The 57,671-nt window shown below is 54.7% G+C and carries 48 protein-coding genes (1 of these 48 running past the window's edge); 18 read left to right on the forward strand and 30 right to left on the reverse strand.

What is annotated here, in order from left to right:
• Nucleotides 1–211: 211 nt before the first annotated feature.
• Both HOV93_RS17195 and mnmG read right to left on the reverse strand, forming a co-directional pair.
• Entirely contained in the window at nt 212–790 is a 579-nt protein-coding gene (locus HOV93_RS17195; RefSeq protein ID WP_105350268.1) for a response regulator, read from the reverse strand.
• 430 nt (nt 791–1,220) lie between these two features.
• The gene (mnmG, locus tag HOV93_RS17200) at nt 1,221–3,059 is read right to left on the reverse strand and encodes a tRNA uridine-5-carboxymethylaminomethyl(34) synthesis enzyme MnmG (protein WP_207397768.1); all 1,839 of its coding nucleotides are present in this window, start codon (nt 3,057–3,059) and stop codon (nt 1,221–1,223) included.
• Between the two features lie 192 nt (nt 3,060–3,251).
• On the opposite strand from mnmG, the gene HOV93_RS17205 reads away from it, so the two are divergent.
• Nucleotides 3,252–4,133 carry a phosphorylase family protein gene (locus HOV93_RS17205; RefSeq protein ID WP_207397769.1) on the forward strand — a complete coding sequence of 294 codons (882 nt, stop codon included), beginning with the start codon at nt 3,252–3,254 and terminating at the stop codon, nt 4,131–4,133.
• Here the strand turns inward: HOV93_RS17205 and HOV93_RS17210 are convergent.
• From HOV93_RS17210 to hpnC, 4 genes are all read right to left on the reverse strand, one after another.
• On the reverse strand, nt 4,130–4,525 hold the full coding sequence (locus HOV93_RS17210) for a hypothetical protein (protein ID WP_207397770.1): 396 nt from the start codon (nt 4,523–4,525) through the stop codon (nt 4,130–4,132). The genes HOV93_RS17205 and HOV93_RS17210 overlap by 4 nt on opposite strands.
• A gap of 68 nt (nt 4,526–4,593) precedes the next feature.
• Entirely contained in the window at nt 4,594–6,033 is a 1,440-nt protein-coding gene (gene hpnE, locus HOV93_RS17215) for a hydroxysqualene dehydroxylase HpnE (protein ID WP_207397771.1), read from the reverse strand.
• A complete protein-coding gene (locus HOV93_RS17220; protein ID WP_207397772.1) occupies nt 6,033–6,917 on the reverse strand; it encodes a phytoene/squalene synthase family protein in 885 nt (294 codons plus the stop codon). The genes hpnE and HOV93_RS17220 overlap by 1 nt, the downstream gene beginning before the upstream one ends.
• Nucleotides 6,914–7,861: a squalene synthase HpnC gene (gene hpnC / locus HOV93_RS17225; protein ID WP_207397773.1), complete on the reverse strand. Its 948-nt coding sequence runs from the start codon at nt 7,859–7,861 to the stop codon at nt 6,914–6,916. The genes HOV93_RS17220 and hpnC overlap by 4 nt, the downstream gene beginning before the upstream one ends.
• Nucleotides 7,862–8,071: 210 nt before the next feature.
• Here hpnC and ispH point away from each other — a divergent pair, with 210 nt between their 5' ends.
• Nucleotides 8,072–9,010: a 4-hydroxy-3-methylbut-2-enyl diphosphate reductase gene (gene ispH, locus HOV93_RS17230; RefSeq protein ID WP_207397774.1), complete on the forward strand. Its 939-nt coding sequence runs from the start codon at nt 8,072–8,074 to the stop codon at nt 9,008–9,010.
• A 98-nt stretch (nt 9,011–9,108) separates the two neighbouring features.
• Here the strand turns inward: ispH and HOV93_RS17235 are convergent, their stop codons facing one another.
• Entirely contained in the window at nt 9,109–10,332 is a 1,224-nt protein-coding gene (locus HOV93_RS17235; RefSeq protein ID WP_207397775.1) for a 3-keto-disaccharide hydrolase, read from the reverse strand.
• 186 nt (nt 10,333–10,518) lie between these two features.
• Between HOV93_RS17235 and HOV93_RS17240 the strand changes: the two genes are divergently transcribed.
• A complete protein-coding gene (locus tag HOV93_RS17240; protein ID WP_207397776.1) occupies nt 10,519–12,426 on the forward strand; it encodes a cation:proton antiporter in 1,908 nt (635 codons plus the stop codon).
• On the opposite strand, the gene HOV93_RS17245 is transcribed toward HOV93_RS17240, so the two are convergent.
• The 3 genes from HOV93_RS17245 to HOV93_RS17255 all read right to left on the reverse strand — a co-directional run bounded on the left by HOV93_RS17245 (nt 12,374) and on the right by HOV93_RS17255 (nt 15,790).
• Complete coding sequence (locus HOV93_RS17245; protein ID WP_207397777.1) at nt 12,374–12,778, reverse strand: hypothetical protein; 405 nt, start codon at nt 12,776–12,778, stop codon at nt 12,374–12,376. The two genes, HOV93_RS17240 and HOV93_RS17245, sit on opposite strands and share 53 nt — an antisense overlap.
• 73 nt (nt 12,779–12,851) lie before the next feature.
• Complete coding sequence (locus HOV93_RS17250; RefSeq protein ID WP_207397778.1) at nt 12,852–14,558, reverse strand: PilW family protein; 1,707 nt, start codon at nt 14,556–14,558, stop codon at nt 12,852–12,854.
• Nucleotides 14,559–14,812: 254 nt separating this feature from the next.
• Nucleotides 14,813–15,790: an NAD-dependent epimerase/dehydratase family protein gene (locus HOV93_RS17255; RefSeq protein ID WP_207397779.1), complete on the reverse strand. Its 978-nt coding sequence runs from the start codon at nt 15,788–15,790 to the stop codon at nt 14,813–14,815.
• A 398-nt stretch (nt 15,791–16,188) separates the two neighbouring features.
• Here HOV93_RS17255 and HOV93_RS17260 point away from each other — a divergent pair, with 398 nt between their 5' ends.
• The 4 genes from HOV93_RS17260 (at nt 16,189) to HOV93_RS17275 (ending at nt 24,226) form a co-directional block, all read left to right on the forward strand.
• Entirely contained in the window at nt 16,189–19,446 is a 3,258-nt protein-coding gene (locus HOV93_RS17260) for a tetratricopeptide repeat protein (RefSeq protein ID WP_207397780.1), read from the forward strand.
• Between the two features lie 65 nt (nt 19,447–19,511).
• Nucleotides 19,512–20,426, forward strand: a complete 915-nt coding sequence (locus HOV93_RS17265; protein ID WP_207397781.1) for a MotA/TolQ/ExbB proton channel family protein — start codon at nt 19,512–19,514, stop codon at nt 20,424–20,426.
• Between the two features lie 85 nt (nt 20,427–20,511).
• Complete coding sequence (locus HOV93_RS17270) at nt 20,512–20,895, forward strand: ExbD/TolR family protein (protein ID WP_235990575.1); 384 nt, start codon at nt 20,512–20,514, stop codon at nt 20,893–20,895.
• Nucleotides 20,896–20,938: 43 nt separating this feature from the next.
• Complete coding sequence (locus tag HOV93_RS17275) at nt 20,939–24,226, forward strand: hypothetical protein (RefSeq protein ID WP_207397783.1); 3,288 nt, start codon at nt 20,939–20,941, stop codon at nt 24,224–24,226.
• Between the two features lie 26 nt (nt 24,227–24,252).
• Here the strand turns inward: HOV93_RS17275 and HOV93_RS17280 are convergent, their stop codons facing one another.
• Entirely contained in the window at nt 24,253–24,504 is a 252-nt protein-coding gene (locus tag HOV93_RS17280) for a winged helix-turn-helix domain-containing protein (protein WP_207397784.1), read from the reverse strand.
• Between the two features lie 92 nt (nt 24,505–24,596).
• The gene (locus tag HOV93_RS17285) at nt 24,597–25,022 is read right to left on the reverse strand and encodes a hypothetical protein (RefSeq protein ID WP_207397785.1); all 426 of its coding nucleotides are present in this window, start codon (nt 25,020–25,022) and stop codon (nt 24,597–24,599) included.
• Between the two features lie 285 nt (nt 25,023–25,307).
• Between HOV93_RS17285 and HOV93_RS17290 the strand changes: the two genes are divergently transcribed.
• Nucleotides 25,308–26,174 carry a tetratricopeptide repeat protein gene (locus tag HOV93_RS17290; RefSeq protein ID WP_207397786.1) on the forward strand — a complete coding sequence of 289 codons (867 nt, stop codon included), beginning with the start codon at nt 25,308–25,310 and terminating at the stop codon, nt 26,172–26,174.
• A 200-nt stretch (nt 26,175–26,374) separates the two neighbouring features.
• Nucleotides 26,375–26,614, forward strand: a complete 240-nt coding sequence (locus HOV93_RS17295) for a hypothetical protein (RefSeq protein WP_207397787.1) — start codon at nt 26,375–26,377, stop codon at nt 26,612–26,614.
• On the opposite strand, the gene HOV93_RS17300 is transcribed toward HOV93_RS17295, so the two are convergent.
• The 3 genes from HOV93_RS17300 to deoC all read right to left on the reverse strand — a co-directional run bounded on the left by HOV93_RS17300 (nt 26,611) and on the right by deoC (nt 30,010).
• Complete coding sequence (locus tag HOV93_RS17300) at nt 26,611–27,720, reverse strand: phosphatidate phosphatase App1 family protein (RefSeq protein WP_207397788.1); 1,110 nt, start codon at nt 27,718–27,720, stop codon at nt 26,611–26,613. The genes HOV93_RS17295 and HOV93_RS17300 overlap by 4 nt on opposite strands.
• A 435-nt stretch (nt 27,721–28,155) precedes the next feature.
• On the reverse strand, nt 28,156–29,211 hold the full coding sequence (locus tag HOV93_RS17305; RefSeq protein WP_207397789.1) for a cytochrome-c peroxidase: 1,056 nt from the start codon (nt 29,209–29,211) through the stop codon (nt 28,156–28,158).
• A gap of 31 nt (nt 29,212–29,242) precedes the next feature.
• On the reverse strand, nt 29,243–30,010 hold the full coding sequence (gene deoC, locus HOV93_RS17310) for a deoxyribose-phosphate aldolase (protein WP_207397790.1): 768 nt from the start codon (nt 30,008–30,010) through the stop codon (nt 29,243–29,245).
• 165 nt (nt 30,011–30,175) lie between these two features.
• Here deoC and HOV93_RS17315 point away from each other — a divergent pair, with 165 nt between their 5' ends.
• Entirely contained in the window at nt 30,176–30,598 is a 423-nt protein-coding gene (locus tag HOV93_RS17315) for a DUF1801 domain-containing protein (RefSeq protein WP_207397791.1), read from the forward strand.
• Nucleotides 30,599–30,602: 4 nt separating this feature from the next.
• Here HOV93_RS17315 and HOV93_RS17320 read toward each other — a convergent pair whose 3' ends face one another.
• The 8 genes from HOV93_RS17320 to HOV93_RS17355 all read right to left on the reverse strand — a co-directional run bounded on the left by HOV93_RS17320 (nt 30,603) and on the right by HOV93_RS17355 (nt 40,498).
• A complete protein-coding gene (locus HOV93_RS17320) occupies nt 30,603–32,033 on the reverse strand; it encodes a YcjF family protein (RefSeq protein ID WP_235990577.1) in 1,431 nt (476 codons plus the stop codon).
• Nucleotides 32,017–33,579, reverse strand: a complete 1,563-nt coding sequence (locus HOV93_RS17325) for a YcjF family protein (protein WP_207397792.1) — start codon at nt 33,577–33,579, stop codon at nt 32,017–32,019. The genes HOV93_RS17320 and HOV93_RS17325 overlap by 17 nt, the downstream gene beginning before the upstream one ends.
• Nucleotides 33,580–33,819: 240 nt before the next feature.
• Complete coding sequence (locus tag HOV93_RS17330; protein WP_207397793.1) at nt 33,820–34,317, reverse strand: hypothetical protein; 498 nt, start codon at nt 34,315–34,317, stop codon at nt 33,820–33,822.
• A gap of 71 nt (nt 34,318–34,388) precedes the next feature.
• On the reverse strand, nt 34,389–35,690 hold the full coding sequence (locus HOV93_RS17335; protein ID WP_207397794.1) for a DUF1501 domain-containing protein: 1,302 nt from the start codon (nt 35,688–35,690) through the stop codon (nt 34,389–34,391).
• 139 nt (nt 35,691–35,829) lie between these two features.
• Nucleotides 35,830–38,583 (reverse strand): DUF1549 and DUF1553 domain-containing protein, encoded by a 2,754-nt coding sequence (locus tag HOV93_RS17340; RefSeq protein WP_207397795.1) that lies wholly within the window; start codon nt 38,581–38,583, stop codon nt 35,830–35,832.
• Nucleotides 38,584–38,673: 90 nt separating this feature from the next.
• Complete coding sequence (locus tag HOV93_RS17345) at nt 38,674–39,216, reverse strand: hypothetical protein (protein ID WP_207397796.1); 543 nt, start codon at nt 39,214–39,216, stop codon at nt 38,674–38,676.
• A gap of 143 nt (nt 39,217–39,359) precedes the next feature.
• Complete coding sequence (locus tag HOV93_RS17350; RefSeq protein WP_207397797.1) at nt 39,360–39,944, reverse strand: hypothetical protein; 585 nt, start codon at nt 39,942–39,944, stop codon at nt 39,360–39,362.
• A gap of 20 nt (nt 39,945–39,964) precedes the next feature.
• Complete coding sequence (locus HOV93_RS17355; protein WP_207397798.1) at nt 39,965–40,498, reverse strand: RNA polymerase sigma factor; 534 nt, start codon at nt 40,496–40,498, stop codon at nt 39,965–39,967.
• Between the two features lie 265 nt (nt 40,499–40,763).
• Between HOV93_RS17355 and HOV93_RS17360 the strand changes: the two genes are divergently transcribed.
• From HOV93_RS17360 to HOV93_RS17375, 4 genes are all read left to right on the forward strand, one after another.
• Nucleotides 40,764–42,653 (forward strand): ABC transporter permease, encoded by a 1,890-nt coding sequence (locus tag HOV93_RS17360; protein WP_207397799.1) that lies wholly within the window; start codon nt 40,764–40,766, stop codon nt 42,651–42,653.
• Between the two features lie 61 nt (nt 42,654–42,714).
• Nucleotides 42,715–43,971: a CNNM domain-containing protein gene (locus HOV93_RS17365; RefSeq protein WP_207397800.1), complete on the forward strand. Its 1,257-nt coding sequence runs from the start codon at nt 42,715–42,717 to the stop codon at nt 43,969–43,971.
• 4 nt (nt 43,972–43,975) lie between these two features.
• Nucleotides 43,976–44,953, forward strand: a complete 978-nt coding sequence (locus HOV93_RS17370; RefSeq protein ID WP_207397801.1) for a CNNM domain-containing protein — start codon at nt 43,976–43,978, stop codon at nt 44,951–44,953.
• Between the two features lie 18 nt (nt 44,954–44,971).
• Nucleotides 44,972–45,865: an extracellular catalytic domain type 1 short-chain-length polyhydroxyalkanoate depolymerase gene (locus tag HOV93_RS17375; RefSeq protein ID WP_207397802.1), complete on the forward strand. Its 894-nt coding sequence runs from the start codon at nt 44,972–44,974 to the stop codon at nt 45,863–45,865.
• Nucleotides 45,866–45,893: 28 nt separating this feature from the next.
• Here the strand turns inward: HOV93_RS17375 and HOV93_RS17380 are convergent, their stop codons facing one another.
• On the reverse strand, nt 45,894–46,295 hold the full coding sequence (locus HOV93_RS17380; protein ID WP_207397803.1) for a hypothetical protein: 402 nt from the start codon (nt 46,293–46,295) through the stop codon (nt 45,894–45,896).
• Nucleotides 46,296–46,736: 441 nt separating this feature from the next.
• Nucleotides 46,737–47,384 (reverse strand): hypothetical protein, encoded by a 648-nt coding sequence (locus HOV93_RS17385; RefSeq protein ID WP_207397804.1) that lies wholly within the window; start codon nt 47,382–47,384, stop codon nt 46,737–46,739.
• Between the two features lie 265 nt (nt 47,385–47,649).
• On the opposite strand from HOV93_RS17385, the gene HOV93_RS17390 reads away from it, so the two are divergent.
• Nucleotides 47,650–48,591: a hypothetical protein gene (locus HOV93_RS17390; RefSeq protein ID WP_207397805.1), complete on the forward strand. Its 942-nt coding sequence runs from the start codon at nt 47,650–47,652 to the stop codon at nt 48,589–48,591.
• A gap of 59 nt (nt 48,592–48,650) precedes the next feature.
• Here HOV93_RS17390 and HOV93_RS17395 read toward each other — a convergent pair whose 3' ends face one another.
• Together HOV93_RS17395 and HOV93_RS17400 are read right to left on the reverse strand one after the other, a co-directional pair.
• Nucleotides 48,651–49,139: a carboxypeptidase-like regulatory domain-containing protein gene (locus HOV93_RS17395; protein WP_207397806.1), complete on the reverse strand. Its 489-nt coding sequence runs from the start codon at nt 49,137–49,139 to the stop codon at nt 48,651–48,653.
• A gap of 101 nt (nt 49,140–49,240) precedes the next feature.
• Nucleotides 49,241–50,278, reverse strand: a complete 1,038-nt coding sequence (locus HOV93_RS17400) for a DUF1559 domain-containing protein (RefSeq protein WP_207397807.1) — start codon at nt 50,276–50,278, stop codon at nt 49,241–49,243.
• A gap of 438 nt (nt 50,279–50,716) precedes the next feature.
• Here HOV93_RS17400 and HOV93_RS17405 point away from each other — a divergent pair, with 438 nt between their 5' ends.
• On the forward strand, nt 50,717–52,300 hold the full coding sequence (locus tag HOV93_RS17405) for a serine/threonine-protein kinase (RefSeq protein WP_207397808.1): 1,584 nt from the start codon (nt 50,717–50,719) through the stop codon (nt 52,298–52,300).
• Here HOV93_RS17405 and HOV93_RS17410 read toward each other — a convergent pair.
• Nucleotides 52,297–53,358: a peptidase M42 gene (locus HOV93_RS17410; RefSeq protein WP_207397809.1), complete on the reverse strand. Its 1,062-nt coding sequence runs from the start codon at nt 53,356–53,358 to the stop codon at nt 52,297–52,299. The genes HOV93_RS17405 and HOV93_RS17410 overlap by 4 nt on opposite strands.
• A gap of 200 nt (nt 53,359–53,558) precedes the next feature.
• Here HOV93_RS17410 and HOV93_RS26470 point away from each other — a divergent pair, with 200 nt between their 5' ends.
• Nucleotides 53,559–54,653 (forward strand): tetratricopeptide repeat protein, encoded by a 1,095-nt coding sequence (locus tag HOV93_RS26470; RefSeq protein WP_207397810.1) that lies wholly within the window; start codon nt 53,559–53,561, stop codon nt 54,651–54,653.
• 167 nt (nt 54,654–54,820) lie between these two features.
• Nucleotides 54,821–55,345: a hypothetical protein gene (locus HOV93_RS17420; protein WP_207397811.1), complete on the forward strand. Its 525-nt coding sequence runs from the start codon at nt 54,821–54,823 to the stop codon at nt 55,343–55,345.
• Between the two features lie 83 nt (nt 55,346–55,428).
• Here the strand turns inward: HOV93_RS17420 and HOV93_RS17425 are convergent, their stop codons facing one another.
• The gene (locus tag HOV93_RS17425) at nt 55,429–57,354 is read right to left on the reverse strand and encodes a c-type cytochrome domain-containing protein (protein WP_207397812.1); all 1,926 of its coding nucleotides are present in this window, start codon (nt 57,352–57,354) and stop codon (nt 55,429–55,431) included.
• A gap of 215 nt (nt 57,355–57,569) precedes the next feature.
• Nucleotides 57,570–57,671, reverse strand: partial view of a hypothetical protein gene (locus HOV93_RS17430; RefSeq protein WP_207397813.1) — the end only. 615 nt of this gene lie beyond the right edge of the window; the window shows 102 of its 717 coding nt (coding positions 616–717); the start codon falls outside the window, past its right edge — the gene reads right to left on this strand; its stop codon occupies nt 57,570–57,572.

Raw genomic sequence — 57,671 nt, forward strand, 5'->3', positions numbered from 1 at the left:
GATCAGCTTGATCAAACAGCAGAAAAGCAAGGAAAGCATCGTGATGCGGCGGCGTATGGCAGGCTGGAACGTGAACTTCCTAGCGGAAATCATAGGCCTGCCAACGACTTAGTATGCGTTAGCCGTGGGTCGAGAGGAGAGTTGCCACCGATAGAGGGGCAACTGAAAGAACAGTGTGCCCCAAATTTGTTTGCCAAGCAAGTTAACGAGACTAGGAATTCACCGATTCCATGTCCAGCATGTTGCACGCTTTGTCGACCAATGCTTCGACCGAGAACGGCTTCTGCATGAATTCGTTAGCGCCACAGGCCATCAGGTCGGCGACCTTGTCTTGTTCGATCATGCCAGAGATGCACAGGATTTTGACGTCTTCCATCGTCTTGTCCATGCGAACGCGCTGGCAGACTTCTTTGCCGTTGATGTCCGGAAGCATGATGTCCAGCACGACGATGTCGGGGTGGAATTCTTTGACCAGCATGCCGGCATCGAAACCGTTGTTGGCAGTTCGCAGCTCGAAGCGGCCGTCGCGTTCAAACGCATCGACCAGCAGTTCGACCAGGTCGACATCGTCGTCCACGATCAGAGCTTTACGCTTGCCACTTTCCAGGGCATCGGTAGGGATGCCGTTCTCGCGCATAAAGTTGTAAAGCTGATCACGCGGGATGCGTCGAAATCGGCTGCCTGGAACGCGAAATCCTTTCAACTGTCCCGAGTCGAAACAACGAATGATGGTCTGTTGACTGACCTTGCAGATCTTCGCTGCTTCACCGGTGGTAAAGACTGTTTTCATGTGCCTGTCATCCTATCCCTAGCGTGTTCGGCTACCAATGCGATAAGTGAGTTTGGAGGCCGCCACGATCATTTGAGCATCCTCGCGCTCCGCGCATCCGTGTCAAACGAGTACATCCCGTTTAAAACTCTAATTCTCTGGAAGGTGTGTAATCGTTGCACCCCACGATAAATGAGTATTTCCGCTCTTCATCCGGATGTACCCTGTTTACCGAATTTGCCAGATGCCGGAATTATACTGTCCTAGATTGCCACGTCAAGATTGATGTCGATGGCGTAAGTTTAGATACGACAACACGTTGTGACACAAAGTGAAACGCGGTCAATATTTTGCCTAATCACAATCCAGAAGCTTTCAAGGGGAAGCGATCCGGAATTTGGGCACTTTGTGAAGACATGCTAGTGATAGCAACTCTATCAGTATCCCCAAGTTAGGAGGATTTCGACCCCATCCGTCCGTCGAGATAAACCAGAAGCAAAGCGATATCAGAGGGGGTGATTCCACTGATACGTTCGGCCTGGGCAACCGAGGTTGGGCGAATCTGGCAGAGCTTTTCGCGGGCCTCGTTCCGCATTTGAGTAAGTCGCGTAAAGTCAAACGTTTCCGGAATTCGTTTATGAGAAAGCCGTTTTTGCCGCTCGACCTCGACCTGCTGACGTGCGATATAGCCCTCGTAGCGGATGTCGTAAGTCACCTGCAAAGCCGCTTCCGCCGTGATCTCTTGCAGGGAAGGCGCTAATTCGCAGACTTGTTCCCACGACGAATCATTCCGCTTCAGGATGTTCGCCAGAAGATTTCCTTGGTGGCGAGTGCTTCCAAGAATTTCCATCGCCGTATCGATCTGTTGCATCTTTTGAGTAAGAACTTCCCGGCGATGCGGTGGGATCAGGCCGCGATCATAAGCCAGCGGGGTCAGGCGGCGGTCGGCGTTGTCTTGACGAAGCATCAAGCGGTGCTCGGCCCGGCTGGTAAACATTCGATATGGTTCGTCAACACCGGTGGTCACCAGATCGTCGATCAGCACACCGATATAGGCTTGTTCGCGGCCCAGCACCAATGGATCTTCGCCGCGACCCTCTAGTGCCGCGTTGATGCCGGCCATCAACCCTTGGGCGGCGGCTTCCTCGTAGCCGGTTGTTCCGTTGATTTGACCGGCGAAATAGAGCCCGGTGATCTCCTTGGTTTGTAGAGAAGGCCACAATTGGTCAGGAGGACAGAAATCGTATTCGACTGCGTATCCATACCGCATGATCTGAGCGTTTTCGAGACCTGGGATCAGCTTGAACATCTCGTCTTGGACGTCTCGCGGTAAGCTGGTCGAGATCCCGTTGACGTAGACTTCTCGGGTGTTGAACCCTTCCGGTTCCAGGAATAACTGATGCCGGTCTTTATCCGCAAAGCGAACGACTTTGTCCTCGATGCTGGGGCAATAACGTGGTCCACGCGAATCGATTTGCCCGCTGTACATGGGCGCACGGTTCAGGTTGGCCCGGATGAGGTCGTGCACCTTGTCGTTGGTATAGGTGATATGACACGGCATCTGCTCAAGGTTGAGCTTTTCCGTTAAGTAAGAGAATGCCTGGGGTTCGTCGTCACCAGGTTGAAGTTCGGTTTGTTCAAAGTCGATGGAATTGAAATTTATACGAGCTGGCGTCCCGGTCTTGAAACGATCGAGTCGGAAGCCGAGTCGATTCAGGGCGCTGCTAATACCGCTGGAGGTTCCCTCGCCCCCGCGACCACCAGGCGTTTTGGTTTCGCCGGTGTGCATGATTGCTGAAAGAAACGTGCCGGTGGTCAGCACGACGCGTGACGCACGGTAGATCGCTCCACCATGTACGCTCACGCCGATGATGCGTTGTTTTCCGTCTACTTCCTCGGTCAGCAGGTCGCTGACTATCTCTTGCCTTAGGTCTAAGTTTGCTTGGTCTTCAACGGCCAGTTTGACCCACCACTGGTACGCTTTCTTGTCGGCTTGGGCCCGAGGACTGTGCATCGCGGGCCCTTTGCGGCGATTTAACAGTCGAAACTGAATGCCGGTAGCGTCGATGGCCTGACCCATGATGCCACCCATGGCATCGATTTCTCGTACGATCTGCCCCTTGGCGATGCCGCCGATGGCCGGGTTACAGCTCATTTGGGCTACTGTATCGAGATTGGTCGTTAGAAGTGCCGTTTTCGCCCCTAAACGCGCAGCGGCCATCGCTGCCTCGGTACCTGCGTGCCCGGCTCCAACGACAATTACGTCATATTGATAACGACACTCCGACATCTAATCACCTTGCAATCAACCTGCTTTATGAGCGAAGCTTGTATTGTAGATGCCTCTGCGGTCGATCGCGAAGGGGCGAAACTCTAGTTTTCAGATTGAAGTGTTCAGTTTTCACCCAGAGAAAGCCAGAACAGCCGACAATTGCGGTGCACCACATCTGAAAACGGAACACTTCTGACTGAAAACCATCCCATGCTCCTACGCTACCTCGTTTCCAACTTTCTCCAGCAACAAGGCCAAACGGTGGTTCGGGACTTCGTCTCGCAGCAACTGGCCGAACACAATGCCGAGGAGGTTGCCCCAGAAGATATTCCCCAACCAGATGTCGTCGTTCTGTTTGCTTTGGGGGTCGAGTCGGCCGGTTTCAAGGAGTCACTCGATTCTCCGACTCCGGTGAAGATGGAGAAGCGAACTGTTACCGTGGGTAAGCTTGGTGATCGTGTCGTGGGAATCGTAGAGACAGGCGTCGGTCGTAAAACGGCAGGGGCAGTCGCTCGGGATGTGATCGATATCATCAGGCCGAAGTGGATTGTTTCGGCCGGGTTTGCCGGCGGGCTCGTCTCGGATTTGAAACGGGGGCATGTCGTCATGGCCAACTGCGTCGGGGATTTGGATGGGAATGATATCAGCATTCCGCTTAACCTGACGACCGAGCAAGTTGAAGCAACCCAGGGCCTGGCCAGCGGCAAACTGCTAACAGTCGACCGAATCATCCGCACCGTCGAAGAGAAGCGAGAACTGGGTGAAAAGCACACCGCTGTGGCGGTCGATATGGAGACCCTGGCGATCGCCCAGGCATGCCAGGAGAAAGAGACCAAGCTGATCTCAGTGCGTATCATTTCCGATACCGTCGACCAGCCATTGCCCAAAGATCTCGAGAAGTTGATGAGCCAAAAAACAACCTCAGGCATGCTGGGTGCTGCCGCGGCGACTATTTTCAATCGCCCCGGCAGTATCAAGGATATGTGGAACCTAAACACAATGGCGAATAAAGCAAGTGACAAACTAGCGTCATTCCTGGGTGGTGTTCTCCCGCAACTTGATTCGGTGGTGCGGGACGACAATGAAAACTAATTGGTTTTAGGAATCGCAACGGTCGATGCGAGGAACACTACCGAGGTCAAGAAAATAACCCACTCGGTCCCCGCCAGTACGTACGTTGTCGAACCCATGCCGGTGAAAAGAAAGAAACTGATTGCCCGGAAGAGGACTGCCATGCCGTGAACTAAAACGCAGGCAATTAGAATCGGACGGGTAGCGTCCGTCATCAACAACGGCATCAGAAAGATTAGCCCCCAGGCGAACTCAAGCCCACCGTATACAGTGAAGAATTCCGACTGACCGCTACCAGGCTCCAGATTAAATCCCACCGATTTCGAGGTTTGTTCAGGTGCAACAGCGCACCAGATACCTAGTAAAAGATAAGCGGCCCCAACGATGGCCAAAAAAATGCGAGCAGCGAACATAACGGTCCTTTCCCGGTTCCTGGAAGGCTATTTCCCCAGCTATCGTAGACCGCAAAAATTATTCTTAGTTAACGGCGATGCTCGTCTTTTCCGAGTCCCCACAGCATTCGCGAAAGCAGGCTCACTGGTAGGTCGGAATCACCGACAGGCTCGTCGTAGTCGTACTTTCGAAGAATGGCTTCGGCAGCCAGATATCCACTGCGTACAGCACCTTCCATCGTGGATGGCCAGCCTGTTTTCGTCCAATCGCCGGCCAGAGCCAAGCCTGGCAAGATCGATTCTTGCGTTGGCCGAAGTCCTTCCAGGAAAGGGGTCGCAGCAAACACGGCCTGCTTTTCAGTCACTACCTGGTAGTCGAGAAGGTAGGGGGCCGGTTGCGCCGCAAAAGCCGAGACCAACTCGCCCAGCACGAGCCGAGATAACTCGTCGTGCTTCATGCCAGCTAAGTCTTGCGAGGCACTGATGACCACTTGGTAATAATATCCAGTCGACTCTTTAAACTGCCGAGCCCCATGGTTGAAGACCCACTGGCTGGTTCGGTCCAACAGCACGGCATGCGGCAGGTTGGTTAGCGGGCGATCAAGCCAAAGGTGGACACTCGAAATAGGAGACGATTCAATTTCCTCCACGTTGTCTAGCTTAGGCATCAAGTTTTTGAGAATAGGCGAAAAGAGCTTGGGGGATTGATGCCAAGGGACAGCGGCGATGAAGTTTTCGAAAGTTGCTTCGCTGCCGCTCCCGAAGCGAACATTGAATCGCGAGTTGAAGTAGGCCACTTGCCGAACCGGCGTCTGTCGGTGAAAGCGAACGCCGCGTTCCTCTAACTTTAGAGCAGCCTGTACATCGAATACATCTTGCAAGGGAATCCGCGGAACGTAGATTTGGTAGGCTTTTCGATGCCGCAGAAAGCCATCGACAAAGACCTTACGGGCCGCGACAAACGAAACCTCGGATAGCGGCGCACCCAGGGCACTCACTAATACGATTTCCCAGAAGCATCGGATGGCAACCTCTGATTGGAGTTGTTCGACTAACCAGTCGTGCATCTTCCGGCCGGCATACTTTTCGACGGCTGAAGGGGGAGCCATCTCCCACAAGGCAGCTGCGATTCGCTTCTGATCTGGTTTGGTAAGGTATCTCTGGCGACCAAACGCGGATGCCAAATGAATCGGTGCCGGTAGCCAACTGCTGGCTTCAAATGGGTGGGTCTGACCGTCGCCGTCGATGAAGTGCAATTTCGTATCGCGACGAAAGCACTCCTCCAATTCCAATCGGCGGCAAAGCCCCAGGAAGTTCGTGCAGCACCCCATCGCCACGTGCTGACAACGATCGATCAGCGATGGATGTTCTGGATCGCGATATGCCCCGGCACGGCCTCCCAGGGATCGTTTCGCTTCGAACAAGTGAATTTCAAAGGGAAACCGAGAAAGTGCTTCGGCGGCAGCAATGCCAGCTAGACCTCCTCCGACAATGGCGACGCGTTGGCCGCGCATGGCGCTGACGTCCACTAAGGAGCCTCCGCTTTCAGAGGGCCTCTCGATCTCAAGGGCATTCGCGAGATGGCCAGCCGCGCAAATAGCTTCATCTTTCGCCATGAGCCGACCTGGATCCTCCGCTGCAGCACATCGACCGGAGACCGGGCGATCTGCTTGAGCAGATCGTGATACGTTTCTCTCATGGCGTCGAAAATCCGGCGGCCATCCGGGTGGAGGTCATCGCAAAGAGCTTTGGCTTCTGTGAACAGCTTCTCGGCGCGCTCGATCTCGAATCGCATCAGCGGCTCGAAACCAGGGGAAAGCTGTCCTGCCAGGAGAGATTCTTCCGTGACCTCAAAGCGATGGAGGTCACTCAGCGGGAGGTAGATTCGTCCACGTTGGGCGTCTTCGTGAATGTCGCGCAGAATGTTGGTCAGCTGAAACGCCACTCCGGCGGCAATGGCAGCGTGTCGATTGAAGTTCGCACGAACGCCCCATACCGGCAAGCAACTCAACCCAATCGCGGACGCGACCTGATAACAGTACTGGTGAAGCTCCTCGAAGTCAGCAAAGCGAGTTCGTGACAGGTCACTTTCGATTCCCTCGATCGACTCAAGGAAGTACTTTTCCGGGATTTCGTAGCGGCGAATAGTATCGGCCAATGCCGGCAGACGCAGATCCGTGAAGTCTCCTTGCATGGCGGAATTGAATTGGTCTCTCCACGCTTGCAGGGCGGCAGCTTGATCGGATCCTTCCTCGTCGGCCAGATCGTCTGTACGGCGGAAAAAGGCATACAAAGCGAACATTGCCTGGCGTTTCTCTCGTGGAAGGAACCAAAAAGAGAGCAGGAAGTTGGAACCAGATTGCTTGGAGAAGTGACGGCACTGGGCATAGCTGGCGGAAAGGTTATCCATCATGCCGGCACCTCGTAAGTGTCGGCTCGGAACTGTTTGTTGCGGACGCGTATTTCCCACCAAGCCTGAGCCAGGAGTTTAACTTTCGTGCTTTTGCTGACCTTTGGGCGATGGTTCCACGTGTCGAAACGCTGTTGGCGTATATGCCGTAAGATGGTTTGTCCGCCACGGATGAATAAAGCGATGTCGACCTTCAAGTTCGACGGAAAGAAGTCGACGATCGGTTCGCCAGAGGCCAATAGTTGTTCAGCGCGGCGGACCTCGAACTCTATTAGTTCGCGAAATGCCTCATGTTCCGCGCACGCGGGCATATCGTCGATCGAAAGGCCGAACCGTTGGAAGTCCTCCGCCGGGATATAGATTCGCCCCTTGTCGAAGTCGCGGCGAACATCCTGCCAGAAGTTGGCAAGTTGCAGCCCGGTGCAGACCCGGTCGGAATAAACGACCGCCTCGGGGGAATAACAGTGACCGAGGTACATTTCCAAGCGGCCGACAGGGTCGGCCGAGTTGCGGCAGTACGCCAAAAGCTCGCGGTAGGTGTTGTAGTGTTTTTTGGTCTGATCCTGGCGAAAAGCAATGAGCAGATTGCGGAGCGGGGTAATGGGGATCTTAAATTCTCGAGCCGTACGCTTCAACGCGACGAATACCGGATGATGGGCGTCCTGTTGGAAGCACGACTCGAGTTGCTCTTCCCACCAGGCCAACAGCTTGAGCCCTTCGGCGTCGGTAGATGTCTCGTCCGCCAAATTGTCTGCCCAGCGGCAATAGGCATAAATGGCCGCAAAGTGAGGATGAAGCTCGGTTGGCAGAAACCAGCTAATGACCGAAAAATTCTCGTAAGACGATGCCGTCAGGTCCTGGCAATAAGCGTAGGCGTCGCTCGTGCTGGGGGTTGGCCAACTGGCTTCTGGTCCGTAATTTGCCAGTTGGTGCTGAAAAGGAGTCACGAGTTATCCGGGTAAGCTGGAACTAAGTTGCGGCCAAAACGTCAATCGCAAGTTGCGAACTGGATTGCAAACTGCAAATTTTGCTGAATTTCGAGTCGAAGGATAGTCCGTTTTTTCCCTCGTTCGTGCTGGCACCGGCCAGGACGGCTGCCCTAGGCCCTACCCATGGGTTGCGGTAAGATGCATGGTATGGAGGAGGTTGCCAATCCAATGAAAGTGATTCTAGCAAGTCCACGCGGGTTTTGTGCGGGGGTGAACATGGCGATTGAGTGCCTTGACTTGGCACTTAAGACGTTTGGTGCACCCGTCTACGTTTATCACGAAATCGTCCACAATAAATACGTCGTCGAGACCTTCAAAAAGAAGGGCGCGATTTTCGTTGACGACGTGCAGGAAGTCCCTCCCAAATCGATCCTATTGTTCAGTGCCCATGGTGTTTCGCCTGAAATTCGCCAAGAGGCCAAGCAGCGCGAGTTAACTGCGATCGATGCAACCTGCCCACTGGTGACCAAAGTACACTTGGAAGCGATTAAGTTTGCCAAGCTGGGTTATACGATCTGCCTAATCGGGCATGAAGGGCACGACGAAGTGATCGGCACGATGGGAGAAGCCCCCGAAGCGATCGTCCTGGTCGAGACTGAAAAAGACGTCGACACGCTTGAGATCGCCGATCCTGAGAAGCTGGCGTACCTCACCCAGACGACGCTTTCCGTCGACGATGCGACGCGGATCATCAACCGTTTGAAAGAACGTTTCCCGGCCATCAAAGGTCCTCCTAAGGCAGACATCTGCTACGCGACCCAAAATCGCCAGGAAGCCGTACGAATCCTGGGGACGGAAGCTCAATTGGTGCTGGTTCTCGGCAGCCAGAACAGCTCCAACAGTCAGCGTCTCAAGGAACTCGCACAAGAGAGTGGTACCCCAGGCTATCTGGTCGACGGTGCCAGCGACATCCAGGCTGAGTGGTTTGACGGCGTTGACGGGGTCTTGGTAACTGCCGGGGCGAGTGCGCCTGAGGATGTTGTCCAGGAGTGTCTCGATTATCTGGTCGAGAAGTTCGACGCGAAGATCGAAACCCGTAGCATCCGGGAAGAAGAAGTACATTTCCCACTGCCGAAAGAACTTCGCAAACTTGTTCAGCTTTCCTAAGAGTAGGTTAAGCCACAGAAGTTCTTAGAAAGCACAAAAGATTAACCACGGAAGGCTTATCCGTGGTTAATCTTCTCATATTTCGCCAGGCAGTTCTCTTATTCGGTTCGCTTTACGGGCCAGCGTTCTGGCAGTTCTTGAATCTGGAAGTTTCGAAAGAGGACGTCGGTCGTAGGATCGTGTCCTTGCAAAATGATCGACCCGGCGGTCAAGCGTTGCCCGCGACGGGGGTTTTCGTCCGGCTTACGCTGGTCGGTCCAGTCGGTGACTTGATAGCCGTTGACCCATACCGAGATATGGGCACCTTCAGCGATGAGGGTCTTGGTCAGCCACTGGTTGTCTTTGCTGACCACTTTTCGTGCGACGCTGCGTCGGAAGATGGCACCCGTGCCACTATCAAGAGGCTTGGTTGGGTCATCCCCTTCAATGCCGTTATGAATCTGGCTTTCGTAGCCCATCATCTTGTCGCCGGGGATACTGCGGAAGAAGATGCCTGAGTTCAGGTTCTCAGCGTTAGTTTTGGCATCCAATTGCAAGACGAAATTCGCGTAAACTCCTTCGGTTTCAAGCTGGCCTGGTCCATCCTGAGCGCGAATGGCACCTTCCTCGGTGACGCTGAATTTTGTGGTCATCGCTGGGTACTGTTTCCATCCAGTCAGATCCTTGCCGTTGAAGATCGACTTCAGCCCCAGTGGTTTAAGGCTAATATTGCGAAACTGAATTTTACCTCCGTTTTGCTGCAGCCCTATAAAACCTTTGCCAAGATAGGCATCCTCATTCAGTGTCGAAACGACCTCGCCGTCCAGTTTCACTTCCAGGACAGGGCCCTGCACGCGGACTTCAAACGTATGCCACTCTCCTGGCGGGCAATCGGGTGTGGCTTTCTCGCGACCGACAAAGCTTCCGGTAGGAAAGGAATTGGTAGGCGGGGCGATATTTAGCTCGTAACAGTCATACGTAGCACTTTTCGGCTTAGGGGGAGTTCGCAGGAAGATACCACTGTTAGTATTCTCCTCGGCTAGAAAGTCGACCCGCAGGATGTAGTCCGCGAACTGGGTTGTCGTACAGAGCAGGCCGATTTCACCATTGGTGGCTTGGATCGTTCCGTCGACGACTTTCCAATCGGTCTTGGTGATTGGATTCCACCCGAATAGGGTTTCTCCATCGAAAAGAGAGATCCAACCGTCTTCGATTTCTTCGGGAGTGAGCCCTGGTGTTTGAGCACAAAGGCTGGCAACCGGTATGGCCCATCCCACGACCAGCGTCAGAAGAAGGACCGAGATAGTTGGGGGCTGAGAGCGTTCGCGGTTATTGATTCGCATCACATGAAAATCCTGGGCGGGAAAAGAAGGACCTTAAATGGCTAATAGGTGGAAGACTCTAACCTAAGGAAATCATTAGGGTTTGGGAAGATCCGCGGGGTTTGCTCTGGCGATGGCGTAAGGTACGTTAAAGATCCGTAGCTATGCGAGCGGCTAGTGAAATGCTTGCGATCTGGAGTATGCGTTGTGGAAGAGAAGCTTTACCTACTTTATTTTGCCGGCATTCTGGCCCTGGGGATTTCAGCCCAGTGGTTGGCATGGCGTCTGCGGCTTCCTTCTATTTTGCTCCTTCTGGGCTTCGGTTTTTTGGCCAGTTTTCTGCCGGCAGGGCCCGACGAAATCATCGGACGTGAAGTCCTTTTCCCGATCGTTTCCCTCTCAGTAGCAGTGATTCTGTTTGAAGGGGGCATGAGTCTGCGCTTTGCCGAGCTGCGCGAGGTGGGGCCGGCACTGGGGGGCCTGGTCACCATTGGGGCACTGGTCGTTTGGGGATTAGCCTCAGTCGCGGCGTACTTTTTAATCGGCTTTTCACCTGCTATTTCTGCCGTGGTCGGGGCCATTGTGGTGGTGACCGGACCTACGGTGGTTGGACCTCTATTAAGCCATATTAGACCGTCCCGAAAGATCGGCTCTTTAGCCAAATGGGAAGGGATTGTCATTGACCCAATCGGTGCGGTGCTCGCGGTGCTCGTGTTTGAGTTCATCATGCAGACCGGAGAAGGGGCGACCTGGGCCACCCCGATGTGGTCGATCGCGAAGACGATAGGCGTTGGTGTGGTTCTGGGCGTCCTGACCGCCTACATGATGATCTTCGCTTTGAAGAGCTACTGGATCCCTGATTTTCTACACAACGCGTTCATTCTGGCGGTCCTCTTGTCGGTTTTCGCCATCTCGAATTACATCCAGTCAGAGTCCGGTCTTTTAACCGTAACTGTGCTTGGGCTTTTGATGGCCAATCAGAAGCACATTCCTGTACGGCATATCTTCGAATTTAAAGAGAACCTGCGGGTTCTGTTGATCTCTTGTTTGTTCATTGTGCTGGCCGCACGTATTTCCCTAGGAACGCTTTTGCAAGTGGGCTGGATGGGGCTGCTGTTTGTGGCCGTGTTGATTGTCATCGTACGTCCAGCCTCGGTATTTCTGTCGACGATAAGAAGCGGACTGAATTGGCGAGAAAAGGTTTTTCTCTGTTTTATGGCCCCCCGCGGGATTGTGGCTGCTGCGGTCGGCTCTATTTTTTCCTTCGAACTAGCGCACCACGCCGAGAATCTCGACCTCGGGGAAGTCGGAGGTGTCGCCGAGGGGACGCTCGTCGTGCCGGTCGTGTTTATGGTCATCGTGGGTACTGTGATGTTTTACGGTCTCACCGCGGCTCCGGTGGCTCGTTGGTTGGGATTGGCCAGCCCGGCGCCTCAGGGCGTGCTGATTGCTGGGGCGGATCGCTGGATCCGAGAGCTCGCCGTAGTAATCAAGAGTGCCGGCTTTCAAGTGATGCTAGTGGATACCAATTTCCGGAATATCACCGCCGCTCGAATGCAGAACCTGCCAGCCCAGTGCGCAAGTATCCTCTCGGACTTTGTCAGTGAAGAGCTCAATCTTGGGGGGATCGGGCGTCTTCTGGCCGCCACACCAAACGACGAGGTCAATTCGCTCGCCTGCATGGAGTTCACCCATTTATTCGGCAGGAAAGAAGTTTATCAACTGAGCCCGTGGGACTCTGGTTCCGGCAAGCGGCAATCGGTATCGGACCACCTTCGTGGCCGCGTGACCTTCGGGCATGGACTCGATTTCTATGCGATCGCACGACGGGTGACCGCCGGAGCCCAGTTTAAGAAGACAACGATCACCGAAGAATTCACTTACCACGATTTTCAGCAAACCCATGGCGAATCGGCAACGCTCTTGTTCGTGATCCCAGAAACCAATCGGCTGAGAATTGTGACTGCCGACGACAGTTTCGTGCCCAAAGCGGGGCAAACAATCATCGCGCTGATTGACGCCCGCCCCGAACCGATCAAGCCGCCGGCGAAATCGGAAGACTCTAAGTCGGGTGAGCCGGAAGAATCGCCAGCGAAATCTGTGGCGTCGGAATAGTCTTTTCGAGTGGTGCTAATGTCTTGATGCTGATCGTCAGGCAGCACCGCATGATTAAGTGGCTTTTCACATCGACGATGTGCTTCTGCAGTGCAGGAAACTCTCCGAGGCTGGCACCATTGATCCAGGCCGAGCCTTGAAAAGGAAGATCGACTAGCTGAAGTTGTACTTGGCTGCCATCGTCGATGCCTGTGGGCCGATGAAACCATCGCTTCAGGACAACTGCCCCACCGCTTGCCGCCTGAAATATCTGTGGCCAAGCGGCTGGTAGTTTGACGCGGGTAGGTTCGCCCTGGGCGTCTATGGTCATCTCCCAGGGGCCATTGAGTCGGATGAGGTGTGGTTCAGTCATAAGCAAAAAAGCGGACACACCTTTTCAAGTGTGCCCGCCGATGTTTCGTAGAAAGTGGACTCTGCAGGAAAGGTTACTCCGGTAGGAAGTCTGCCACGATGGTATCTTGGCGCACCTGACGGGTACCTTCTTCGATCACTCGAACCGTGACCGAAACGGCTCGGAGAGCCTTGGAATAAGGTGGCTCTGTTTCCAGTTCGCTTTCTTCGCCAGCGTCACTGGTGTCGCCGTCATCATTCAGGTCGCTAGCGAAATGTTCATCAACAATGTCGTCCCCGTCGTCATCGAAGCCGTTGGTACCCTCGTCAATGACACCGTCTCCGTTCTGGTCTACTCCGTCGACTTCGTAATAGAAAGGCCATGTGTCGTAGTAGGCATAGTTGAGGCTACCCGTGCTCAACATCGTTGGATTCTGCAGAAAGAAGCTTGAATTGAGGATTGCCTTCGTCGTAGGGGTGGTTGAACCAAAAATTGACGAACTATTTCCCCCGTAGATCGTGACGTTATTAAGTTGTGACTTGGTGTTGGGGAAATTCTGGAACGTTTGGTTGTAATAGTCTGTCCCTGCAGTAGGGGATGTACGACTCCAATTCAAATCGACAAAAGCACCTTGCATCGCGTCCGTGAAATCTGCAGCGCCGTAGCCCGGGTCGCCAGGGGCGAGAGATAGCGAACTCGTCGCTGCGTCTCTCCCAACAGCAGCAATCGGATCGAAGATTCGGACGTCAAATGCCAACGTATTGGTGAGCATCACATCTTCGCCGGTTCGATCCCGATTATTCGTGCCAGAAGGACTCCATTGCAATGCATGGTTCAGCTGCTCGAACGTAAGCAACGCATGGGGTCGTAAGGGAGCTGGATCGAAACCAGCACCAGCACCACCCACTTGCAGGTTAATCGCCGTGCCGCCGCTGTCTTCATCGACCTGGATTCCGTCGGCCGCGTAGGGAGCATGGGCAACACGCCGATCGCGAGATTGCAGGTCTTCGAGCGAGTTGGTTTGCCATTCACTATTGCTGGCCGACCACATCGAGAGGTCGTAATAATTCATCGCCTCTGCATAAGTGAGTGTATGAGAAGCAGGGGGCGCCATTGTGTTCGGATTACCAACAAAAATATCGGGCCGAATTAACAAGACACGGCGGTAAAGTGTGACCGTTTCGTCGGCGTCGCGCTGACCATTAGCGTTGGTGTCCTCTACCGGAGTATGCTTTGTGAAGTAAACGATCTCCGCATAGTGAGAGGTAATGGTCGTGAACAGGGAAAGATCGGTGCGATCAACCCAGAATTTATGGGGAATGACATTGGTATATCCACCAACGTTAGGCATCAACTCCCCTTGGATTAAACCGACAAACGGCTGGTCTTTGCTATAGGCCGTAAAGCAAATAACGTCATCGGCATCACCCGTCAGACCTCCATTCACTCCGGCAAAATCGGGGAACTCGGTGTCATCGATGATATCAGACGTCGCAAAATCGACATCGCGATCAGGCCCTTCAATGATCTCGAAATAACCCTGATTGGCACCTGGTTGAACCCACGGCAGCACGTCGACTGAGACGTTGTCCAGGTCATTCTGAAGGTGGGTCGAAACGCTACGCAGGTTGCCGGAAAGTTCAATCGTGGCTCGGGCGTCTCGCATTGCCGTACCCATCATGCCGAAGATCTGGGCCACGGCGGCGAACATGATCAAGGTCAACGCGGTCGCCATCAACATTTCGACGAGCGTCAGCCCGCGTGTTTGGGTAGCGATGTGCGGTGTACGAGTATTCCACATGCGATGTGCGTCCTGTAGGTTTCGCCTGACGGTCCAGTCTGCCCAGGACCGAACTCAGGTTTGCCGTCCTCGCAGGCCATTGGATCAGCCGTGCGAGCTTTGGAGATAAGTTTTTTGTCGACTAGCTGGCGAAAGAATCGCTGGAAACCATTCGTAATCCAACGGCTTAAGTATATTGCGCTCCAACCCTTAATTCCACCGGGAATGTGCCCAGGGGTCAAGCGTTTTGATTAATTGGGTAGCCCCGATGGGGGTTAGGTTTGCTTGTGCTTGATGACATCAGCGATAATGTCTTCCAGCGAATGCTGTGGGGCGTACTGAATGCAATTCTTGATCTTGGTCAGATCAGGTACCCGACGCGAAATATCTTCGAATTTTGAGTTAAATGCTTCTTCATACGATTGAAATTGAACGTCTAACTCTGGATTTACCTGGCCAATAACCATCTTTGCCAATTCCAAAATGGTAACCGGACGGTCGCTGCCAATATTAAAAACTTCACCTAAGGCCGCATCAGTCCGCATTAATTGAATGACGGCTCCGATGACGTCGGCCACGTGGGCGAAACAGCGGATCTGGCTGCCATCGTGATGAACCGTGGGGGACTTACCGGCCATCGCCGCATCCACAAACCGAGGAAGGACCATCCCGTAGGCCCCCGTTTGTCGCGGTCCCACCACGTTAAAGAAGCGGCCAATGACCACAGGCGTCTTCTTCTGATGCCAGTAAGCAAGCGAAAGGAACTCGTCGATTGCTTTGGACGCGCCATAACTCCAGCGAGGACGGGTTGTTGCGCCAAACACTAGGTCGTCTTCTTCGGTCCAGACCGCTTTGGGATTCTTGCCATACACTTCCGAAGTACTGGCCATAAACATGCGAACTTCGTCCCCTTCGGCATTGCGCCGCTGGACCTCGGCCAAGAGAATTTCGGTCGGGTAGATGTTCCGTTCGATGGTTTGAATAGGTTCTTTGTTGATCAGGGCTACCCCAACGGCAGCAGCCAGGTGATAAACTTCGTTGGCTTGGTTGACCAGATCACGAACGAGCGTCCGGTCAGAGACCGTACCATGGACAAACCGAAAATCTGGGTTCGCCAGCAGATGCTCGATGTTTCGTTTCGACCCGGTCGATTCGTCGTCGACCACAATGACTTGGTTGCCAACACCCAGTAATGCTTCGGCTAGGTGCGAACCAATAAATCCGGCACCGCCGGTGATCAGAGAAATTGCCATGCGCTGATTGCTTTGCTGAATAATTGCGAAACGCGATCCATCTCGGAAAACGTTCGTAATGGAGAAGCCTGCCCAATTCGCTACGCAGGGGGCACCGTCTCCCCTAGTTCGTTGGGAAGGCGTGCGATTTCCATTGATTGACGATTTAGGGACCGCAACTCGTTATCCTACAAGGTTTTTCCCTGTGAGGACTGCCAATCCTTTCTATCATGATCCACAATGGGGTCAAAAAAGCGGCAAACTCCTTTTCCGCACCGAAATTTAGCTCTAGAAATGGTTTCTTAAGGCGGAATAATGAAACTTCGCGGAATTTCCGTCACAATAAGGTAAGTCGATCACCACTTAGCCCCTCTCCGTCTGCCTGTACCTTGCTGACAAATAACGAGGACCGTTGTTCCATGCTGTCTCTGTTTTCGGGTCATAGCTCCCCTAGCGCACGATGCGTCACCGATGGGACCGAGCCCTGCCGACGAGCACGTTACTTTTTCTTAGCTGCTTTACTGCTTCTGTTGATTTGCGGGCATTCCGTAGAGGGACAAGAGTCTTCGCAAGAGGCAGCTCTGTTTTTCTCGGATGTCGTGAACTATCAGAACGCAGGCGAGTTTGAACTGGCGGCAGACGAATGGAAAAAGTTCGTCGCAAAGTTCCCCGGAGACCCACTCGCAGCCAAGGCGCAAAACTATCTGGCCGTGTGTCAGTTGCAGCTGAAGAAGTACGCTGACGCGACCGCCAATTTTGAGACCGTTTTAAAGAAGTATCCCCAGGCCGATTTCCGTGAAGAAGCGATGCTGAACCTCGCTTCGGCGAACTATGCCTGGGCTCAGAATGGGAACCAAGCCAAATATAAAGATTCCGCAACACGTTTTTCGGCTCTGCTGAAAGAATTCCCCAAGACCGAGTTTGCCGATCAGGCTCAATATTTTCTGGGTGAGTCGCTTTATCTCTCCGGGCAAAAAGAACAATCGATCGCTGCCTACGAGCAACTGGTCAAGTCGTATCCCAAAAGTTCGCTCGCTCCCGATGCTTTGTATGCCAAAGGGGTAACGCTCGAAGAGTTGCAGAAATATTCGGATGCGCAAAAGGTCTACGACCAATTCCTGACGGCTTATTCGGGCAATTCCCTGGCAACCGAAGTAATGATGCGAAAGGGGGAAGCCCTGCTGCAGCAAAGCCAATTCGCCGACGCGGAAAAACTTTTCGAGCAAGCTTCTCAGAAGGAAGGCTTTGAACTAGCCGATCATGCGATCTATCGCTTGGCTTATTGTGCCCTGCAGCGGGATGAATTGATGAAGGCCGGCAATGCCTATGCTCGAATTCCGTTGAATTTTTCCAAATCTGCCTATGCTCCGGAAGCAACGATGCTCGCCGGACGTTGTTACTACCGAGCAGGACGACTCGACGATGCCGCACGCTGGTTAGCAGCCGCCGGACGCCAAGGTGGTCAATTCGAAGTGGAAGCGGCGCACTGGTTGGCCCGCGTTTACTTGCAACAAGGGAAAGCGGCCGAAGCTGAAGCACTCGCCAAGGCCATACTGCCGAAAGCAGGTAGCCATGAATTTCTAGTCGATCTAAAGATGGACATGGCAGACGCACTCTACGAGCAACCGCAACGTAGTCAAGAGTCGATTGCCCTCTACGAACGCATTGCCAAAGATCATCCTGACACGCCAGAGGCGCCTCAAGCACTCTACAACGCAGCGTTTGCCGCACTAGAGACTCGTGACTTCGCTAAGGCATCGGCCCTTTCCGATCAGTTTGCGAAGAAGTACCCCAAAGATGAATCTCGCCTCGATGCCATGTATGTCGGGGCGGAAGCAAAGCTGCAAACTGATAAGCTGGCCGATGCCGAGAAGGCCTTGAAGACGCTGATCAAAGAAGGGAAATCTCGTCCAGAGGTTCCACGTTGGCAATTGCGACTTGCGTTGACTCAGTATCTGCTCAACAAGTTTGCCGATGTCGAAAAGACGATCGCATCGGTTCAGTCCTCTCTCAAAGATGCGGACCTTCTGGCCCAGGCGAATTACTTGGTCGGGGCAAGTGCGTTTCAGCAGAGCCAATTCGACAAGGCTCAAAAGGCCCTCGAGGCCTCCGGCAAAGCTTCCACAAGTTGGGCTCAGGCCGACGAGGCTCGTTTGATGTTGGCCAGGACTTTGCATGCCCAGGGAGACACGTCGACAGCGATTCAGCAAGCTCAAGGAATCCTTGCGAGCTACCCCAACAGTCAGATCCTCGATCAGGTCAACTTCCGGTTGGGTGAATTTCTGTTCGCTGCCAATCGTTTCGACGATGCTGCGGCGGCATATGCTCAAGTGCTGTCTCAGGCACCTGGGTCTTCACTGGTGCCCCACGCTTTATATGGGCAAGCATGGGCCTATCTGAAGCAGCCTGACGCCGGCAAAGCGGAGCAAGCGTTTAGCGAGTTGATCGCCAAGCATACCGGACACGAACTGATCGTCGATGCCCATACCGGGCGGGCCATCTCGCGTCGCTCGGAAGGTAAATTCAAGGAAGCGATCGACGACTTAAACCAGGTCATCAGCAAGAGCAAAGACGACACGCAAAAGTTGGAAGCGGAGTACTTGAAAGGGGTCAGTCTGGTCGATGCGAAGAATCCGGCCGAGGCGGAAAAGGTATTCACAGCGATACATCAGCAAAGCCCCCAATTTGCCAGCGACGATAAGGTTCTTTATGAATTGGCCTGGGCTCAACGTGCTCAAGGTAAAGGAGACGCGGCCAATGCCAGCTTCCAGCAACTCGCCAAGGCCCATCCTCAAAGCCCACTCGCTGCCGAGGCCATGTATCATGTAGGCGAATCGTACTATGCGAAGGATAATTTCGCCGAATCCGAAACGTGGTACGCCTCGTCTGCCAATCAGGCCAAGGCCCCTGAAATCGGTGAAAAAGCGTTGTACAAGCAGTCTTGGGCCCAGTATCAGCAGGGCAAGACGAAAGAGGCCTTGGATGGGTTCGGTAGTCAAATCACGAAGTTTCCGAACGGTCCTCTGGCGTCCGATGCGATTTTCATGCAAGGCGAATGCTTCAATAAAGATAAGCAGTTCGACGCCGCACTCGACTCATACGGTCGCGTCGATCCCAAGCGGCTTTCCAGCGATGAAATGCGATCACTCTTGATGTTGCACGCCGGCCAATCGGCGAGTCAGCAGAAGTTGTGGGCGGAAGCCAAGAAGTGGTTCACCCAATTGGTAGACCAACTGCCAAACTCACCGCTTTTGGGCGAAACCTACTACGAACTAGGCTGGGCCAGTTACAACGAAAAGAAGACTCCCGAGGCGATCAACTACTTCGATAAAGCCGCGGAAGAGTCGCGAGGATTGGCCGGTGCTCGGGCCCGGTTTATGCTGGGCGAAATCTACTTTGAGCAAAAGAAGTATGATGATGCACTGGGCCAATTCAAACGCGTGGTCTATGGCTTTGGTGGCGAAAAATCGCTCGATAGCGTCAAGCCATGGCAGGCCAAATGTGCCTATGAAATCGGTCGCTGCAATGAAGTACAAATTCGCCAGGCTGCGCCCGCCGACAAAGCAGCTTTCGTGGAGGAAGCGAAGAAGTTTTACACCCTCGTAGCCCAGCGTTTTCCGCAAGCTTCGGAAGCCAAGCTGGCCCAGGCCCGGCTTGAAGCCTTGGCCCAACTTTAACGCCGAACCGGCGAAGTGACCTGTCCGAAATGAATGATTCAACGCGACTTGGAAGCCTCTCCCTTATGTCACCCATGGCTCGCTCACTCTTTGTTCTGCTTGCGGCAATGGCCTTTACGCTCCCGGTACTTGCTCAGGATGGCGACCCAGCGGGGGAGCAGCCGACCGAAGAAGAGTCACCGGCACTGATCGAGCAGCGTCTTGCCGAGACCGATTCGCTGACGCTGGTCAGTTTGATCCTGCGTGGCGGCAAGATGATGATTCCGCTGGGGGTCATGTCGGTCATCGTCGTAGCGCTGACGCTCGAACGTCTCTTCGCATTGCGGAAGTCAAGAGTCATCCCCTATCAACTGCAAAGGGAACTTGCACAGCTACGCCTATCGGAAAAGGGGCTCGATCCCCGCGAAGCGTATCGTCTGTGCAAGAAGTACCCTTCTTCTCTAGCGAATGTGATTAAGACGATGCTTTTGCGAATTGGTCGTCCACAGTCCGAAGTAGAACATTCGGTCGCCGAATCAACGGAACGCGAAGCGGATCGCTTGTATGGTAATGTCCGCTGGATCGCTCTGATGGGAAGCGTGGCACCACTGTTGGGGCTGATGGGTACCGTCTGGGGCATTATCTGGACGTTCTATAAGACCACCCAGTTAGAAATTGGTGCTGACCGTGCCGACCAGTTGGCCGGCGGCATCTTTGTGGCGCTAGTTACCACCCTCGGCGGTTTGACGATTGCCATTCCCGCGGTGATCTTTGCCCAGTACTTTGAGAGTCGGATCGTTGCGTTGTTTCACGAAATGGATGAAATCCTGTTCGACTTGATTCCCGGCTTCGAGCACTACGAAGGCAAGCTGCGAGCCAAGCACCGCACTTACGATGGGCCATCCGCACCGCCGGTAAAAACGATGGAGCCACCTAACATTGCGGCCCCCGGCGGAACGTTAGATGGCTCGCAAACGCAAGCATTGCCCAGGTCGCAGTAGCTGTCCGTACTGATTCCACAAAAACGTATTTGCGAAGAAGACCAAGCCTGTGGCAGTTAAACTCAAACGTGGACGAGCGCGATCGATGTTGGATATTACTCCACTGATCGATATCGTCTTTTTATTGCTGATTTTCTTCATGGTGATGACTCGCTTCGATGAAGAAGACTACAAGCTAGATGTCGTCTTGCCGACGGCCAGTGAAGCGCAGCCGCTGATTTCGCAGCCACGCGAGTTGTTTATCAACATTGATGCCGATGGTCGCTATTTTGTTCGCGGCGACCAGCACTCAATTAATGAAATTGAAGAGATCCTCGAGCAAACAGCCGCCGATAATCCAGAAAGTTCGGTGATTATTCGAGCGGACAAAGAAAGTAAGATCGAGTTCAGTGTGCAAGTGATGAATGCCTGCAACAAGGCCAAGCTTAGCAACTACTCGATAAGCACCGCCTCTCTTGAGTCGAACTAAATAGCAATTGCTCCGCAACGAACCTGGAGCTTAGCGGGAAATCATGGCGCAACACTGGAGAACGGACGAAAAACGCTCACAGCTCTCGTCGACCGACGAGAAGGCGTGGCCGGTTTACACGGCGTTCACGTTCTTCATGCTATACTTCGGCGCGTCGAGCTACCTTCTGTTCGACTGGGATCACGAACTATGGTACTTCAACGCCAAGGTCTACATTGCGTTCGCTGCGGTGGCGTGGATGGTAGGATTGGCCACGATTCCTCTGCTCGACCTGGGCAGCGTTCGTCGTGGTGTTCAGCTTTCGATTGTTCTCAGCTTGATGCTGCATTTGAGCATGTTTCTCGGGATGGTGGCGATCGATGTCGGCGAAATTGCCGATTCGTCACTCAATCAAAATCGAGAGAAAACGCCCCAGAAACAACCGGTCGTTATTCCGGACTATAGCCCCGCTCAGATCAACGAAGATCGCAATACCGAGCGTGAGTACGAGCAGCCGGTCGAAACCAAAGAGGCGGAAGCCCAGGTCGATCCGCTCGAACAGGAAAAGATCGAGCACGAGCAGCCCGAGATGAAAGAGAACGACATTTCGCAGGAAGAACTGCCGCGAGAAGTTCAGCCAGAAGAAATGCAGCGTCGCGAGCAGCAGACCGAACAGCCACAACAAGAGACACTGCAAGATCTGCCCTCGCAACTAGCCAAGCAGGCCCGCAAGATGCAACAACGCGAAGTCGAGCAAGCTCAGCAGATTGAAGTCCAGCGGCAAGAAGAACGTCAGCCGGAATTGTCTGCCGCCGAAGCTGCGGCACAACGTTCCGCTCAAGCCCTTGAAATGCAGCGACAAGCGTCGAACATTCAAGATGCTGTTCAGCGGATGACCGAAATTCAGCGTCAGAATACAACGCAAGACTTACCGAGTCTTTCCCCCACACAAGCGCAAGAAGTTCAACGACAACGAACCGAAGCCAACAATCTCGCCCAGACTCAGGCCGAAAACGTTGAGGTTCAACGAAATAATCCCCAGCAAGTTAGCGCTCAGGCTCAGGCCGCCGATCTTGCTCGCCAAGAGGCCCAACAGCAAACCAATCAGCCACGTGCTACGGTCCAATCGCCGAGCCCAACCACCATGGCCTCCAGCATGGCGATGACTCGCAGTCGCCAAACCCCCGAGATGCAGATCGCCCCGTCTGCTTCTTCAGCGGATATCGCTCGCAATGCTTCGGCGAGCAACTTACCCACAATCAATACGAATGTGAGCGACAATCTTCCTCGACCCATGCCTGGGCAATCGAACAACTCGCAGCTAAGACCAGCCGCCGGTAGTGTCGCTCGGCAAGAGGTGGGTGGCGACGGCGTTGCTGCCAACGCTTCTAACCCTGGTGAACTTTGGGCCCGACCTTCCACGGCTGGTCGCACGGCCGAGATGGTCCAACAGCATGGTGCCTCGCGAAGTACGGCATCGCAAGACGAGGGAATCGTAACAAGCAATCAGGCCAATCCATCGATCGGCAGAACGCCGTCTGCCGGCGCTCAAGCGATGGCGGGACCGAGTGCCCAGATTGAATTCCAGGGACCATCTAGCGGTAATCAAGCAGCCGCCAACGCCGATGCTTTGGCTTCCGGCCAGTTCTCGTCACCTTCGATGAAGGTTGGTCGCGCTAACGGCAACGGTGCCGATCAACTGGGTAGCGGTCAGGTCGGGGGCGCCAATGCAGGAACGCCTGGTGCCAATCGTGGTGCCGACTTCTCGGAACTATCGCGTGGAACCGGCAATCGGGGTAACGACGGTCCATCTCTAGCTGAAATGGCTTCAGGCACACAAGGGCTTCCTGGTAGCCGAACGCCAGGGGCGAGCCCTATGATTGGGACACGAGCAACCGCTGAGGGGATTCCTGGGGGCGGGGGCGGAGCGATGCAGCCAGGTGGTGGCGACATTGCTGGTTCATTGCCTGGTTTGGGTAACGTACCGGAAATTCGTCGGCGAAATGTCGGTGGTCCGGCAATGCCATCGGGACGACCAGGAGTCAACGACCTTGCAGGGGCTCCGCTTGGAACTGCCAACCAGCCAGGATTCATCGGGCGACGCCGCACGAGTGACGCTCCCCAGATTACAACCAACATGGCAAATATTCCTGTTCGGTCGCCTGGTCGTCGTGGTCCGCTGTTAAGCACCACGGCAGCCGTTCCGACGGAAGCGTTCAGCCGCCGTGCCATGCGAAAAGGAGAAGGGGCAGGGGATGGTTCACGTCGGCCTAGCCGCGAAACAGAAGAAGCCATCGAGCGCGGTCTTGCATTTTTAGCGCGTCACCAGTCGTCGGATGGCCGCTGGAGTTTGAAGGGATTTGCCGCCGTAAATCCTGAGAACTTTAACATCTACCGCAACGAGTTGGCGACTCTTAATTCCGATACGGCGGCCACCGGATTGTCACTGTTGGCTTTCCTAGGGGCTGGCTACGATCACCTGAGCGATAAGTACGAAACGGAAGTTCGCGGTGGCGTCACCTTCTTAGTCGAGAATCAGAAACCCAACGGCGACCTTTACATTGAAATGGACGCCACTTCGAATTCCAGTTGTCGCCTGTATAGTCATGCGATTGCCGCGTTGGCGTTGTGCGAAGCGTACGGGATGACGCAGGACGAGTCACTTCGTGCGGCGGCTCAAAAGTCGCTCGATTTTATCGAAGCCGCTCAAGATCCTGAGCTGGGCGGATGGCGATATACGCCAGGCAACGGCAGCGATACGTCGGTGACCGGCTGGATGCTGTTGGCCCTCAAAAGCGGTCAACTGGCCGGTCTACGGGTCGATCCCAAGTCATTCGAGGGAATTCGTAAGTGGTTGGCGTCGGCCGAATCTCGCCAACGCGGACGTACGGTCTATATTTACAATCCCAATGCTCCAGATACACCTCAGCAGCGTCATGGCCGCGAACCAAGCCAAACGATGACCGCCGTCGGAGCATTGATTCAGCTTTACTTGGGCAATCGCCGCGATAGTCGCATTTTGCAAGACAGTGCGGACTATCTGAAAGAGAACCTACCGGCGATGGGAACGCCCCAAGCACCGCTGCGAGATACCTACTACTGGTACTATGCCACTCAGGTCATGTTCCATATGCGTGGCGAGCACTGGGAGGCCTGGGACAGCAAGCTACATGTCATGCTCGAGCAAACCCAGGTTCTCGAAGGTCCGGCAGCCGGTAGTTGGGATCCGAAGGGTGACGTGCCAGATCGCTGGGGAGGCTTTGCTGGGCGTATCTATGTGACGACAATGAACCTGCTTTCACTGGAGGTGTACCACCGTCACTTGCCGATTTACGACGACGCCGCGAATTAATGCCACGACCCTGCGTTTAGCGTTTTCTACGACACTGGCGAACCATGTTCATCAATCAGGCCGATCAGTTTGTTACGGCCTTTCTCGAAGAAGAACAGCTTGTTCTCGCGTGCCAGCCATCCAACGGCTTGCAAGACGATGTCCTTCTTCTCGCCAACCTCTTTGGTCAATTTGGTGATAGTTACAGGACCTTCGGCCGATAGATAGGCCCAAACCTGACCTGAGGTTTCCCCGATTTTCTGCAGGGTGTCTTCGTGGAGATCGGTGGAACTCGACATCGCAAGGGTCTCCCCAAGTTGAAAATCGTAGATGAATGATCCGCCAACAAGGAAGATTATAGTAGACGCTAAAGCCCCCTTGCCAGTCTTCTCTACGAGCGAATCAGGTCATGCGTAATCGCAGAAAAGACCAGTTCCATTTCGTCGAACTCGCGGTCTTCCCCCTGGAATAGAATCACGCAGGGACGTACACCCAGCATCAAGGCTCGGATCTTGGCTTGGACTAGAAAGTCCAAGCAATAGAAGCTTAGATCGTACCCAAACAGTTCGACTTCCTCGATTGTCTGCTCGGCTGGAACAGACTCGAAGTCGGTGTACTCTTCGCTTAAAGCATCACGAACGGCTTCGACCAGCGCCTCAAGCTCGGTGCCAGGCTCGTAGATCATCAGCGTCCAAAACGCTTCCGTTGGACTATGGACCGAGACACTTCGCGGCCAGGCGTTGGTCTGGTCTTCCGAAATTCGCCAGTTCTCGGGGTACGAGAACTTCACGCCTAAATTATCGTATGTGGCAACCACGGCAGCCTTCGATGCGTAATGGTTCAAAGAATCAGGGCGAAATCGCCCTGGGGGTGAATTCGATCTATTTCCCCGTATTTTAACGGGTTTAGCTGGTTTGCCTATTGGCGATCGAATTGACAAGCCGAGCCTGATCTAGGATGAAAAACTCAGGTTTGGTAGTCTCTGCCCGTTGAATATCGACGGCGAAAGATTCGCTGGAAACTCACTATGGAATGGATGCAATCCTCGGAAATGGCTAGGAGCCGCGCCTTCTGCGCAAGCGGAATCGTGCTGGGGTCGCTTATGCTAGCAGTTCTCGGTGGATGCAGTACCTTCAGTCAGGCCAACGCGTCGCACCAAAAAATCGTTCAGGCTCGTCAATTGACGCAGCGTGGTGTTCAAGCAATGCACCGCGACGACTGGGAGAATGCCGAAAAACTTCTGGCCGAAGCCAAGAAGAACGCCCCCTACGATCTTCAGGCGCGGATGCATTACGCCGATACACTTTGGATGACCGGCAAGCAAACCGAAGCGATCTCGGAATTGGAATCGGCCCTTGCGTTGGGAAGTGACGATCCTGATCTGCACGCACGAATCGGACGGATGTATCTCGATTCGGACGACCCGACCAAAGCTCATATTTCCGCGAATAGAGCGATCGAGTGCGATCCCAAGTATGCACCTGCATGGCAGCTTCAAGGAGACCTGGCATTAGTGCGAAGGGATTTCAATTCGGCGAAGCTGTGCTACATTCGCGCTGCTACCAACAGTGAAGCGGCCAACCGCGACGTCCAGTTGCGACTTGCATCGACCTATCGGCAATTGGGACAGCCGAGCCAAGCGCTAGTTTGTATTTCGATGGTCCGACAAGCAGAGTTCGGCCATCGCTTGCCGGCGGATGTGGGAGTCGAGCAGGCCTTGGCTTACCGAGATCTCGGTAGGCATCTTGATGCGGCCGATTGTCTCGCTGAACTGGCCGAGACAAATGAGATGACTGCCGACCTGCTTTTTACCTGGGCCGAGTGTGAAGTCGCCGCCGGCAGGTTGGCTCGCGCCGAGTACGCGGCCAATTCGGCCTTGCAGGTCAATCCGCAACACGCTTCGGCTTTACAGTTAGTCGGACGCCTACCGGTATTTCGACAGCAAGCCCAACAAGCGATGCGGCGATAGGCTCGCAGCGCGTACAGGGAACGATTGTGCCGGTTATGTCGGTCGCTCGGCCTCGCTTTTCGCAAGTCGTGCTGCCGGGTGTGGCAAACCGTCACCATGGTTTGACTTCACCAACATGCGCTCTAGGTTTTCAAGACCAAGCCACGGACCTCTGATCCGTAAAACGCATAGAAGAAGACTGACTGTCGGAGATGTCTACGATGAATCAACCTGTGCCCGCAACGACGACTCCTTTTGTCGACCGACGTGGACCTCGAATGCCGGGCGAAACGCCAGTCTTCGAGCGTCGCCAGTTCACCAATAGCCACGAGGGATTGTCCCCTGGTGCCCAGGAATTGGCCATGGCGATCGACGAGTACAAGCTACGCAATCGTCGCCGATTCATCACGTATGAAGAGATGTACGAGATTATCTCCGGTTTGGGATATTCCCAAATCTAAGGCGGCGGCAAAGACTTTCCGTCACCATTGGCCTCCGCAGGTAAGAACTGAGCGGAGGTCGGTAGGTCATACTCTTGTAGCTGCGAAGGGCAGGTAAATCGCTGCCACTTCTCTTGCGGTACTCGTTTGAATGCTTGGGCAAAACGCTGATCGCTGGACTTCTTACCTCCCAGGTCGCGAATGAAAATTTTCACGACTTGATCAGGGAACTTGCGAGCCATCACACCGTAGGTTTCCGGGTCTTTTTCTCCGGAATCCCCGACCAATACGAATTTGCGATCGGGGAAAGTCCGCAGCAATTGCTTGATCGCCTTACGCTTTCCCCATCGCCGTGCGATGAACAATTGCAGTACCGTTGGATCGCGAAAGCGGACGCTCTTCATATGGAATGAACCGTCCGGCAAACCTTGATCGCGAAAGAGATCTGACAGTGGTTCAAACAGTTGCCAAGGGCTGCTGGTGACGTAATGAAATGCGGCTCCTTGCTGCTGCCATTTCTGGTATAGAGGGACCATGCCGGGCACAGTGGCAAACTCGTGCAGAAAGGTATTGGCCAGCATATCCTTTCGCGTGGCGACCTGGGTATGTTTGACGGTGTCGTCAATGTCCGAGATGATCGAGACCCCATGGTGATCGATCAGCTTCACCAGGCCTTCCAACGGGGTCGCCACGTCGAACTGGGAATGAATCGCATAGCGGACATGCCGAGTCGCCCCCACCGTCATCGCAATGGTATCGACATCTTCGTTGGGAATGAGAATCGTTCCGCGGAACTGGCCATTCTTTTTGGACTTACCGCGCAGCTGATAGGTTTTGTCGCCGATTTTAACGGCGATCTGCTTGCCACCGTGCTGATAAACAGTGAAGCCTAAGATCCGCTGCTTAAAGACGCTGGTCTCGAGTTGTTCTTGGGTGGCCCCCATCAAACGCGCCAGAACACGGATCATGATCTTGCGGGGAAGGTTCTCCGGCACTGCCTCGAAAACACTTCCATGGACCTGTAATATCCACCCACTTTGATCAGGAGCCGGATAGGCATAGGAAGGGTAGAGCACAACGCGCTCGGTGTCCTTCAAATTGCTGAGGGCAGTCTCATCAGGAAACATGCGCTGCCTGCCATGGGCCTCCAAATCAAGAAACGATAGCGGCATCGTCCCCTTCGCCACTGAGTTGTCCGTCCTGCGAGGGGGCTTAGCCATTTCGCATTCTAACGTAAGCAGAGCGTTCCTTGCAGCGATCCTTAGGAGAAAGTTTTGGCAACGGGCGGTTGATTTTCCTTTTCCGGGATCAATTGGGCATTCTAGGGGGTGATTCGCCGCGAAGCGACCAATCTTACGGTCTTCCGTCTCGGGAAGTCTTAACGATTTGGTCATACTTTCGGAGCATGATTCGCCCACCGAATAGCCCTCTTCGCTAAAGCACCGCGAAGACGAATCCATTGCAAGCAGAGGTCAGCAGCTGGTCGCTGTGAAGTGAATCGCATCAATCCGGGCGGCATGCTCTCAACGGAACTTCAGTGGCTCGACCTGGATAAAGAGGTGTTACTCCGGCAACTTCGGCTTCTCGATCTGGGGATAGACTTTGCTGCGAAGTCCTTCCCGGAGGAACGTCACGAGTGCTTTTTTCTCCGCCGGTGTGAGTTTGAGGGGGACGATATGTGGATCGAGGTTTGGGTTTTTCCCGCCCCCTTCGCTGTAGAAGTCGACAACTTCTTCGAGCGTCGCCTTGCTGCCGTCGTGAAAGTAAGGGGCCGTTAAAGCCAGGTCACGTAGCAAGGGAGTTCGAAACCTGCCGACGTCTTGGGATTTGCCAGAGTGCCTGGCTAGGCCACGATCCTGGGTTGTGCCGTTGAGTCCCGTGCCGATGTTGTGGAATTTATGGTCGGTATAGATCTTGGCGATATGGCAGTTGCCGCAGTTCGCTTTGCCAAAAAAAATACTACTGCCGCGACCGATTTCTCCTTCGAGTGCATTGGCATGGCCACCGCGAAAGCGATCGTAGGTGGTTTCGCCCGCGACTAGAGTCCTTTGAAACGTGGCCAGACACTTAGCCACATTCTGAGCCGTGACACCGTCAGCAAAGATCGCTTGAAATTGCGATCGGTAGCCGTCGATACTATCAAGGCGATTTTCCAGTTCATCTAACGCCATGTCCATTTCGGCAGGGTTGGCCATGGGAGCCAGAGCTTGCTCTTCCAGCGAAGCGGCGCGACCGTCCCAGAAGAAGGTTCGATGTAGCCCCACGTTCACCACACTGGGGACGTTTCGCGTAGTGAGTTCTTGGTGTGCTCCCGGCGAGAATTTCCGGTCGTCGGCCCAGCCTTTATGCGGGTCGTGACAACTAGCACAACTAACGGAGCGGTTGCCTGAAAGTCGAGGGTCGAAGAAGAGTTGCTTTCCTAGCTCAACCTTCTCAGCGGACATGGGGTTGTCTTCTGGAACGATAATCCAGTCGATCCCAAGTGGTACATCGCTGAAATAAGTCGCTTGCGCGCAAAGCGAACCAGGCACTTCGAGAGCGAATAGTAAGATCGATAACAGGAACAGTCGAAGCATGGCCACAATAGCAAGTCGAATAGGCGAGAGCGTCTCGTTCATTCTACCAAGCCACCCCTGGTCGAGGCGAGCGTTAGTATCCACCCCCTCCGAGCTTCCCACTAGCACCGGAGTCGTCTTTTCCGTATGCATCGAGGATCTGCGCCGTGGCACTGGCACCGCAACGTGATGCCCCGAGTTCTCGTGCTCGCAAGAGACCTGGCAGGTCACGCACGCCACCAGCTGCTTTGACTTGAACCTTTTCGGATACGGCTTCACGCATAAGTTTTAGGTCGTGCTCGGTTGCACCTTGGTAGTTGTATCCACCCTCGGCCTGTTTGACGAAGCCAAAGCCAGTGGAAGTCTTCACCCAATCAGCTCCGACGGCTTCGCAGATTTGACAAAGCTTCTGTTTGAGGGCATCCCCATCGAGTCCGCCTCCGCCGCTCGATAGAAAATCGTTTTCGATGATGACCTTGACCTGGGCACCGTGCTTATGGGCTTCGCTGCAAACGGCTTGGATGTCCTGCTGCACGTAATCCCAGTCGCCACTTAAGGCCTTGCCGATGTTGATCACCATGTCGATTTCTGTAGCACCGTCCAGGCAGGCCTGCTGTGTTTCGTATCGTTTGACCTCGGTGAGGTTGCTGCCATGGGGGAACCCGATGACCGTTCCTACCATCACGCCGCTACCTTGAAGCAGTTGGGCTGCGCGGCGGACATAGTAAGGCTTGATGCAGACCGACGCGACTTGATATTGAATCGCGGCCTGACAACCGGCTTCAAGCTGCTCGTCCGTCATGGTCGGGTGCAGCAGTGAATGGTCGATCATCTTGGCCAGTTCTTCGTAGCTAGGTTGCATGGGGGATCCTTCCTTGATTTGCCGAGAGGACGCGAATCACGCTAGTGTAATGGATTTGACCAGGCGGCGACTGCGAGACAACGTTTGCATGGCCGATTTTGCGCATGGTATCTTAGATGAAGAGTATCCCCTGAAAAGCCGTAAACTGTAGGACATTGAGCAGCAATGGCGGAAAACAAAACGACACCGACCAAGGTCAGCGCTGCGAAGTACATCGACGCGTTGGAAGATCCACAGCAGAAGAAAGACTGCAAGCAGTTAGCGAAGATGATGCGAGCCGCCACTGGCGAACGCCCCGTGATGTGGGGACCCAGCATCGTGGGTTTCGGCACGTATCACTATAAGTATGCTTCGGGACGCGAAGGGGACATCATGATCGTCGGATTCGCTCCGCGCAAGAATCAGATCAGCTTGTACCTGACGTGCGACATCCAGCAAATGGCCCCGATTCTAGCGAAGCTCGGGAAGCACAAGACAGGCAAGGGGTGTCTCTACATCAAGCGGTTAGCGGATGTCGACCAGGAAGTGCTTAAGCAGATGATCGAACTGGGAATCGAGGAAGTCGAGCAAAAGCACTCCGTCAAGTAACGCTCTATTTCTCGCCGCCTGAATGTCGGTTCAAATGCAGCTTTTTCTGAATCTCTTCCTTCAAACCCTGAACCACTGACTTCTTGTCGGTCTCTTCCAAGATTCGCTTCACGACGGTCTTGGGGCCTTCGTCACCCCAACTGGCACCGTGCTCGAAGTAATACTTGGCCGCTTTGCCGACGATGTAGCTGCCGTAGCCTGCTGCGCCTCCTTGAGGGACGGCGGTCAGTACGGTGCCCCAGCCGAGGGTGAGCGTTTTTACGACTGAGCTTAACGCGTGGGTACCCAGTTCCGCAGTGATGGTCCAGCCAGCTGCCTGAAGGATGCTGGTGGCCAGTTTTTCGATATTCGACCAAGTCATCTCAATGCCATAGATATGGGCCAAGGCCCTCAGCATGGCGACATCGACGGCGCTACCACCCAACACATCGAAGATCGGGGCCGGGTTCACGGCCACGGCGGTCGCTTTCACGACAGCAAAGCTCCAGATCGTTTGGTTGGCGCGATTCTCGCGAATCTTCACTTTGAGCGACGCGACCCGGTCGGACTTGTCCGCTGCGTACATGGCTGCGTTCAAGGCTAGTAGTCCGAGACCGTCTTCTTCCAGGACTTCCAGCAGACGCAGCTTCAGGTCTTCGACCTTAGGAGGAGGCGTTCGCCACTCGCTTTGTTCAGTGCCGTCGGCCTTTTGGATGATGTACTCGACTTCTTTGGGGTGAGCAGCGGTCTCGACGATACTTTCCGAAGGGATGATTCCGGCGAGACGTTGGTCGAGAATCTCTTCGAGACGCTCACGTTCTCGCGGCGAGTATTGGTCGATTTTGTTGAGGACGACGATGATCGGCTTGTTGACGTTGGCTAGAGACATCAATGCCGAGTATTCAATCTCGTTCATGTCCGAGTCGATCACGAACAAGATCACGTCGGCCTGACGAGCGGTGTCCTGGGCCATTTCACCACGATCGGCCCCGCCCACTTCGTTTATGCCAGGCGTATCGATCAGCACGACTTCGCTATCGGCAAGACCGGGAATGCGGTATCCGGCACCATCCCAGGCAACGTGCCACACTTCCTTGGTCCATCCCCCTTGGATATCGACCTGCGTGACAGCCTTGCCGACCAAAGCATTGATCAAAGCCGACTTGCCGGTGCTGATTTCACCGAAGACGACGATCTCGACTCGGCCGCTGGTCAGCTTTGTTTCCATGTTCTGGAGCTGACCCAGGTCTCGCCGCAATAGCTCTTTTTCTTGATCGCTGCAGCCACGGAACCGGTCGAGTGTATGACGCACCGACTGCAGCGCATCGACGTAACGACGATCGTCGGCAGACATCGACTCGCGCGTGGCCTCGGCGGTGGCGACGCCGGAATCGACGGCAGCGTCGGTCGTTGGCGGCAGATCAGGGGTAAGGTTGTCGTTACTTTCGTTCGACATAACGTTGTCGGGCTTCCTGAACCAGTTTACGCAGATATGCGGAATCGGTGACTTTGTCCCACTCGCGACGGGCCAGACCAGCCAGACCGCCCTCAGGCTCTTGCATTCCGTGTTTGAAGTAGACCATGAAGATGTTTCCAATCCAACGGGTAACCAGGGCTATGACGATGCCGTTGAGTAGCATGCCGGAGACGGTTCCCACGCCAGGAATGGTTTTGATCAGCGAACCAATCGCCATGGCCACCACCGGGGCTGCCATTTGCACACCGAGATAGCCGATGAACTGCTTGCTTAGTTGACCTAACAGGCTGACGGCCACGTCCAGGTCGACCTCTTGGCGATAGATCTTGGCCAGGTCCATCACCATCTTTGTGGAAATTGCGACTCCGGCGGCCAGTTCGACCATCGGGACTGGCAGCGGATTGGTAAACGCCGCAGCTCCACCTGAGGCCCACATGTAACGGTTCACCAATTGATTGGCCTGGCGGTCGATCGAATCTTCGACCTCTTGCCGGGCCTTCTCGACCAGCCCGCGGGATTGGGTCAGAAGGTTGGCCAGCAGCAAGTCGGTACCATCCTTCTTAATGACCTGCATCATGCGCCGAGCCAGAGGCTCGATGCTCAGCGGCACGTCGACTTCTTCTTCGATCTCGTCGCCATCAGGCAGCACGCGAATTCGTTTGCGTTTGGTGGAACGGCTGCGAACAGAGAGGATGTCTTCGGCCTGGACAATTTCTTTGGTTTGCTGGGTAATTTGCTGCAGAAGCTTAGCCTTGTCCGGATCGGTATACCAGTCTTCCTTGTTCAGGCAGATGATGACTCGCTTGTCCATCTTGGCCAGCAGTTCCAGCAATTGAAACTCGCTATGACGCAAGGGACCATCGACCACCAGCAATACGACATCGGCATCTTGAGCGGAATGCGTGGCGATTTCCTGATGAATGCTTCCATCGACTTCGCCGAGTCCCGGGGTGTCGATCAGCTGCACCTTGTTATTGCCAGGCCATTCGACCTTGTTGCGGCGAACGGTCGTCCCGCCGACCACGTCGGTGCTGAATGCATCGCGACCTGCCAAGGCATTTAATAGAGAAGACTTCCCGCTGCTGATCGTACCGAAGGCGATGATCTCGAGATTGCCCCCTTCGAGCTTTTCTTCGATCCGATCGATCATCGGGTCGACCGTCTCACGGAAATCACCGTCTGACATCTCGTCCCGGAGGTCAGAGATGTTCTCCAGGTTTTCTTTCAGCTCGGCTCGACGTTGGTCTGGCGTTAGTTCGTTGGGATTGCGATTCCGCATCTTGCGACGACGCTCTTTGCGTAACTTGGCAATTACCAGGGTCCAGATACCCCAGCCGGCAAGTCCCAGAAGCAGTGCTGCCCCCACCCCAACAAAGGAGAAATAAATCCATTTGCCGACCGGCCCGAGGTCGTTGCCTTCGCGGATAATGCCAGCAATCCAGCCGGGAACGTAGATCATGGCCAGTCCTAATAGAACAAGCAGCACGATCAGGCCAAGACCCTGGTTTTTCCACGGCTGGGGCATGGGGATTCGGTTTAATAGATGGCGAAAGAAACTCATGGGATAGTTTAGGTTACGCGGCAGAGGGAATCATCGCCAACCGGGGGCGCTTAGGACAAGTCGGTTTGGGGGTGATTTTGCGGGTTGTAGGGGAATTTTACGGTCAAGAAACGAAAAAGCGGACCGAAACACGTCCGGTCCGCTTCGTGAAGGAGCCGACCGACGGCGACACTTGGCCGCCGTCGGCTTGCAAAGGCGGGAAGCCTATTCGGCTTTATTCTTCTTTTTCTTATTCGCCCCCGGTTTCTTCTTATTGAGGCCGAGTTTCTCTTTTTGTTCTTCGGTCAGAACGCCAGCCAGCTTTTCACGGATCTTACCGTTAAACTCGGCAACCGCCTTTTGAGCTTCCTTTTGCTCGTCGGTCAGGGGAGCTTTGGCTTCGACGAATTCTCGCATGTCCTTGCCCTTGAGGCCTTTCTCTTTGGCTTCCTTCATGGCGGTCATGCGCGCTTGGCGATCTTCCTTGGTCAAACCGACGGCCTTGGTCAGTTCGTTCAGCTTAGGACCGAATTCCTTCTGGATTGCGGTGACCTTCTCTTTTTGCTCGGCACTCAGATCGAGCTTCATCACTTGAGCGAAGATACCGCGCTGCGGCGTCTTGGCTTGTTTCTTCTTCGGCTTGACTTCGTCCGCGCCTAAGGCGGTACCAACCGACAGCATCGCCACCATGGCGAACATCAACAGGGTGTGACAACGAGACATACTACAGGGACTCCGAGATTGTGAGGGGGAAAAGATACGAAGTGTGAAACGCAAAAATGCCGTCGCTTCTCTTACGAGAAGAGTTGGCGGATGACCTGCCCGTCACGAACAATCGTGATGGGCCGGCCGGAAGTCGTGTGATATTCCTTGGTGTGATCGATGCCGAGGTTATAGAAGAACGACGCAGCTGCATCGTCCGGCTTGAACCCGACACCGTCCTTGGGCAAGGCTGCCTTGTCATCGCTTTCACCGATAACCTGACCGCCTCGTACGCCGCCGCCAGCCATCAGCATGGTCATACAGCGAGGGTAATGATCGCGACCGCCGCGGCCGTTAATCTTCGGCGTACGACCGAATTCTCCGGTCACAAATACGCCGGTCGAATCGAGCATGCCTTTGCTGTGCAGTCCATTGAAGAGCGCCGCCAAGCCGTTGTCCAGCTTCGGAAGCAGGTTATCTTTCAAACGAGCGAAATTGTCTTGATGCGTGTCCCATCCACCATTGGTGATGGTAACGAAGCGGACGCCACTTTCGATCAGGCGAATCGCCAGCAAACAGCTCATGCTGAATTCGTCTTGCTCGAAGTCTTTGGCGAATGCAGGGCTTTCTTTCGAGACATCGAACGCATCACGTGCTCGCTTAGAAGTGATGATCGCGTGGGCCTGATGGCTAAAACGATCGAGTCCATCCAAGAGCTGGTCGTCGGACTCAAAACCAGCGAACGTTTGGTCCAACTGAGCCAGCAGTTTGTGGCGACGCTCGACGGTGTCGATCGTCAGCCCGCCGGCCAGGCTTATCCCGCGCACCGAATAAGCCTGACCAGGGCGAGGCGTACTGTTGGTCGCTAAGGGAGCGTACTTAACACCCAGGTAGCCGGCCGACTGCTGACTACGCGGGATGGCGACATAGGATGGAAGATCTTCCGGCGTTTCGAGTTCCTTGCTGACGATAGAACCGTAAGACGGATATTGCAGCGAAGCAATCGGACGTGTGCCGGTATTGACGTATTCGGTGCCCAGTTGGTGGGCGGCCAGCGTATGCGAGACACCACGCATGACGACGTATTTGTCGGCCTGTTGGGCCATCTTAGGGAGGTGTTCGCTCAGCTCGAGGCCTGGGACTTTGGTCTTGATCGGCTTGAAATCGCCGCGGTATTCGCTAGGAGCCTGAGGTTTGGGATCGAACGTATCGATATGCGTCGGCCCACCGTTCAAGTTCACAAAGATCCCGGCCTTCGCTTGTCCACCACCGGCAACTTCGCCAGCTTCAGCCAAGGAAAGATAGGACGCTAAATTCAGGCCAATGCCGCCCATGACGCCAACTTTCAGAAAGTCGCGGCGGCGTACTCCGTCACATGTTTGATTGGTGGGCATACGAGTGATCCTGGTATGGGAGTTTTCAGTTTGAATTGTTCAGTGAGAGCGTTTGGGGACCATACTGTCGTGTTCGTCAGCGTGGCTTCGTTTGCTCTTGTTCCCTCCACTTGCGAGAAGGGGGGGAGACAACAGGTTGTTAGTGATTGACGATGAACTCTTTCGTGTTCAGCAAAGCCCACATCAGGTCGTGTAGGCCGTTGACCGGCTTTTCGGAACTGCGCAGGTGCGATAGCGAAATGGTCATCTCTTTCTCGCTCGGCTCGCGGCTCAATGTGCGAAGGTACGCCTCTGTCACCATTTCAGCTGGAGAGTCGAAAGCGACCGGTTGAACCTTCTCTTTTTTCTCATTTGCTTTCGCTTTTTCCAGTTGCTCGCGAAGGTAGACTAAGCGTTTCTTACCGGCAGCCAATCTCTCGCGAATCTCTTTTGCACGCATTTGGTTGCCTTTGGCAGCTTGGCGTTCAGCTGCGGCCCGACCGTTACCCATTTGCTCGTACAAGCGTTTGATATTCGCTTGAAGCTTGCCGGTTTCGGTAGCTCGTTTGTCGATTTGTGGTGACAGTGACTTTTGAACCTCGCCGATCCAGCTGTCGCTGTTGGCCATCGAAGCGTGCAGGCTAAAGTCGTTCTGCAGAAAGACGGTCTGCAAGAGCGTCGCTTCCATGCTGCGATCGCAATCGCAATTGCTGGCCCGCTCGCTACGTCCAAAGATCTGCAGCGGATATGAAGCATTTCCTTGGATCCGTGTACCTGGGATCGAAATGGCGCGGTCTTCGATATTGGTCAGGTACGTTCCCATCGACTGGTCCCCGGCGGTTGCCTGTTGGATGATGTCGTAGGCGACTTCCGCTGGCAGTCGACGTGGAACTGAGCGGCTGAAATTGCGTATGTCGAGGCGGTTGGTCTCGTTAGGAACCCACGAGAGCTGATAGGTACGGCTCAGAGCGATCTCGCGATGAACCCACTTCAAGTCGTAGTTGTTCTCGATGAAGCCTTTAGCGAGGTAGTCCAGCAGCGGCTCATTGCTCGGAGGATTGCCCAGGCTCAAGTCGTCGGTGGGATGGACAATACCGACGCTGAAATACGTTGCCCAAATTCGATTGACGATAGCACGAGCGAAGTAAGGGTTTTCCTTCTGGCGAAGCCATTCCATCACCGGTTGGCGAACGTCTTCGTAGTCGCGAAGGTCGATCGCTTCTTCTCCCAGAACTCGGGCCTCCGGCGAACGCGAAGCTAAGCCCTTACGGTTCTTTTTGTTCTTCGCATTGCGGCTGATATTGCTGACCGGCATCACGACCAGTTCGGGGAAAGGAACGGTCTTGCCGTTGCGTAGCTCCTTGGCGAACTCGCGTCGCTGCTGATTGCCGCGTAGCTCTTTGTCGATTTCGAGTTTGTTGAGTATGTCTTCGTACTGAGCAAACCCAGCTCGGTCGAAGCGGGGCGGCTGATTGGCGAAGCGGGCACCGGTGAAGAAGGTCTTGAACTCGTCGAAGTCATTTTTAGACCAGACGTCAAAGGGGTGCTTATGGCACTGGGCACACTGAATCCGCACGCCCATGAACGCGTACGCAAAAGCGATGGCCCGTTCTTCCGGCTGTCGGAATTCTCGGCGAGCCCAGTAGTGCGTCATGTACTCGCGATCGGCAAAGCTGCCTCCGTCACGGTACATGTCGCTCATCTCTTCGCAGTACTCTTGGTAGCTTTCACCTTCTAAGCGGCTACGAGCGAGGATGATGCCAGCGGCAAGCTCGTCATAGGGTACGTTTTTCTCGACCCGATCATAGAGCCAGTCGTACCATTCCTGGGCAGGGCCGATACGCATGGGCGATACGTTGACAAGTTGTTGGTCGTTGTTGCCAGTGATGTCGCAGAGTAAGGTTGTCATCTTGGCGACGTAAGCTGGCGTATCGAGAAGCTGGTCAATCTTCTTTTCTCGTTTATTTGGATCGCTGTCGGCCACGAAAGCTCGGATCTCGGTAGGCGAGGGAAGGGTGCCGGCGATGTCGAGACTCACGCGACGCAGGAATTGTTCGTCCGATGCTAAATCCGACGGCACAATACCCAACTTCTTCAGTTTATGAACGACGAGTTCGTCGATCTTGGTCGGCGTGGGAACGGCCGGATAGTTGGCACCAATCAGCTTGCTGACCGGACGCAAGACGGGAATAGCAACGACTGCTTTGTCGTAGGCGACAACCACGTGCGTGTCGCCAGCTTCGACGCCGGTGACGATGCCTTCACCGTCGATCTCAGCGACCTGGTCGTCGTTGGTGGTAAAGCGGCACAGAGGGGTGACGTCTTCCTGGGTACCGTCGGCCCAGTGGGCCACGACTCGCAGCGGTTCGGATTGATCTTTGTCGTTAAAGACGATTTCTTCCGGCGTGACGTGTAGACGTTCGAGGACGGCCACGTTCGAAGGTTCAAATTTCGCTCCGCCCTTGATCCAGTTATGCAGGACGTGATGTTCCCAGCTATTAAGCTCGTACCGCTTACCCCCTTCGTGCATGTCTTCATCAGTCGGCTTGTAGATGAGCATGCTTTCATCGGGCGAATCGGTGTCGACGCGAGGATCGTCCCCTTCGATGATGGCGGCATGATCGGCTTTGAAGTCGTAACCGAACAGCGAGAGCATGAACCCACCACGGCCTTGGAACGAACCATGGCAGCTGCGCCCATTGCAGCCCAGACGGCCCATCAAAGGCGAAACGTGCTTCTGGAAGTCTGGCGTTTCCTGGACGTCCTGTGGCGTAAAACGTTCGATGATCGTAGGCATGACCTCACTTGAGGGTCGGCTTTCTCCGATCGATTCGGCGAAAAGCGGAGCCACCGTCGCCAAAGCGATTGCCGGGGCGAACAGCGAGAGACAAAATCGGGCGAAAGTGGCGTTCATGGAATTGCTATCCTTCGCGTGGCGATGGGATGTCATGAATTGTTGTCAGGTTAATTTGCTTTGCGGTGCTAATCGCACCAGGCCGTTTAACTAGCGATTGGATTTTTTCTTGGGGGTCAATTGGCGGAGTTGCCGTTCGATCATTTGCGGGCCATCATGTTCCAGGCGTTCCAGGTTTTGCTCTAGCCGTCGGACACGCTCTTGGGCACGTTTCAGTTCTTCTTCCGTGACGCGTTTCTGGGTTACCAGTTTGTGCTGCAAAGCTTCGCGAAATTCCAGGCGAAGGTCTTCGTTGTCAGGGTTCAGTTGCAATCTTGCGGCCAGCAATGTGGCACTGCTGTTTGCTTTCCACAATTCCAACTGCATTTCGTAAAAGCGGGGTGCACGTGACTCCAGGGTGCTCAGTCGTTCGCTCACCCGGTAAAGCTCACGAACGGCCTTGGCATACTCTCTCTGATCCATACCCCGAAGTTGTCGCAGAAGTTTCTCGAGTTCCGGATGATGTTTCTTGGCGAAAGCCAACGCGGTTGCTTCCCGTTGTTTGCGATCTTCGATCGAGATTCGCACATCACCCATCGGTGCCTGGGCGATTTGCCGACTGTCGGGATCCTGCTTGACGGCGGAAACGGGCATCGTGCGTTCTTGTGCGACGGCAGAAACCGACCAAACCAGGGAGCAATTTGCTGCCAGGCAGGCGGTAAGAAGGATGCCGTGAGTTCGCGAGGCAATATTCATGACGTATCGAAAAGGGATCGTGGTTTTGTCGGGAAAGATCATTAAAGAGCTGGTGCTGCGGATTCAGTTTCCTGCTGGGCAGCCAAGGCTTTGAGCATCCAACTGGGAGGATTCTCAGGCGTGCTGGCCAACAGCTGATCGAAGAAAGCATCTTCGTCCTCTGGCAATTCTTCCCACTGCCCGGGCATGGCGTCGGTATCGTCTTCGATGTGTTCCACCCAGGCCGCAGCGAGTTGGCTGTTTTCGCTATCGACGGTGCGTTCTGCGTTGTGAGAACCTCCGCCGGACCAGGCAACCATCGCGAACCCACCTGCAAGGAAAACCATCAGGCAAGCAGCCAGCGAAAGCAGAACGCGAAGTCGCAATTTGTTTCCAGGAGCCGCATCGATCGGTGAGGCGACCTCGACAGGCTCCATGGAAACGGTGTGAGATGCAATTGCGTGGTGGCTTGCACCGGTAAGCAGGACGGCTTCCGCCAACAGTTCGCGAAGCGATTGATCGGTAGCTAGATCGGCTTCAAACAGTTCGGCCTCTTGCTCGGTCATCTCGTCCAGAAGATACCGTATCGCTTCGAAAAGACGATCGTCATCCGCAGGTTGTTCGTTTTGTTCGATGTCTCGAATCATAATTGTTGTGCGAGTTAAAATTAAGTTTCGCGTTGAGTCCAAGCTAACTTGCCACGCAGCTTGTTCATCGCGTTTCGCATTCGTCCGAGTGCCGTGCCCAACGGAATGTCGAGCTCTTGGGCGATTTGGGCGAACGTTTTGTCTTCGTAAATTCGCATTCGCAAGACTTGTTTGAGTTCCGGCGAAAGCTCGTCGATGGCCAGGCGAACCGAATCGGCCGTTTCCTGGTCGACTAGGGGGTCAGCCGGTGGGCCGTCTCCATTTCGGTGAGGATCCTCTTGCAGGTTTTCCAGCACCCTTTTCTGCGTTGCACTTCGCCGGCGTTGGGCGAGCGCTTCGCGATAAGCAACTTGAAACAGCCAAGCCTTGCGACTTTCAACTTGGGTTTCGTGGCCGACTTCGACCAGCTTGCCAAAGGCAGTCTGAATAACGTCTTGAATCAGGCTCGCTTCACCGACGACACCCCACAGGAACCTGCGCAGCTCTTCCGCATGGAGTGCATGCAGATCGGCTATCTCGGCTTCGCTGAGCCGGTGGGGTGCAGGTAAAGTCAACGCCTTGATGTCCAATTACGCCACCGTCTTCGGGTAGCATCTAAAGAGTTAGAGAGATGGAGAATGCGGATTATTGTCTCATTTCCGAAATTAATTCCGGTAAATGAACCAGTCGCATTCGGGGGGAAGACCTTTTCGGATCCGCCCAAATTACGAAGATTCGCTTAAATTGAACTCACGAATCAAGCGAAGGGTTTCGTTTTTCCCGCCCGTGTTATAATGATTTGTTTCCCCCATATCACGTAACCTGTTTGGGAGTCTGGACTTGTTTATCGGTCCGGTTTTTACGCGTGAGGCGGCCGTAACTCCGCGTCGCAGTAAGTTTTACGTTTATCGCGCGGTCTACGTAGCGGCTTTATTCTTGCTGATGTGCACCGCTTGGCTGGTGCTGGCTGGGACGCAAGTTATTGCCAGTGTTGGAGATATGGCACGTTTCGGGGCGAGCATCTTCCATATTCTGGCGCCGATCCAGCTTTGCCTAGTGATCTTCTTCGCGTCATTTAGTGCGGCAGGTGCGGTTGCTCAGGAAAAGGACCGCAAGACGCTAATCCTTTTGTTGATGACCCGACTCAACAATTCGGAGTTGGTATTAGGAAAAATGCTGGCGAGCTTGATCAACGTTTTTGCGCTGATCATGGCTGCGGCCCCCGTGTTCTGTGCGCTCTTTCTGTTCGGTGGCGTGTCGTCAGGCCAGGTGCTCCGTGTTTTGCTGGTGACCTTCATTGCAGCGCTCGCCGCTGGCAGCATCGGAAGCACGATCGCCTTGTGGCGAGAAAAGACGTTCCAGACGCTCGCTCTTACCGCAATGCTAGTGACGGTGCTTCTTGGGTTTAGTGTCGTCGTATCGCAGCGTGTTCTGTTTGATCGCCTGTTGGGGATTTCCGCCGCCGACTGGGCAACGGCCATCAATCCGGTTTGGGCCGTCATGGAAGCCGCCAATCCCTTTCCAACCGCAGAAGGCAACTTGGCTTCAATCGGTGGCGTGATGGGGCTGCATGTGCTGATCATGTCGCTAGGAATTTTGGCCATGAACGGCATTGCGATTGCCTTGGTGCGTGTCTGGAATCCGTCGCGGGAAGCACGACGTGGGAAGGAGATGGAAGCGAAGCAACTCGAAGAGAGTATCTGGGGTGCTGAGCACGATATGGCCAAGATGGATGAGGCCACAGCCCAAAGCAGCACAGGCCAGAACGCAGCCAACGAACAACGCCGCTCAGGCCATGTCGATGCCCGAACGACTGAGGTCAAAAACGATCATCGTCAGGTCTGGGAGAACCCGATTCTCTGGCGGGAAACGCAGACGTGGGCCTATGGCCGCAAAGTGTTGATCATCAAGTTTGTTTATTTGGCACTCGCTGTCGCTGCGACCTATTTGCTTTATAGCATGGTTGCCGCCGGCACGGCTGTTTACCGCGGTGATCAACTTGGGACCACCATTCCGCCGATTGCCTGGGGGATCGTTCCGCTTTATTTGATCAGCCTGGTGATCGTGAACGCGTTGGCGGTAACATCCGTGACAAATGAACGAGACGGTCTCGCGCTCGATCTTTTGCTGGTTACCGACCTAACCCCCAAAGAGTTTACCTTCGGCAAGTTGTGGGGCGTGATGTGGGTCACTCGCGAGATGATCGTTGCGCCACTGGCAGTTACGGCTTACCTTTGGTTTGCCGGTGCGATGCAGTTAGACAGCTTTATCTTCGTCAGTGCTGGCTTGGTGGTGATGTACTTCTTCGTCACCATGTTGGGCCTTCACTGTGGAATGACCTACTCCAACAGTCGCACGGCAATCGGTGTGAGTCTGGGGACGGTCTTCTTTTTGTTTCTCGGCGTGATAACGTGTATCCTGCTGATGATCAGTTTTACCGAGTCCTTCCACTTCCAACTGTTCCCCTTCCTGGGCTTCGTTGCTGGCGGCGGCTTGGGCTTGTACGTGGCCATTGGTCACCGAAATCCTTCCCCTGCAATCCTGACGGCGACGTTGCTGCTGCCTGGCATCTCGTTTTTCGCGATCGTTAGTTTTCTGTTGGGAAAAGGGTTCGAGGTGGCCTTGGCAACGGCACTTGCGTATGGTTTCACGACCATTGCGATGTTGATCCCGGCCATCAGCGATTTCGACATCGAGGTCGGTCGTCGTTCGGGTAGCGACGAAGATTAGTCTGGCTTCGTAGCAATCGCGGTAGATTCGCAACAAAGATTCATCGGAAAGGAGCGGCGGGTTGGACGTCATTGTGGCCATTGCACCCTGGTTGGTGGCAATGCTGCTGTTGGTCGCCTTCTCTGGCGTGTTCTCCGCATCGGAAGCGGCTTTCTTTTACTTAAAACTGGAAGATCGCAAACGCTTTCGTAAGGGAACGACCGCCCAGCGTGCTGCGGCTGCTCTGTTAAGCGATCCGGATCGCTTGCTGTCGGCCATTCTCTTTTGGAATTTGATGGTCAACGTCGCCTACTTTGCGGTCGCTGCGATCGTTGGTCTGCGACTACAGAACACGGTGGGGGCAACCTATGCGACCGTGTTTTCGACACTGTCTCTGCTGGTGATCATCTTCTTTAGTGAAATGCTCCCCAAGAGTCTGGCGGTGCTGCGTGCGCCCGTTCTGGCTGCGTTTTTAGCCGTGCCGATCGCGTTTGCGGTACGTGTCATCGATCCGATTCGCCCGATCATGCGCGGCGTCGGGACGCTTTCGCAGCGGTTGATCTGGCCACGTTTTGAAGCAGAACCTTATATGCAGGTTTCCGACCTGGAGCGAGCCATTCAGATGTCGATGCAGAGCAGCACGGTGCTCGAGCAAGAAGAGATGGCCTTGCGAGGTATCGTGAGCCTGTCCGATTCGCTGGCCCAGGAAATGATGCGGCCTCGAATGCGTTTCAGGATGTTTCACCCGCCCGTCTCGCTAAAGGACCTTGATTCCGAAATAACGCCCAGCGGCTATCTACTGATTTCTGACGAACAAGGCGACGACGTCGTCAGCGCGATCAACCTGGTCGATGCGACCGAGCTTCCGAGCGTCAACCTGGAAGGGTTCGCCCAGGAAGTGCTGGTCTTTCCCTGGTGTGCGAAAGCTTCGGAAGTGTTCCAGCAGATGATGTCCACCGAGAACGAGGTTGCCGCAGTGGTTAACGAACTGGGTGAGACCATCGGCGTGATCACCCTGCGAGACATGATGGAGACCATTTTCTCTTACGATCATGGTCGGAGCGAACGTATCCTGCAGCGGAAGACGTTTGAAGAGTTGGAAGATGGTTCTTACTTAGTCTCAGGCATGACCAGCGTCCGTCGACTTGCGAAGTACTTCGACCTGGTATTGCCGGAAACGAGGCACGCCACCATCAATGGCATTCTGCAAGAGGAATTGGAACGAATTCCGGAAGTGGAAAATGTCGTGGCGTGGGGGCCATTTCTTTTTGAAGTAATTGAACAGCACTCCGAAGGGCACATCCTCGTTCGATTGACCATGCGTCAGGAGGAAGAGTGACGCCATGGGATTGATTCTATTCCTGTTTGTTCTCGGTGTGTTTCTGAGCGCGTTCTTTAGTGGGTCGGAAACCGGTTTCTATCGCGTGACTCGCGTGCGACTGGTCTTAGATGGCTTGGGCGGAGATTGGCTGTCTCGTTTTCTGTTGTTTCTGACGAATCATCCGGCGTTGTTCGTGGCGACTACGCTCATTGGTAACAACTTGGCCAACTATATGGTCTCGTTGTCGATTGTGCTTTTTACTCAGGCCACCTTTCCAGGAAACTCGACCGCTGAAATGGCGTTGCCGCTGGTGATCGCGCCATTTTTGTTTGTTTACGGCGAACTGCTTCCCAAATATTTTTTCTACCGAGCGCCCAACTTGTTACTTCGTCGAACGAGTTGGCTCTTTTTTGTATTCACGGTGTTGTTCGCTCCGTGTTCGGCCCTCTTGTGGCTATTAGGACGAGCCCTGCAAACGCTGCTGGGCGAATCACCGGAAACCGTTCGCTTGGCGTTGGCTCGAACCGAGTTGGAAGACTTCCTGGAAGAAGGGGGTGAGTTCGGCATTTTGAACAAGGCTCAGCGGCGCGTTGCCCAAGGTGTGTTCGGGGTGGCCAACCGTCGGGTAACTTCCATTTCTACGCCCCTTTCCCGTATTTGGACCGCCCGAATTGGTTCCAAGGTGAACAACCTCATTCGTGTAGCCAAGCGGAAGCAAATCTCGGTTATTCCCATTGTCGAAACGCAGGGGAAGCGTACCGTTCCCATTGGATACGTCCGCATCTGCGACCTATATATGGGAGACGGCGAAGAGATCGAAAACTATCACCCGCTCCCCGAAGTCAAGGCAAGCGAAAGTTGCATCTCGGCCATCACACAGCTTCATAGCTCAGGCGAATTGATGGCCAAGGTCGTCAGCCGCAGCGGTGTGCCGATTGGCATCATTACGATGCAGCAACTGCAGCGAGCCATTCTCGATGCGAAGAAGCAGCCTGCCTAGTTTTTCCTGAAAGAGACCATGACGACCACGCCTATTAAAGAACTTCCCGCCGGACGTCACCGTCTGACGATCGATGTCGACGAGCGTGAGCGTGAATTCTGGGTGTATGTTCCTACCCAAGCCGAGCAGCCGGAAGAAGGCTGGCCTCTGGTCTTTGTCTTCCATGGCGGTTTGTCGAATGCCCCCACCATGGCTCGTTTCTGCGAAATGCATGAGTACGCCGATACGGCCGGGTTCGTGACCGTCTTTCCCAATGGAACCGGTCGGCTGCCAACCATGAAGACCTGGAACGCCGGCATGTGCTGTGGGTATGCTCAGCGTGAAGACGTCAATGATGTCCACTTTGTCGAACAACTATTGGCCGACATCCCACAGCGAGTCCCAGTCGATCCGATGCGTGTCTACGCGACCGGGATGTCCAACGGCGGAATGATGGCCTATTTGTTGGGAGACAAGCTCGCCAAGCATTTCGCCGCGATTGCCCCAGTCGGAGGAACGATGGGAAATCCCACGTGTACCCCAAGCCGACCGGTCCCGCTAATGCACATCCACGGGACAGACGATCAGTTCGTCCGCTGGGAAGGTGGTGTGGGCTCGCGGAGCAAATCGAAGCTTGATTTTCACTCGGTCGATCACGCGCTGCAAAACTGGATCGCGGCCAACCAAGCCCAATCAACGCCGACTGTCGAAGCACTTCCAGGCGAAGTGAAGGACGGGACGTCGATCGAGCGGTTTACCTACGCAGCCAATGGGAACAACTCGGCAGAAGTGATCCTGCTAAAAGTTCATGGCGGAGGTCATACGTGGCCGGGCAAGGAGAGCCGCCTGGATTTGCTCGGGGCGACCACTCACAATCTCGATGCGAACCTCGCAATCTGGGAGTTCTTTCAGCAGCATCGTTTGTCTCGATAGGCAAACGAGCTTTGCCGGCTTGGCTTGCTTAACTCCCGGATAACGCTTTCTCGGCAGCGGCTTTGGCAGCTTCGTTCTTTTTACGGCGAAGCTCTTCTTCCGTGATCAGTTCTTTGAGGCGGGTTAATTGAACATCCGTGAGAACAGCTTTCACCTCGTCTGCCATCGCCGAGTCTAATCGAGCGATTTCCATTTCGAGCTTTTGGATCTGAGCCTGATAGCCGTGTTGGATCTCATAGATTTGCTTCTTTTGATCTTCCGTAACGATATCGTTCCAGTGGGCTGGCAATCGTCCTCGGATTTCTTTATTCGGCGCTGTCGATGATGCAGACGGCGCGGCTTCCTGGGCAGAAAGCGTTGTGATGGCGGGAATGGCAACCAGCAGGGCGAGAAGGCCGAGCGATGTCAGGACAATCGATTTTAAATTCATCAAGGAAACCCCAGTCAAGGAACTGCTGTAGAAAGCCGTCCTGGCAAATGTGGGGGTGCTCCGTCACTAAGACGAGCCAATTCTGATTTGCCACCAGGGGGGTGTCAAGTCAATTTTAGGGGTAACCCACAGGGCGCATAAAAAAAGCCAGAAGTAGTCGTTCCGTCGTCTACTTTGGCTTTTGATCTCACGGGGCCGCATCCTGCGTCCCGTCCTCCCGGTGTTCGATCAGTATTAGGTATCGTCCTGATGTGGAGCTGTTCTAGACGGAAAATCTGGTATTTTCGTGCTAGCAGTCGGGGCTTTTTCGACGGCTTATCACGGCTAGCAAAAATATGCGGGCAGATCCCATCCAGGATCTGCCCGCAAGACGCTTTGGCTCCGATTCAAACCACACTCCCCAGGTAGCTTGGTCGAGCCGGTCGCGTTGGTTTGGTAGGCCTAGTTCCGCGGTAGCAGAGCTTGCAGCGAAGGCATCAGCCGTGCTTCTTTTGCTGCCGGTGTAGCGGGGGTTGGTTCGATAGCTGGGGCAACCTCAGGCACGCTGTGGTGCATCTCTTGTTCGAGGTTGATGATTTCGGTGGCACCGCCGCACGAATCACAACCAGTCGATCCGCAGCCGCATTGGCCGTAGCTTCGGCACTTATTCCAGAAACCACGTACGTGCATTCCCAGGCAGCTCGTGCAGGCACTTCCGCAGCCTTTAACAGGCATGCCGTGGTTGCAGCCACACATGGGGTAGTCGCCACAGCAAGGCATCGTCGTTTGAGCTTCACAGCCGCACGATGGCTTGGCAAACCAGTGATAACGGGTTTGGATCTTGGTACGACAACCGTGGCCGCATCGATTGCGGTCTGCACAGTAATTGCTCCACAGGTCGCCACAGCAGCCTGCCGATGGGTGTTGGCAAACGTATCCGCCACGGCCGCAGCTGTTGCATCCGGCAGCACCACAAGCAGCCATGTATTCGCTGTTGGCATGGGTGTGAGCAGTCGGGTAGCTGACCGTCATCGCATCCCAGGGGCCGGCAAAAGCGACTTGAGTTGCCGAAAGAACGACCAAGCACGATAGGGTAGCAATTCGGATCATTTCTTTGTTCCTTACAGTTTGGGGAGTTTAGCGAGGGAGTAATTGTTGCACTGTCGAAACATGCCACGTATTTCGCGTTGTGCAAACGCAACATCGAAAAATTTTGCCTCATTGTTGAGGTCACCCTGGCCGCCATACCGGACGTAGTCGGAATAACCGTTTCAGGCAGAACTCTTCCCTGGCAAAGGTCAATCTCCCGGATCGATCCGTTAGAATAAAACGACGCTCACCCATTTCATTGCCCCGCATCCAGGGACGACACGCTTTGTTTCTATTGGCACAGTTGCAACTCGATCCTGGCTGGCTGACGGCCCTGGCGTCGCTGTTGATGGGTATCGCAGGGGTTGTGCTGCTATGGCGAGGACGCACGGCCCTGCGTGGGACGACGCTTGTGCTGCCGTGGGCGTGGTCGCTTCTGGCTTGGCTTGCACTGTGCGGCAGCGAGATTGCGATCGGCGTGATGCAATGGTGGGAAGTGTCCCATTCGGACGATCAAATACGGTACCTGGCCGCGATGACACTCTTCTGCCCGCAACTTTCCCAGGTGGGTGCGAAGCGGCCGCAGTGGATTGCCTGGCAAGGAGTCGTGGCGATTCTTCTACTGGTGTTGTGGGCTCCGGTCTTTCAAGTCTGGGCATTCAGCAGTATCGGGCACGTCGCTCCCGGCTGGATATGGGGGATGTTTCTTGCTGCACTCATCCTCGCTGGTTTTTTGAACAACTTCCCCACGCGATTCAGTCCGACCGCTTTGTGCTTGGCCGTCGCTCAGATCAACATGACCTATTACTACCTTCCCTTGACGACAACGGAAGTCTCGGTGAAAGCTTCGCTCATCGCGATGGCCCTGGGTCTAATTGGTATCGGATCGGCAATCCAAGGCGGCTTGGGTCGGCCCGAGAACCTGCGTGCTGAGGATCGTGCGTGGATCGACTTTCGCGACAGCTTCGGTGCATTTTGGGCTGCCAGGGTCATGCTCCGTGTAAACGATTCCGCCGCACGGTACGAGTGGGGCCTATGGCTAAGTTGGAATGGCTTTCACCAGGTAGAAATCGTGGGCTCGCTTCCCGAGTTCCGCGAAGGCGTCAGCGAGGCGCTGATTTCATGCTTAAGAAAACTGCTCGGGGATTTTGTCGACGATGCGTGGCTCGACGCTCGACTGCCACGGCCCAACAAGCGGAAGAAAGGGCTGGAGGATTTAGAGGCTTAGGTCAGATCCATTTGCTGTTTTTGTAATTCTTGCGCCTCACTTAATTGTAAAACAACCATTCAACCATCCTGCAAATTCAACGTCTCTTCTACCGCACTTTCTGTCACGGTGATCTTCAAATCGGACGATTCTGCCTTCAGGTACTTCTCTGGCACCAGGGCTTTTCGGGGCGGCATTCGCTTGGCGGACTGTTCTAGTAGGGCGTCTTCCTCTGGCGTCGATGCCGTCGGAGGTGGTTCTGCTTGCTCGTCGTATTTCGTGACCGTCACGGCATAAGACCCTGCCGGAACTCCTGGGTAGCGTCCTTGAGTTTTGATGATGGCTTGACCTTGTTGGTCGGTCATGCCCACGCCTACCCATTTACCATCGGCAGGAACAAGCGTTACGGTCGCCTCAGTGACTGGCACTCCTTTGTAGACGACATCGACCTTACACGACGTGAGTGGCGGAAGATCGTCGGGCAGGGCAGGACCATGGCCGCATCCAACTAAAGCAACGAAAAGGAGCCCTGCTGTGGTGACAAACGACATCTTGGGCCGAATGTTCATCGAACCTCCAGGCATTGAAGAGGGAATTATTGGGTAGGAATTCACGTAGGGCATGAATGGTTGGTTCGATCGTGCCGCGTCACGTGATTTGAGGGGAGGTTTTAGGGAATGGATACTGCTTCACCGTTCGATTTCGTCCCCAGAGCACCCCAGACACCGAAATTCGATGCACCGGTTTGCGTGGTCGTGGGAATCGCAGTCGACAGTGATCCGGTATCGATGGTTTCGGCAATGAAGCGAACCGAACCGTCAGCCAGCATGACGTTGCATCCGCCGGGGTGACGGCTGCTGGCCGAGTAAACGCCATATTGAGAGCCTATGCTGGCCGACCAACCGCTGGTGGTCGAGCAACTCGGCGAGTTTGGCGGCAACAGGGTTTGGAAGACGGAAAACGCGACAAATGCGTCGTGCCAACGCCAACCACGGTTCGCCAGCCAACTTGAACCGGTGTACTGCTTGCTCGAATGATCGTACGACGCCACACACTCCGCTAAGGTGAACGTGCCACCCAGGTTCACGATATCGCCGAAGTCGCCATGGGCCGCCGGTCGGACGAACTCTGAAATCGCGATTGTGTTGCTGGTTCCGTCGACGATATCGGCAAACGTGGGCCACGAGTAGATCGAGAACATCCCCCGCGAATGACGATGGTTGCCTGTGTGATCCTGATTGATTCGGTTGTCTCCGACACAGAACGCATAGTTCAGTTTGCCGGTGGTTCCTTCCAGCGGTCCGCTGGTGATATCGCTGGGGCAGAGCAGGATGGGGATCTCGTAGTTTTGAATCGGATGGCTATAGGTGGGAACGCTGACGACCGACATGGTTTCTTCATAAATCGCCTGCTGTTCCATAAACGACGCCATCCGCGGGTAAGGCCCCATGCGGTAGATCAGTCCGGTACTGGTCGAGCCGGAGTAGTCCGGGCCTCCTTTGATCGATGGAAACGCCAAGTGGGTGTCGTGGTAGTTATGCAGAGCGAGGCCAAGTTGCTTCATGTGGTTCACACACTGCATGCGCCGAGCCGCCTCGCGTGCCTGCTGCACGGCCGGCAACAGCAGAGATACTAAGACGCCAATAATGGCAATGACCACCAACAGTTCCACTAACGTAAAGCCGGCATTGGCATGCTTTGCCTTCATAAGAACGCCTCTTTGGCAAAAGGGGAAGATTTAGAAGAACAGTGATGAGGGCCCGATGGGTTCAATAAAACTAATCGAGATCTCCAAGCACATCACGAGGCAATCATTGAGTCCTGGAGATGACTGGTATCCCAGAAGTATACCAGCCTGAAATGGGGGCTCAAGCATTTTTTTGTTTTTTGTAAATTGATTGTCTTTGCAGGTAGATAGAATACCTCGGGGCCTGCAGTTGGAGCATGAGTTCAGGCGTTGTTTGGGGACCAACCTTTTTCTCCCCTAATCTCCTAAGCACTTCGGTTGCCAAGATGCCGATGCGCATTGATACTTGATTATGAAATACCCTGAATCCATCTTCGTTCTCGGTAAGTAGTTATGAAGTCCACCGAGGGGTCGCGTCCTCGGCGGCCTACTCACTGACGCCCCCACTTTGAGACATGCATGACCCAGTTGAAGAATAACGGTGGTGATCCCGCCTCGGAACTCGACCTGGCAGGGCGGTCTGTGGGGGACTACCGCATCCTACGGCGATTGGGCCGGGGAGCCATGGCCGAGGTCTTTCTGGCCGAACAGAAGAGCCTGAAACGCAATGTGGCAGTCAAGATCTTGATGCCAGAGTTGGCCAAAGACGAGGCCTACGTCCGCCGCTTTCATCGCGAAGCCCAGGCAGCGGCGGCCCTGACCCACGCTAACATCGTGCAGATCTACGAGGTGGGCAACTCGGAAGGAATTCATTTCATCGCCCAGGAATATGTGCCTGGCCAGAATCTTAAACAACTGCTCAGCAAGCAGGGAACGTTGGAAGTAAAACTGGTCGGGGCGATCCTCCGCCAAGTTGCTGCGGCCCTGTACAAAGCGGCAGAGCAGGGGATTGTTCACCGGGATATCAAGCCAGAGAACATCCTGATCACGGCGACCGGTGAAGTGAAAGTCGCTGACTTTGGCCTGGCCCGCGTCATTGCCCCAGGGGCCGATGGGATGAACCTGACCCAGATCGGCATCACCATGGGGACGCCGCTGTACATGAGCCCCGAGCAAGCCGAGGGGAAGTCGCTCGACCAACGCAGCGATATCTACTCGCTGGGCGTGACTTGCTATCAGCTACTTGCTGGACGGCCTCCGTTTGTGGGTGACAACCCGCTAACCGTCGCCGTGAAGCATTTGAATACCGAGCCAGAACGACTGGAAAAGGTTCGAGGAGGCGTCCCGCCGGCACTCGCCCGGGTGATCCACAAGATGCTGGCCAAGAAGCCAGAGGACCGCTATCAAAATTCCTCGGAACTCTTGCGAGAGCTTCGCGAAGTGCAGAAGTCCCTTGGCAGTGATGCATTCGGCAGCGATCCGTCCGATTGGTCGATCGCCGAGTTGGCTTCTCTGTCCGAGATTCGTAGCGGAGGATTGCAGGAGCTTTCCGATGTGATGAAGACGTCGGCATTCACCGTGTATCGTCGACCTTCACATCGCAGGCGGGTGATGATGATCGGTGGCATGGGGCTGATCTGTTTGATCGCCGGCGGGGCTTTGGCGCTGGCGTCTAGACAACCCAACTTGCTCGATATTCCACCAGAACAGCAGGCCGAATTGCTACCCAAGCTGGGCCGGACCGCGCAAGAGCAATTCGATTTCGCGATGTTCAAGAATAAGAATCTTGGCCAAGACCAACGCCCCGAATTCTTCGCCAGCGTCTATCGCAACTACCCCTTGGACCAAAGCGAAGAGAACCGTGTCTGGGGGCTTAAAGCGATGAAGCAGGAGGCCGTGCTTCTGATGAACATGGGCCGCGACCAAGACGCGTTGCGCGTTTTTGATCGCATGGCTCAGCAGCAGGAAATCTACGTCGAAGCCAAAGCGTTCGGGTTCGCCGGTAAGGCTATCTGTCTTAAGCGGTTGAACGAAATCCCTGTAGCGGAACAAGCCGCCGCGAATGCCTCGCGTCCGGAATACTTAGAAACGCTACGGGAAGCCGACCCAGAGTTTGCGGACATGTTTGAAGCTATTCGCGGCCAATTGACCGGGCAGACTTAGTCGGTCAACGCCACTTCACAGAGAACGTCGAGCATAGCTTCGATCGAGGCCAACGCTGCCGATTCTTCCGGCGTGTGGTATCCAGTCGTGGGGACTTGCAGCGTGGCCCCTTGAATGGCTCCCTCGGAGGCGAGCACGACGCGACCCAGTTCGGTACTACCTAGGGAGTATGGCGACTTGCCTTCGGCGACGCGGGTTTCATTCTGCTTGATGATGTAGTCGTCCTTAAAGAGATAACGGATGCCATATTTCTTGCATGCCGTTTCTAACTGTTCGACTGTCTTGGGATTGAAAGACGCGTTGGCGTCACGTTTTCGTAGAACGACCTGCTGCGCGTCGGCGGTGGCGATGTCGGGGAAGGGGCTCGTATCGAGCACCAGCAAATCTTGCGTCTCGATGCCACAGCGGCGGAACCATTCCAGCAGAAAACGCCAGCTTCGGCCCGCTTCTTCCTGGGCGGTAAATAGGACCGTACCTTGATAACCATGACGGAACAAATAGACCAGCATCGCCGTGGTTAACACGTTGTCCAGCTGCGCCGAAACACGGCTGTAGTTGACCGTCAGCCGATCTTGATAGGCTACCGGTGTGCCTGGCAGCACATGGTCGAGCCCTTCCACTTCGAAGACCAGGTTCCCGCGACGTTCGCACAGGTACGACCGCTTGATAGTGCCTTTGCCTAGGTAGGTCCCGCTCCAAGGGACGTAAGCCTGAACGAAACGTTCGTGAAAACGTTCGGCGATCGTCTGAAACGTCTGCTCCGAAACGGAATCGCCCAGAAGGTCGCCCCGATTACGGGCCACGAACGCAGCGTACTGGAATTCATTGGGCCCGGTACATATCAGGCCATGCCGATCTACGTGGGCCGAGATGTGCATGTGATCAGGCCGAGAACCGCTGGCCACAAGCAGTCCTTCGTACAAGGTAACGGTCGCGTGGGTTTCTTCCAACTCGCGCTGAAGATAGCGAAAGAAAGCATGCTCGGAGCCAACCACCGAGGGGTGACGCACAAGCTGTTTCAGGATATCGAGAAAATCGTCGAGGTCAGACTTGGTCACGGCATGAATTCAGTTGGCTAAGCGAAACGATCAAAGGGAGAATCTTCGCGCTTAGTGTAGTTACTCTAGGGACCTTCGTGGAAGAGCAAGACCGCAAAGTGATCACCTCAGCCGGCCGTGATCGGGGAATTTTCTTTGCCCTTTTTGCAGAACGAGAGGATAATAAAGGGATTGCTTTCTTTTTTCTGGGAGATGTCGCTGTGCGTACCCTTTCGATCATGGTTGGTCTGGCGTTTTTGGTCGCCGCAAGTAGTGTCGAGGCCCAAGGACTTGGGCAGTACCAGTACAAAAGCCGTAGCAACATCTCGGTAGGACGTGGGGGCTATTCCGATGTGACCAGCCCCGGGTACAGCTCTCGGCAATATTCGGGCGGGCGTCACGATAACCATCGCCACCACGGTGACCATCATCGCCCTTATCGCCATGGCAATTACGGATATGGCTATCCCTACTATGGTGGCGGCTGGGGAGGGACGAGTCTATCGATCGGCTTCGGATTGCCCCCGGCGTATGGTTACGGCTACGGGTATGGGAATCCTTATGGCTATGGGTATTCGAGCTTGTACCCTTACGGAACGTATTACCGACCTGGCGACCAGTATCTGGAGTACTATCTGCCGCCGACCGAACCTGCCGAACTGAACTACGGCCCCCAAGCGATGAAGCAGTTTATGGGGCTGCCGAGAGATTTTGCGATCGAACCTCAGCGGACAGGGCAATTCGAGTCACTCGTGACCCCGCTTCCCAGCCCCCTAAGGATCGAGGCCGCCAAGCCGGTTGCGATCGAACAGCCCAGCGAACAAGCGATCGAGCGTGCCGAGCACTTTATTCAGGCAGGCGACAATCTATTTCAGCAGCAGCGTTATCAGGAAGCGCTGGGACGCTACAAAGATGCCGTGGCGACCGCACCTGGATATGCCGAAGCGCACCTGCGTAAAGGTCTGGCCTACCTTGCTACCAACCGTCCGGATGAGGCGGTTGATTCGATTGAGTTGGCCATTCAACAAAATCCGGAGGTCGCTGGTACAAGCTTGACGCTGGATGCTCTTTTGGGAAATAACGGCCTGGCGAAGACTTCGATTCTCGAAACCAATGCACGCCGCGCCGTGACCGATCCACAGAACCCGGAATACCTGTTTTGCGTGGCCGTGTTGCTCTATTTCAATGGCGATAAAGACCGGGCCTTGCAGTGTTTCCAGGCTGCAAGACAAGCCGGTGGAGATGCGGACGCCATCGATGCTTTCGAGAAATATCTTCTTCCTACGGCGACAGCCCCAGCTGGGTTGGATATTTAGATCGGTACGAAGTTGACGCAATTCGTATCGTCTATGATTGGCGCAAGCGATTTCCTGCCGAATAATCGACGGTTTCCCGCGAATAGTACGGGAGGCGGAAGGTGTCGCCGCTTTTGGCGGCATGCCTGTTTTGATATTCGATTGATGCCATTGAGGAGTTCGGCTCTATGAAAATTGGAAAGCTTTTATTGATTCTGTGTGCCATGGTGGTGCCGTTTACGTTAAGCGGTTGCAACACGGCCAAAACCGACACGGCAGACAGCGGCGAACATGCCGATGACCATGGACACGACCACGGCGAAGATGGTCACAGCCATGGCGACGAAGGTCACAGTCACGACTTGGGCCCGCACGGCGGTCACCTGATCGAACTGGGCGGTGAAAAGTACCACGTCGAATGGGATCACGACGACGAAGCCAAGATCCTGACGTTCTACGTTCTAGATGCCGATGCCAAGAAAGACGTCGCCATCGCAGACGAGAATATCAAGATCACCGTTGCCGTTGACGATGCCAAGAAGGACTTCGAGGTCCCCGCAGTTCGCAGCGAAGGCGAAACAACCACGGCGAAATTCGAGACCAAAGACGCCGACCTGTTCGCCTTGGTCACCGCCGACGAGGCCAATGCCACGGTAACTCTGGAAATCGAAGGCACGCCCTATGAAGGGGAAATTGAGCACCACGCTCACTAATCCCTGCGCTTTGTCTCTATCAAGATATGAAAAACGCGATGCTTACGGGCATCGCGTTTTTTTGTGCCTTGCCAACGATAAGCTTACCGAGCTCCGGACGCCACCCAGGCTGCCGCCAGTTGAGAGGGAGTCATATTAAAAGCAGATTGAAACGCCTGGTCGAAGTTGGCCCCATTTCTTAGCGAGTTCATCATCGCATCGTACGAATTGCCACGCCCCATGATCGCTTTCAGAAATGCATAGCTGACGACCGAGGCCTGTTCTGGTGACAGGCGATTCATCACGAAGTCGTCTGGTTTACTCATCGAGCCCAGGGCCGATTCAATTTGGTTGTCCCAGGCCACGACTCGCGGGTCTTTCTTGCTCATTCGTGAAGCAACGACTCGGCCCACGCCTTCGGCAAACCACTCGGGGACGGTCCCATTGCCCTGCGAAGCAACGTGATTGGACGCGATGATTTGCCCCAGAAGCACGTTCAGATCGTACTCGTCTTCGGTAGGAACCTGAATCGAGCCATAGGCGTCGGTCACATTGTATCGGTAGTGTCCCTTCCAGTCGGCTGGAAGATCACGACGTTCGATCATATTACCGAACTCAGCATAATCGTATCGCTTCTGGAAGAGATAGAGCGTCATTTTGCCTTTGACCAACGGTGCCGACGCTGGAATCTTCAGGATCGTGCGCACCTTGTCGGCTGCTTTGTCCGCCTCGGCGACATGCTCTTGCAACGTGGCTTCGCCCATGGTTCCGTATGCCAGGAAATTGGGCGAGTCGACCTTGGCCGACTGCACATTGGGCATACCCAGGTCCCACATCTGCTTGCTGCTTTCGGCTCGCATGGCGGCAAGCTGCTCATGAGTCGCCTTCTTGGCGAGGGCAATCTGATTCGTTCGCTGCATCGAATTGTCGTTAGGCGAATCGCCGTCAAACTTGCCCCCTTCTCGGATCCAAGTCTCAATCTTGGTGATCTGCTCGCCGGTCAGCGGAGGACCATTGCGTGGCATCCGCCCATTGCCGGTCGCTTTGATCAAGCGGACGACCATGCTGTCTTCCGGCTTGCCAGGCACAAACGGTGCTCCACTATCACCCCCACGGATAAACCGGGCAAAGCTGTCCATGCCCAGGCCGCCGGGTGGATTGTTGCCGCTATGGCAACTCACGCAGCGATTGGCCAGCACACCGGCCACATCGAGGCCAAAGCTGACTTGCTCGTTCCCCGTCGCGGCCGAGACTTCCAACTGCATCATCGCAGCCGGGTTCGCCGAAGCGCCCGCCTGGTTGATGGGGGCCTTGGGGTCGAGCCCGTCGTATTTGGCTCCCTCTTTGATCCAGGTTTTCAAGGCGGTCAATTCAGGCGGACGAACACTCCCGCCACCACGCGGCATGTCGCCAGACTCGATGGTCTCGATTAGGCGGCTGCCGATGTCATCGCCCGGGAAAATCACCGTCCCGGCTGCTGGACCACGCATCAGGGCCTCGAAAGTATTCGCATTGAAGCCCCCCCGGCTGCCGGTCACATGGCAGTTACCGCAGCGAGCAATAAGAATCGGAGTCACATGCTTGGTAAAGCTGATATTCGCCGTCGGAAACGTTGTTGGTAGGGGAGCAGCTTCCGGGGCTGGCGTTCCTGGGAGACCAGGTTCGTTCGCCATCATGGCCGGGGCCGCAGCCATCGCGGAAGCGGTCAGCGGTTTGAGCGTGTACCCTTCTAACTCTAAATGACCGTGGGAAACGGCCAGGCTCTCGGCAAGGTTTTGCAGTTCTTGCGTTACTTCCGCATCGCCTGCAGTGCCGAGCTTTTCCATCCGCGATTGAATGTCGCGAACCAGTTGCACCGACTCGGCGATCAGGCCTTGTTTGAGGAAGTTCGACGTCTTGCGAATGTCGAGCTTCAACGCCCGAAGCTGCATCCGCTGTTCCTCGTTAGGAGCGGCGTGAATGCTCGAGATAAACAATCCGCTCAGCAGAACGACGATGGCCGTGGTCGTGAAGGAGGGAAATCTAGTCAATGTTCGGCCCTGTAAGACAACGGTGGTCAAGTTGAATAAGGAAGCATCGCTGCTAAACGCCATGGTAGCGAGAACCGCAAACCGATGCATTAGGAATGAACGCCCATCGCGCGGAAATGTACCCACGATCGTCCGTCGGCGAACCAGTCGGAGGCCTAAGCTTCAGCCTTGCAATTACTTACGGCTCGTTAACGAAAAGCATAGCATGTTTTCGCTCAGGTATGGTGATGACGGCGGACAACCTTTTTGGCTGCACGATCAGCCATCTGCTTGCGTCGTGTCGGACGATATCCGTACTCGATCGCGAACCACTCGGC

This window comes from Bremerella alba (assembly GCF_013618625.1).
Taxonomy (GTDB): domain Bacteria; phylum Planctomycetota; class Planctomycetia; order Pirellulales; family Pirellulaceae; genus Bremerella; species Bremerella alba.

Excerpts from the sequence above, each read along its gene's own strand:
- HOV93_RS17195 (WP_105350268.1), bottom strand. The coding sequence starts at position 790 with ATGAAAACAGTCTTTACCACCGGTGAAGCAGCGAAGATCTGCAAGGTC.
- mnmG (WP_207397768.1), bottom strand. The coding sequence starts at position 3,059 with ATGTCGGAGTGTCGTTATCAATATGACGTAATTGTCGTTGGAGCCGGG.
- HOV93_RS17205 (WP_207397769.1), top strand. The coding sequence starts at position 3,252 with ATGCTCCTACGCTACCTCGTTTCCAACTTTCTCCAGCAACAAGGCCAA.
- HOV93_RS17210 (WP_207397770.1), bottom strand. The coding sequence starts at position 4,525 with ATGTTCGCTGCTCGCATTTTTTTGGCCATCGTTGGGGCCGCTTATCTT.
- HOV93_RS17220 (WP_207397772.1), bottom strand. The coding sequence starts at position 6,917 with ATGATGGATAACCTTTCCGCCAGCTATGCCCAGTGCCGTCACTTCTCC.
- ispH (WP_207397774.1), top strand. The coding sequence starts at position 8,072 with ATGAAAGTGATTCTAGCAAGTCCACGCGGGTTTTGTGCGGGGGTGAAC.
- HOV93_RS17235 (WP_207397775.1), bottom strand. The coding sequence starts at position 10,332 with ATGCGAATCAATAACCGCGAACGCTCTCAGCCCCCAACTATCTCGGTC.
- HOV93_RS17245 (WP_207397777.1), bottom strand. The coding sequence starts at position 12,778 with ATGACTGAACCACACCTCATCCGACTCAATGGCCCCTGGGAGATGACC.
- HOV93_RS17250 (WP_207397778.1), bottom strand. The coding sequence starts at position 14,558 with ATGTGGAATACTCGTACACCGCACATCGCTACCCAAACACGCGGGCTG.
- HOV93_RS17255 (WP_207397779.1), bottom strand. The coding sequence starts at position 15,790 with ATGGCAATTTCTCTGATCACCGGCGGTGCCGGATTTATTGGTTCGCAC.
- HOV93_RS17260 (WP_207397780.1), top strand. The coding sequence starts at position 16,189 with ATGCTGTCTCTGTTTTCGGGTCATAGCTCCCCTAGCGCACGATGCGTC.
- HOV93_RS17265 (WP_207397781.1), top strand. The coding sequence starts at position 19,512 with ATGTCACCCATGGCTCGCTCACTCTTTGTTCTGCTTGCGGCAATGGCC.
- HOV93_RS17270 (WP_235990575.1), top strand. The coding sequence starts at position 20,512 with ATGTTGGATATTACTCCACTGATCGATATCGTCTTTTTATTGCTGATT.
- HOV93_RS17275 (WP_207397783.1), top strand. The coding sequence starts at position 20,939 with ATGGCGCAACACTGGAGAACGGACGAAAAACGCTCACAGCTCTCGTCG.
- HOV93_RS17280 (WP_207397784.1), bottom strand. The coding sequence starts at position 24,504 with ATGTCGAGTTCCACCGATCTCCACGAAGACACCCTGCAGAAAATCGGG.
- HOV93_RS17290 (WP_207397786.1), top strand. The coding sequence starts at position 25,308 with ATGCTAGCAGTTCTCGGTGGATGCAGTACCTTCAGTCAGGCCAACGCG.
- HOV93_RS17295 (WP_207397787.1), top strand. The coding sequence starts at position 26,375 with ATGAATCAACCTGTGCCCGCAACGACGACTCCTTTTGTCGACCGACGT.
- HOV93_RS17300 (WP_207397788.1), bottom strand. The coding sequence starts at position 27,720 with ATGTTTCCTGATGAGACTGCCCTCAGCAATTTGAAGGACACCGAGCGC.
- HOV93_RS17305 (WP_207397789.1), bottom strand. The coding sequence starts at position 29,211 with ATGAACGAGACGCTCTCGCCTATTCGACTTGCTATTGTGGCCATGCTT.
- deoC (WP_207397790.1), bottom strand. The coding sequence starts at position 30,010 with ATGCAACCTAGCTACGAAGAACTGGCCAAGATGATCGACCATTCACTG.
- HOV93_RS17315 (WP_207397791.1), top strand. The coding sequence starts at position 30,176 with ATGGCGGAAAACAAAACGACACCGACCAAGGTCAGCGCTGCGAAGTAC.
- HOV93_RS17320 (WP_235990577.1), bottom strand. The coding sequence starts at position 32,033 with ATGTCGAACGAAAGTAACGACAACCTTACCCCTGATCTGCCGCCAACG.
- HOV93_RS17325 (WP_207397792.1), bottom strand. The coding sequence starts at position 33,579 with ATGCCCCAGCCGTGGAAAAACCAGGGTCTTGGCCTGATCGTGCTGCTT.
- HOV93_RS17330 (WP_207397793.1), bottom strand. The coding sequence starts at position 34,317 with ATGTCTCGTTGTCACACCCTGTTGATGTTCGCCATGGTGGCGATGCTG.
- HOV93_RS17335 (WP_207397794.1), bottom strand. The coding sequence starts at position 35,690 with ATGCCCACCAATCAAACATGTGACGGAGTACGCCGCCGCGACTTTCTG.
- HOV93_RS17340 (WP_207397795.1), bottom strand. The coding sequence starts at position 38,583 with ATGAACGCCACTTTCGCCCGATTTTGTCTCTCGCTGTTCGCCCCGGCA.
- HOV93_RS17345 (WP_207397796.1), bottom strand. The coding sequence starts at position 39,216 with ATGCCCGTTTCCGCCGTCAAGCAGGATCCCGACAGTCGGCAAATCGCC.
- HOV93_RS17350 (WP_207397797.1), bottom strand. The coding sequence starts at position 39,944 with ATGATTCGAGACATCGAACAAAACGAACAACCTGCGGATGACGATCGT.
- HOV93_RS17370 (WP_207397801.1), top strand. The coding sequence starts at position 43,976 with ATGGGATTGATTCTATTCCTGTTTGTTCTCGGTGTGTTTCTGAGCGCG.
- HOV93_RS17375 (WP_207397802.1), top strand. The coding sequence starts at position 44,972 with ATGACGACCACGCCTATTAAAGAACTTCCCGCCGGACGTCACCGTCTG.
- HOV93_RS17380 (WP_207397803.1), bottom strand. The coding sequence starts at position 46,295 with ATGAATTTAAAATCGATTGTCCTGACATCGCTCGGCCTTCTCGCCCTG.
- HOV93_RS17385 (WP_207397804.1), bottom strand. The coding sequence starts at position 47,384 with ATGATCCGAATTGCTACCCTATCGTGCTTGGTCGTTCTTTCGGCAACT.
- HOV93_RS17395 (WP_207397806.1), bottom strand. The coding sequence starts at position 49,139 with ATGAACATTCGGCCCAAGATGTCGTTTGTCACCACAGCAGGGCTCCTT.
- HOV93_RS17400 (WP_207397807.1), bottom strand. The coding sequence starts at position 50,278 with ATGAAGGCAAAGCATGCCAATGCCGGCTTTACGTTAGTGGAACTGTTG.
- HOV93_RS17405 (WP_207397808.1), top strand. The coding sequence starts at position 50,717 with ATGACCCAGTTGAAGAATAACGGTGGTGATCCCGCCTCGGAACTCGAC.
- HOV93_RS17420 (WP_207397811.1), top strand. The coding sequence starts at position 54,821 with ATGAAAATTGGAAAGCTTTTATTGATTCTGTGTGCCATGGTGGTGCCG.